Raw genomic sequence first — 41,096 nt, 5'->3', positions numbered from 1 at the left:
AGCCGAAAATCCCGCAGGCAGCGGTTGTCTGCCGAGGAAGTTGAGGCCGTACCCGAGGCAAGCGTCCGCCGAAAAGCGACGTCAGCCTTCATTTTTCTTAAAAGTTTGTCTACACGCTGGCGCCGGTTACTGCCGGCGTTTTTTTGTGCATCATCATTGTCCTGGTGCATATAAATATCAAAAGGATTGGACAAGGAGGCTGGTTGTTTTGAAGCGTTGGCGTTACCAAGCTTCAGTTGTTTTAGCGGTCGCTTTACTTATGCTCGCTTTAACGGTACTCCCGCTAGAAAGTACCGGTACAGCATCTTGGTTTGCTTGGGTGTGGCTTTTGTTTGCGTTCGTTGTTATTGCAGGAAATGTGATTGCTTTGCGCGCTGTTCGGCACCGGCGTTCAACTGTAGCTGTACAACGTAAACAATCTGTAGAGCAGAAGCGTCGCCAGTCATTGAGAGATTGAATAAAAGCCTCTCCCCCGTTATACTTAAATTAATACAGATGGGGAATAGTAGGTATAACAGATCCTGCTCCTCGAAAGGCGGGGTGAGCATGGCGACAAAACATGAGCAAATCTTACAACACATTTCAACCTTAACTGTCGGTGAAAAAATATCAGTGCGCCGCATAGCAAAAGCGATGAATGTTAGTGAAGGTACGGCTTATCGGGCAATTAAAGATGCAGAAAACCAAGGGCTTGTCAGCACGATTGAACGTGTCGGCACGATCCGAATAGAGACGAAAAAAAAAGAAAATATCGAGAAGTTGACGTATGCTGAAGTTGTCAATATTGTAGACGGACATTGTCTTGGCGGACGAAATGGCCTGCATAAAACGCTCAACCGCTTCGTGATTGGTGCGATGAAACTTGAAGCAATGATGCGTTATGTAGAGCCGAGCAGTTTACTGATTGTCGGCAACCGGTATCAAGTACATAAGCTTGGACTTGAAGCGGGAGCAGCAGTTTTAATCACCGGCGGATTTGATACGAGTGAAGAAGTTATAGCTCTTGCCGATGAGCTCGAGCTGCCAATCATATCGACAAGTTATGATACATTCACAGTTGCGAGCATGATTAACCGGGCGATTTACGACCAGTTAATTAAAAAAGAGATTATTCTTGTAGATGATATTTTAATTCCGCTGCAGGACACTTACTTTATGACCACAGAAAACCAAGTCGAAAAGTGGCATGAGTTGAACCAGCGTACAGGGCATAGCCGTTATCCGGTAATCGACCCGGATATGAAAATTCAAGGGATGGTTGCTGCAAAAGATGTACTTGGGGCGCCAAACCATGCTTCAATTCAAACGGTGATGACAAAAAATCCGATCACCGTCAACGATCAAACATCTGTAGCGTCAGTTGCCCATATGATGGTTTGGGAAGGGATCGAACTTTTACCGGTGGTTGCTGATAACGGTAAGCTGCTTGGTGTGGTGAGCCGTCAAGATGTTTTAAAGGCGATGCAGATGGTGCAAAAGCAGCCTCACGTCGGTGAAACAATTGAGGATCTTGCCACAAGTCGGTTTACAGACGCGCCGGCAGGTTCAGGTTATCAATATCAAGTTGAAGTATCACCACAGATGACAAATCAGCTCGGTATGATTTCTTACGGTGTATTAACGACGCTCGTGACAGAAGGAGCAACCCGGATGCTGCGCCAGTATAAGCGTGGCGATCTTGTTGTAGAAAATATCAGCCTCTATTTTATTAAACCGGTGCAGATTGAAAGTACCGTCGAGATTACTGGAAAAGTCTTAGAAATTGGACGGAAACACGGGAAAGTTGATATCGAGCTTTATCATGAGAATGAAATCGTAGGGAAGGCCTTAATGATGGCGCAGTTACTTGACCGTTAAAAAGCTGAAGGCTCCGCAAAGAGCCTTCAGCTTTTTAAGCCTTTCCTTCGGCAGATTGTTGCATTTCATCAACGACATAAGGATAATAATGTTTATAAGCCCTTGTGCCGTAAATAATGTTAAACAAGCCGAGAAGGACAAAAATTGTTCCTACAGCCACATCAACCCAGCCGCGAATCCCAAAAAACAAATTAATACCAAAGCTTGCAATAAAGGCGCCAAGCGCAATGTTAGCCTTCGTCTGCAGCCAGCGTTTTTGCGCTGGAAGCTTCGTGCGGAATGCTTTCACTTTATAAAAGATATACATGACAAGTCCAACTACAACACCGACAATAAAGATGCCGTTCATCTTCATTCCTCCCTTTGATTCTTCGTATATTCTACATGGATTTCAAACAACACTCAAGACAGCAAAGCTTGAAGGTGATAGGGAGATGCGCGTTGTTCACAAAAAAGCCATTGAAAATTAAAGGAGCGTAAAAGCATTTGAAAACTCGTATAATTGAACGTATAGAAGCCGCAGAAACCATTGTGATTCACCGTCATCAAAGCCCGGATCCGGACGCACTAGGTGCGCAGGGGGGTCTTCAGGCTGTTCTTGAAGAAAACTATCCGGACAAAGCCATCTGGATGACAGGTGAAAGTGAACCTTCGCTATCATTTTTGACAGAAATGGATGAAGTTTCAAATGAAGTGTATGAAGGTGCACTCGTTTTTGTACTCGATACAGCGAATACAGAGCGGATTGATGATCAACGTTATCAGCACGGGGCGGAGGTCATCAAAATCGATCATCATCCCGAAGTTGAATCTTACGGTGACATTTCCTGGGTAGATTCGACGAAAAGTTCAACTTGTGAAATGCTTACAAACTTTGTACAGCACGGTCAAGCTGAACGAGGGTGGCAGGTGCCAGTGGAAGCGGCCCGGCTTTTATATGCCGGCATCGTTGGCGATACCGGCCGTTTCCGTTTTGACAATGTTACCCCGGAAACAATGCAGGCTGCAGCGTTTTTGTTAAAGTATCCAATCGACACAACCGCAATGTTTACAAAATTTTATGAGTCACCAGAGCGAATCATCCGATTTAAAGGTGAGGTACTTCTTCATTTTCAATTAACAGCCGAAGGGGCAGGTTACGGTGTGATTACGCAGGAGCAGATGCAGTCATGGGGGATTACTTTAAATGAGTCATCTGCAGTCGTAAATGCTGTAGCGGATATTGAAGGAATTCAAGCATGGGCTTTCTTTGTCGAAAACGAAGATGGCACATATCGGGTGCGCCTCCGGTCTAAAGGCCCTGTAATTAACGATTTAGCAGCTGAACATAACGGGGGTGGACATCCAATGGCCTCTGGAGCGAAGGCTGCTTCAAAAGCAGAAACAGAAGAAATCTTTCAAAAGCTGAAAATGAAATGTGAAGCTCTCCGTGCGGAAACATAAAACGTAAAAAAGACAGTACCGCTTTAAGTGGTACTGTCTTAATGTATAGACAAACGGTCGCTAACTTTACTTTTCGACAGAGGTCTGCTCTGGTTGATGCCGGTTTGATCTTTCTGCGCGCTTGATCACACTAAACTTTGGGTACCTCCTCAACCCCTCGGCAGACAATTACTGACTGCGAGCTTTTCACATCGCGCTGTTCCTTGTGGCGTCACTTTACTTGATGGACATTTTTTCGTTTTAGTTTCCTTCTGGAAGAAACCAATAACCAAGTTCAGTGACATCTTCGTAAACAGTGAGTTGCTGTCGGTTTAATTCACGCCGGATCATATCTGCAAGTTCTGAGGCATCTGCAAAGGCCGCTTGACCTTTTTTTATTTTTTCAACCTTCTTAAGTGCCAACGTTTTACGATTCATTACCATTTCTTCACCTGTCATATCCATAGCAGTACCTCCTTCATTCAAGTCGTAAAAATTTCGAAAAGCGTTACTTTGTATTTTAGTCTAAGCTGGCAGTGATGAAAAGTGAAAGCTTTTTGGGCAAGTCGAGCTTAGTCTGTGCTAGCAGGTTGAATTTCAAGATGGAGTTCAAGCGTATCATACACGTACAACTCTTTAACGGTAAGGCGGTACGTTTGATCGCCCGCATTGTAGCGTTTGTTTTCAATCGTGCGGATAATAAAGTCTTTTACTTCAGCTAAATGGCTGATGTCTTGATCTAAAGTCGGTCGTACTTCATCGAGCGCAGCCTGTTCAAGCTCATGCAAGGTCAGTTCATTCAGCCGGCTTTCATCTGCGTTGACAAATGTTACGTCAACAGACTGCACAACAAGGGTGCCGGGCGGGTCTTGGTTTTCTTCCTGGTCGCGCAGCAATTGCAGTTGTTCCTCCAACTCTTGAATGGTTGAGCTTTGCTTATTATATGATAATAATAGCTCCTCGTAAGTTCCGCCAAACTGTGAAAGAAAAAAAGCCCAGCCAGCTAAGGTGCCAAGGATGAAGCCTGCAAAAAAGCGCTGCCACCCCGGGCGTTTATAATACGGTGGGATTCTCATGGTGATAAGTGCTCCTGGGTGATCCATTGAATGAGTACTGTTCCCGTGTTGGCACCAGTGAGTGCAGCGAAAATCATGAGTACGGTTTTATAAATATCATCATGTGTGCCATAAAATAAACCGCGCTCTAAACTCGTAATGGCGTCAAATGTGCCGCCGATCGCTGCAACAAGCGCCCAAATTTTCAAGCTGCCAGCAAGATCATGAATCGCCGCAAGCGGAGGTTTCCCAGCAAGAAAAGCTCCGAGGCCACCAATTAACGCACCGCCGATGATCACACCGAAAGCAACAAAAAAATCAATAACAAGTGTCGCAGCAAACTCTTTATTTAACATAGGCCGCCTCCTTAAACAGATGAGCAGATTGACGCTGCTTGAGTAACATCAAATAGATATGTATTGTTATTGTACAAGCAAAACATTTCGAATATGCTGTTGATCAGCAAGAAGCAGGACGTAAATTAATGAAAAGGGGGGGGTTGCGTGACAACGTTCACTCATTTACACGTGCAGTCTTGTTACAGTCTGCTCGAAAGCAGTGTGACACTTGAAGGTCTTGCCGCCGCTGCGGTTAAAGCTGGCATGGGGTCGATCGCTTTAACGGACCGTAATGTCATGCATGCGACCTTTGCTTTTGCAGAAGTATGTGAAGCTTATGACCTACATCCAATTTTTGGGTTGAAGCTGGACCTCTTAACCGAAGATAGTGGTTCAGTAGATGAAACCGTCGTACTGCTTGCGTTATCAGATAGCGGGTATGAGCAGTTGATGGAACTTTCGTATTTGGCACAAAGCGGTAAAACGGCCGGTGTTACTTTTCATAATGCGGTACCGCTTATGAAAGATGTTGTTGTTATATTGCCATATGCAGAGAGCCGGGCTGCGCTGGAATGGAAGCGCGGAAACGAAGCGGCAGCGGCTGATCGTCTCAGCTTGTGGCAGGAGTACATTGCTAGTGATTGTTTGCGTGTAGAAATTCCACTTATTACAGGCAAAGAAGCGGCTTTAAATTACGAAAACTTCACGTCTCGTTCTGGGGTGACCGGCGTCTTTGGCGAAAACATTCACTGGCTTGATGAGGCTGGCAGAAAAGCGCGTGTGCTCCTTGAAGCTGTACGACGCAATCGCCCGGTAAGTGAGTTACCACGCGCTTTTTTTCAAGAAGAGCACGGCTTTTTTGCATATGGCACAGAAAGCATGCTGCAGGCTGAAAGTTTATTTAAAGAGACAGAGCGAATCGCTGCACGTTGTAAGGTTGCGCGTGTTGAAAAACAGGCACCTGAGCTTCCGAAACTCCCCCAGGCAGAAGTTGAGGGTTCAAAAGCCATGTTGCGGCGCCTGTGTCATCAAGGTGTTGAGCATCGTTATGGGGAGGTGACTGAAGATGTTCAAGCGCGGCTTGAGCATGAATTATTCGTTATTGAAAGTATGGGGTATGAAGACTACTTTCTTATCGTCTGGGACATCGTAATGTTTGCGAAAAAGTCAGGATACTTCGTCGGCCCGGGACGGGGTTCAGCGGCCGGATCTCTTGTTGCTTACGTGCTTTATGTGACCAACGTGGATCCGATTGCCCGTGATTTATTATTTGAGCGCTTTTTAAATCCTGAACGGGTAACAATGCCGGATATTGATATCGACTTTCCGGATTATGCCCGAGAAGCAATCTTTGCTTACATACGTCAAACCTATGGAGAAGCCAGGGCTGCGCAAATTATCACGTTTGGTACTTTTGGTCTGCGTGCGGCGGTTCGTGATGCAGCTAAAGCTATTGAAGCACCTTCATTTGCTGTTCATCAACTGTTAGATGTTACTGCAGGTAGTCAGACGCTTAGTGTAGCTGCAAAACAGCCGGAGCTGCAAACCTTACGGGAGCAAACCCCTGAAGTAGAGCAGTTGTTTAAGGCAGCAGCCTGCATCGAAGGGCTTCCGCGGAATGCTTCCGTCCATGCAGCTGGTGTGATTATTGCCCGCCGTGACTTAAGCAGGAGAGTGCCTGTGCAGCCAAACCCGCAAGGAGAAGGCTTGTTAACCCAGCACCCAATGGGGGACTTAGAGAAGCAGGGTCTATTAAAGATTGATGTGCTCGGCTTGCGGAACTTAACATTGATAGAACAGCTCGTGCAGATGATCAGACAGACCGTATCACCTTCGTTTTCATTAAAACAGATACCTTTTGATGATTCATTTACGTTAGAGCTTTTAGCACGTGGAGAAACCCTTGGCATTTTTCAATTTGAATCCTCCGGTATGCAGCAAGTGTTACAAGATTTAGTACCAAAACAATTTGAAGACCTTGTTGCTGTCAACGCATTATACCGGCCGGGTCCGATGTCACAAATTCCTGTTTATATTGAAGGAAAAGAAGGCACCCGTACGCCTTCTTTTCCACACCCGGATACCAAAGCGATCCTGGCACCGACTTACGGTGTTATGGTTTATCAAGAGCAGGTAATGCAGATCTCTAAAGTGATGGCAGGATTTTCACTAGCTCAGGCCGATCTTTTGCGCCGAGCAGTAAGTAAAAAAGATGAAAAAGCGCTGCAAAGTTACGAAGCATCTTTTATCGAAGGTGCAAAGGCGCGCGGGTATGACCAAGCTTCGGCTGAAAAGGTTTATCAATGGATCATAGAGTTTGGTGATTACGGATTTAACCGGAGCCATGCAGTTGCCTATACGATGATCAGTTATCAGCTTGCTTATATGAAAGCTCACTACCCTTTAATGTTTTATACGTGCTTATTAACGAGCGTTATGCAAAACGAAGATAAAGTGCGCGAGACGCTCCGTGAAGTGAAGGAGCGTGGCATAAACGTACTGCCACCGTCTGTTCAGAAAAGCAGTAATGCCTTTGTAATTGAAAAGGACAGTTTACGTCTACCTTTAACATTAGTACGTCACGTTGGAGAAAAAGCAGCAGCAGCTATCGCCCGGTCCCGTCCTGGTGGCGGCTATGCGTCATTTCCTGATGTGTTCATTGAAGCAGGGACGAAGACACTTGCAAAAGAAGGATGGCTGCAGTTAATTTATTCAGGTGCCTTTGACGGTTTTGAAAAGAACCGGGCTACGCTTGCAGCTTCGCTGGAACGGGCGCTGGATTATGCTGAGTTTTACCAGGATATTGGGACGTTATTTTCAGAAGCTGAAAATCATATCCGCTATGTGGAAGTGGACCCGCTAAGCCGTCAGGAAATGCTCGCAGGAGAGCGGGAGGCGCTTGGTTTTTATGTTTCAGGTCATCCGCTTGAACTTTACGAAGCGGTACTCAATGTATATACGATGACAAACCTTGAAAATATAGAAAGCAGCGAAGCGCCACCTGTACGGATTGCCGGCTTGATTGAGCAGGTACGTCTCATTCGTACAAAAAGCGGCCAGCCCATGGCCTTTTTTGCGCTTACAGACGGGGAACGCGAAGTTGATTGTGTACTGTTTCCTGAAGCTTACCGAAAATACCGAGAAGCTTTAACGGAGCAGGCACCGGTTCTTGTTACCGGACGAGCGGAAGAAAGGCGGGGACAGACCCAGTTTATTGCGGACCGTTTGGAAGAGCTAGATTCTTTACAGAATAAACTGCAGCAGCAGCTTTATATAAAAATTCCACCGGATTGTGAAACACCTAGGCATATGCATGCCTTGCGCCGGAAGCTGCATCAACACCCTGGACCGGTTGCTGTACGTCTTTATTATGAATCCACCCAAACAGGGATTGAACTTTCACAAACTGAATGGTGTAGTGGTGAAAATGAACTGCTGGCGGCTGTGGAGCAGGTTGTCGGTGCCGGAAATGCAGTTTTAGGCGCAAAAAAACATTCAACATAAGATTCAAGCATTGAGAGAAGCTGCTTAAGCACGTATAATGAACATTAGATTTGAAAAATTGGTCTGACCAATTGTGAAGCCTATTTGAACAAATACAACAAATGTCAATTTATCATGTAAAGGAGTGTGGCCGCGTGCCTACAACTAGAGAAGAAGCGTTGCATTTACACCGTGTTAAACAAGGGAAGTTAGAATCAAAATTAAAAGTTCCTGTCCGCAATGAACGAGATTTGAGTCTGGCATATTCCCCAGGTGTTGCAGAACCTTGTAAGGAGATTTTTGACAACCCGAAAAGTGTATTTGATTACACCATGAAAGGAAATATGGTTGGCGTTGTCTCTGATGGCAGTGCTGTACTAGGTCTTGGGAATATTGGTCCCCATGCCGCGCTTCCGGTTATGGAAGGAAAGGCGGTCTTGTTCAAATCCTTTGCAGGTGTAGACGCATTTCCGGTTTGTTTAGCAACTTCTGACATCGATCAAATTGTACAAACTGTAAAATTAATGGAGCCGAATTTTGGCGGCATCAATTTAGAAGATATTGCTGCGCCAAACTGCTTTATCATTGAAGAACGTTTGAAAAAAGAGACAAACATTCCTGTCTTTCACGATGATCAACATGGTACGGCGATTGTTACGCTGGCTGGTTTAATCAATGCATTGAAACTTTCTGGAAAGTCCTTGTCTGAAATAAAAGTTGTCGCTAACGGCGCCGGTTCTGCAGGTATTGCGATTATTCATCTGCTCCGTCGCATGGGTGTGCGCGATATTATTTTATGTGACTCAAAAGGTGCGATTTATGAGGGTCGCAAACAGGGCATGAATGAAGTGAAAGAAGAAGTGGCCAAAGTGACAAACAAGGATAATAAACAAGGATCACTTGCAGAAGTCATTGAAGGTACAGACGTTTTTATCGGCGTATCGGTTGAAGGTGCTTTAACAAAAGAAATGGTTGAATCCATGAATGATAACCCGATGATTTTCCCAATGGCCAATCCTATGCCTGAGATCATGCCTGAAGACGCAAAAGCTGCCGGTGCGAGTGTTGTCGGAACGGGCCGCTCCGATTTCCCTAACCAGATTAATAATGTACTGGCTTTTCCAGGTATCTTCCGTGGGGCGCTTGATGTTAATGCGACTCATATCAATGAAGAAATGAAAACAGCAGCTGTGTACGCGATTGCCGATTTAATCAAAGATGAAGAACTGCACGCTGATTATGTGATCCCTGGACCATTTGATACGCGTGTAGCGCCGGCGGTAGCTGCTGCAGTAGCTAAAACAGCTATGGAAACAGGAGTTGCGCGTAAAAATGCAGACCCTGAAGAAGTGAAAAAACGCACACAGGAAATGTCACAAATTGAAGATTAACTCGATGGCCCAAAGTTCCTTGTGGACAGGAGGGCATCGTCTTGGCTGGTGAAAACAAAATGTATGTTGAGGTACTAGAAGCTATTCAGCACCTCATCCACAATGATGGTTTAAAAAAAGGGGACCGTCTTCCGTCAGAGCGGGAATTGAGTGATCGGCTGAATGTTGCACGTTCTTCAGTCCGAGAAGCACTGCGCGCCTTGGAAGTGCTCGAACTCATTGAAACACGCCGGGGCGGCGGCACATATATTTCAGGTGTTGGTGGGCGCCGGCTTGTTGAACTCATTGCTTCTTTTATCTTAAAGGATGAAGATGCTCGTGAGGATTTGAAAGAAACGCGCAAAATTATTGAGGCAGAAGCGGTCCGCCTTGCCTGCCGTCGTTCTACAAAAAAAGATATTGAAGGAATTGAAGAAAATGTAATAAAGTATGAGAAAGCAATTGCTGCTGGAGAGGTTCCGGTTGAAGAAGATTATACCTTTCACCATTTAATGGTTAAAACCTCTCATAACAACCTGCTGCATCATATATGGATTCCACTCGTAGAATACAGCAAAGCGGCTATCAAAGACTCCTTGGATCGAAGCGGGCGTCCTCGTCAAGCGCTTTATGAACACCGGGAAATTGTTGAAGCTGTTAAGGCCGGTCGCGAGGAGCAGGCTGTAAATGCACTTACCCAACATTTGGATCGCAGCATGTTTTAATCAGGCTGATCAGCCATATGGAACAGAAAGCGTCTCGTTATTTTCACGGCGTTTTCTGTAATTGTAATGAGGTGGCACAATGTTTAAAGACTTTTTCACAAAGAAGCGAAAATACGCAACCATTCCATCGGAGCGTCAGCAGCCGAGCAAAATGAACGATGGCGTTATGACAAAGTGTCCTTCGTGCAAAACAATCGTTTATTCAAAAGAACTGAAAAAAAACGATAATGTCTGTCAAAGTTGCGGGCATCACTTTCCACTCGGTGCGTGGGATAGGATTCAAAGCTTGTGTGATGAAGGTAGTTTTAGGGAATTCGACCGGGGAATGACTTCGGTAGATCCTTTATCATTCCCTGATTATGCTGAGAAACTGGAAAAAGATCGCCAAAAAACAGGATTGAATGAAGCTGTTGTTACCGGACAAGCTGAAATTGAATCGCATCCGTTGATCCTTGGTGTTATGGATTCACAGTTTCGGATGGGGAGTATGGGTTCAGCTGTCGGCGAAAAAATTGCTCGGGCATGTGAAGCGGCAGCTGCAGAGGAACTTCCGTTTGTTCTTTTCTGTGCTTCTGGGGGGGCACGTATGCAGGAAGGTGTCTTAAGTTTAATGCAGATGGGTAAGACAAGCGCTGCGCTAAAACAGCTTGATCGTCAAGGGCTGTTGTTTATTTCTGTTTTGACGCATCCAACAACGGGTGGGGTATCTGCAAGTTTTGCATCGCTTGGAGATTACAACCTTGCTGAGCCGAAAGCAACGATTGGTTTCGCCGGACGGCGTATCATTGAGCAGACCATTCGCCAGGAGCTGCCTGAAGACTTTCAAACATCGGAGTTTTTATTGGAGCACGGCCAGCTTGATCGCGTCGTGAAACGGACAGAACTACGCACTACCCTTGCGATGCTGTTAGACATGCACGCATCTTAAAGTTTGCCGAAAGGAGGTGGACCGCGTGGGACAACATTTACCATTTGAACAGCCGGTGGTTGATTTAAAGAACAAGATTGCTGAATTAAAGGCATTCACAAATGATCAAGAAATTGACTTAAGTGAAGAAATTCGAGAGCTTGAAGAACGACTCACCCAGCTTGAACATCGGGTGTACGAAGAACTTGAGCCTTGGGATCGTGTCCAGATTGCACGTCACGGTGAACGCCCAACAACTTTAGATTATGTAGAAGCGTTATTCACCTCGTTTCTTGAACTGCATGGGGACCGGCTGTACGGAGATGATGCAGCAATCGTCGGTGGTGTAGCTAAATATAAATCACAACCGGTAACTGTCATCGGTCATCAGCGCGGCAAAGATACAAAAGCAAATCTTTACCGTAACTTTGGAATGCCGCACCCGGAAGGCTACCGTAAAGCTTTGCGTTTAATGAAACAGGCAGAAAAATTCCGGCGACCAATCATCACTTTCATTGATACAAAAGGGGCTTACCCTGGGCAGGCGGCTGAAGAGCGCGGCCAAAGCGAGGCGATCGCCCGGAACTTATTAGAAATGGCTGGCTTAGAGGTACCTGTCATTTGTATTGTGATTGGTGAAGGCGGTAGTGGTGGTGCCTTAGGGCTTGGCGTCGGTAATCGAATGTATATGCTTGAAAACGCTACGTACTCTGTCATTTCGCCGGAGGGGGCGGCAGCGCTGCTTTGGAAAGATGCAGGGTATGCAAAAGAAGCAGCCGAGACGATGAAAATTACAGCCCCGGATTTGTATGAGCTCGGCATCATTGATGAAGTGATCCCGGAAGTCCGTGGCGGTGCACACACCAACTTTGAAGTGCAGGTGAACGAAATTGATGCTGTACTAGAGCGGTCACTTCAAGAATTAAGTAGCTTAAGTAGTGATCAGTTAGTTCATGATCGTTACGAAAAGTTTAAGCAGATTGGATCTTATGCTGAAAATGAAGAAGAAGTGTAAACAAAGTGCTGTTCGTCCAAGTGGGACGGAGGGCACTTTTCGTATGAAAAATAAGCGAAAACGTTTACTTTTTATGAATGGGTTTGCCGCGGACGCGAAATGCTGTATTATATGAAAAAGAGTTCACTTAGGTACAGCCAAAACCAGGCATGGCAGGAGTTTTCCATGGTGTATAGTTATAAATTGTTTTGGTTGCACGTAGATTGAGGTTAAATTTAAGGAGGTCAACAAACGTGAAAAACATCGCAATTTTAACGAGCGGAGGCGATTCTCCGGGCATGAATGCAGGTATTCGTGCTGTCGTGCGTAAAGCTATTTATCACGGCGTCAATGTTTACGGCATTCGGTACGGTTATGCAGGGCTGTTAAATCGTGATATTGAGCAGCTGCATGTTGGCTCTGTCGGCGATATCATTCACCGCGGCGGTACAATGTTAAACACTGCGCGCTGTGAAGAGTTTAAAGAACGTTCAGGTCAGGAAAAAGCAGTCGAAGTACTTGAAGAGTTCGGTATTGAAGGGCTTGTTGTCATCGGCGGCGACGGTTCTTTTCAAGGGGCACAAAAATTAACAGAGCTCGGTTACCCGACCATTGGTGTACCGGGAACGATTGATAATGATATTCCGTTTACAGACTATACAATTGGTTTTGATACAGCCTTAAACACAGTGATTGAAGCGATCGACAAAATTCGTGATACAGCAACTTCACATGAGCGTACTTATATTATTGAAACGATGGGGCGCGATGCAGGGGATATCGCCCTATGGTCCGGCCTTGCAGATGGCGCAGAAACCATTTTGATTCCAGAAGTACCGCAAGAAATTGATGAAGTTGTAGATCGCTTAAGGCGCGGGCATGAGCGTGGCAAAAAGCACAGCATTATCGTACTTGCCGAAGGGGTTGCAAGCGGTCCGGAAATGGCTCAACGGATTAAAGATACTACCGGAGATGATAACCGGGTGACAGTACTTGGTCATATTCAACGTGGTGGTTCTCCGACAGCTTACGATCGTGTGCTAGCTAGTCGCCTCGGTGCGGCAGCGGTTGAAATGCTGCTAGACGGTGAGCAGGGTAAAATGGTCGGTATCCAAAACAATGAAGTGTGCAGCGAGTGGATTAAAACCGCCCTTGCCCAGGAGCATACAATTGATCACAGCATGTACCAACTATCACGCGAGCTGTCAATTTAACGCGAGTTTCTAGCGGGAATAGGGAAAACAAACAGTAAGATTTATTTGGAAGATATTTTGTTAGGAGGAGCGTTATGCGCAAAACGAAAATTGTATCAACGATCGGACCGGCAAGTGAAGACAAAGCGATGCTTAAAGAGTTAATTGGTGCTGGGATGAATGTGGCTCGAATGAACTTTTCCCACGGTGACCATGATGAGCATGCGGCACGTATTCATTCAATTCGTGAAGCTGCAGAAGAAATGAATGCCACTGTTGGGATTCTGCTTGATACGAAAGGACCGGAGATTCGTACCCGGGACATGGAAGACGGTGCTGTAAGCTTGGAAGAAGGTCAGGAGCTTACCGTTACAAGTGAAGATGTCTTAGGTAATGCAGAACGGATTGCTGTAACTTATGACAAGCTTGCTTATGATCTTCAGCCTGGATCCAAGATTTTGTTAGACGATGGCTTAATTGAACTTGAAGTGACTTCAATTGGCGAAACAGATGTGTACACAAAAGTACTTAACAGTGGTCTTTTAAAAAATAAAAAAGGTGTAAACCTGCCGAAAGTCAGCGTAAGTCTGCCTGGCATCACAGATAAAGACGCTGCTGACATCCGTTTTGGTGTTGAACAAGGCATTGACTTTATTGCTGCTTCGTTTGTCCGCCGTGCAAAAGATGTATTGGAAATTCGCGAACTGCTTGAAGGGGAAGGCGCAGAAGACATTCAAATCATTCCAAAAATCGAAAACGAAGAAGGACTTAATAACCTCGAAGAAATTCTTGAAGTGTCCGATGGTTTGATGGTTGCTCGTGGTGACTTAGGTGTAGAGATTCCTGCAGAAGAAGTACCGCTTGCACAAAAGTCAATGATTCAGCTTTGCAACCGTGAAGCAAAGCCGGTGATTACTGCAACACAGATGCTTGATTCAATGCAGCAAAACCCGCGTCCGACCCGAGCAGAAGCAAGTGACGTGGCTAATGCAATTTTTGATGGCAGCGATGCGGTTATGCTCTCTGGTGAAACTGCAGCTGGAGATTATCCAAAAGAAGCAGTGCAAACGATGAGCAATATTGCCGTTCAAACAGAAAAAGCATTGAACTACGAGGAAATGCTTGCCAAGCGTAGTATGCAGAGCCGGGTGACAATTACAAATGCGATCAGCCAATCAGTAGCGAATACAGCACTTGACCTTGGCGCAGGTGCTGTATTGACTGCAACAGAAAGCGGATATACCGCTCGGATTGTTTCAAAATTCCGTCCTCAATCGCCAATCATTGCCGTTACAAGTAATGAACGTGTCGTACGCCGCTTGTCGCTCGTGTGGGGCGTTACACCGCTGCACGGGAAAAAAGCAGAAACAACGGATGAAATGCTCGACATTAGTGTAAGTGAATCCCTGCGTTCCGGCATCGTAAGCCACGGCGATCTCGTTGTAATTACAGCTGGTGTACCTGTGGGTGAAACAGGGACAACCAACATTATGAAAGTGCATATCATTGGTGAAGTGGCTGCTCGCGGTCAAGGCATTGGACGCAAAACAGCTTCAGGAAAAGTAACGGTGGCAAACTCGGCTCAAGAAGCTTCAGATAAGATGCAAGAAGGTCGAATTCTGGTCACCAAGAGCACTGACAAAGATATGATCGATGCTTTTGAAAAAGCGTCTGCAGTTATTACAGAAGAAGGCGGTTTAACCTCTCATGCAGCGGTCGTCGGCTTAAACTTAGGCATTCCTGTCATTGTAGGTGTTGATAATGCCACAAGCATTTTCACTGATGATGAAGAAATTACAGTTGATAGTGCACGCGGTGATTTGTACAAAGGCCATGCAAGTGTATTATAATTAAGAGAAGGACAATCCTTCTCTCGGCGTGTAGACAAACTTTCAAGAAAAGCGGAGGCTGATGTCGCTTTCCGGCGGACGATTGCACCAGGCACGGCCTCAACTTCCTCGGCAGAAAGTCACTGCCTGCGGGATTTTCGGCTCGCGCTGTTCTTGGTGGCGTCGCCGCCGATCTTTGTCAGCCGCTCTTTATTTTATACTTGGGCTAGGTGTCTGGCACGCTTTTTTGTGCCTGACACCTAAAAATATTGATCTTTTGTTAAAGTGAATCGTTAGCTGAAGCCAAGCCCTCTGGAAAGCGTCTGTCTTTCGTTTCGGTTACGTTTATGATTCGGTTTTTCCCTCTTAATAGGGCAACCCGCAGAGCTCGGAGCAGTAAGCTGTACGTGAACCTTAGATTTTGTGCTTTGTCGACAGTCTGAGAGAAGGACGAATCTTCTCTTTTTTAATTTTAATGTGATAAAGGGGATACCGTATGGGACGAATTTTATTGTTGCTTTTGTTAGTCGTGCCGACGGTGGAAATGATCATTTTAGTTGCTTTTGGTCAATGGATAGGTTTTTGGCCGACGGTTGCAATGGTGGTATTGACGGGGGTACTTGGTGCCTGGCTTACAAAACGAGAAGGCATGCAAACGATCAGAACAGCCCAGTTGCAAATGCAGCAGGGAGAAGTCCCACAAGGTTTAATCATGGATGGCCTCTGCATTCTTGTAGGTGGTGTTGTACTATTAACCCCGGGATTTATCACCGACGTGATAGGTTTTATCCTCCTCCTTCCACCGACACGCGGTTATATTAAAGCAGCTTTACAGCGTGTATTTCAAAAAATGATTCAAAGTGGTCAAATTATTATACGCCGCCCGTAATTTTAAAAAGCCCGCTTAGTCTGCGGACTTGCGGGCTTTTTTATTATCGGAATTATTAAAATTTTGACAGCGGATACACAGAATCTAGTTCATTGATTCACAAAAGTGAAAAAAATGTTTATAATTGATATTGGTTGCGGATTCTCTAATACATAGATTTGCAGCCTGGATCTTCGGGAAAAGCAGGTATTGTGCACCAATGAACCTGTATTCTCACAGGAAATGACGCAGCAGTTTCGAATTTGCAGAATTTCGAAAACGAGTATTACAAAGAAAAGGAGAGATAACGATGAGCACAACACGCGGTCTCGAAGGTATCGTTGCCACTCAATCCAGCGTAAGCTCTATCATCGATGATCAGTTAACATATCAAGGTTATGACATTGATGATTTAACAGAAAATGCTTCTTTTGAAGAAGTTATTTATCTTTTGTGGAACGGTCGTCTTCCTAAAGAAGATGAATTGAAAACCTTTACACGTGATATTGCAGAAAATATGGAAGTGCCACAGCCGATTTTCGATTACATGAAAAATTATGATATTGAGAACGTACATCCGATGGCTGCGCTGCGTACTGCAGTATCACAGCTTGGTTTGTATGATGACGAAGCTGATGTTATGGATGAAGCAGCGAACCAGCGGAAAGCTGTACGCCTCCAAGGTAAAGTGCCGGGAATTGTTACCGGATTTGCCCGTATTCGCAATGGGAAAGAGCCAATTGCACCGAAAACGGACTACAGTTTCGCCGCAAACTTTTTGTATATGTTAAATGGTGAAGAGCCGGATGAAATTTCGATTGATGCGTTTAACAAAGCGCTCGTCCTCCATGCAGACCACGAGTTAAATGCCTCAACGTTTACAGCGCGTGTTTGTGTTGCGACGCTCTCCGACATTTATTCCGGTGTCACGGCTGCAATTGGTGCGTTAAAAGGTCCTTTGCATGGAGGAGCCAATGAGCGTGTGATGGCGATGCTTAACGAAATTGGTAGTGTTGATCAAGTTGAGCCTTACATTCGTAAAGCATTTGATAACAAAGAAAAAATTATGGGCTTTGGTCACCGGGTTTATCAGCAGGGCGATCCGCGGGCAAAACACTTGCGGGAAATGTCTCATAAGCTGACAGAAATCACAGGTGAATCAAAGTGGTATGACATGTCCATGAAGGTTGAGGAATTGGTGACAAACGAGAAAGGTCTTCCACCAAATGTGGATTTCTACTCTGCTTCTGTATATCACAGCCTCGGTATTGACCATGACTTGTTCACACCAATCTTTGCCACAAGTCGTGTGTCTGGTTGGCTGGCTCATATTCTTGAGCAATACGCAGACAATCGTCTGATCCGTCCACGTGCTGAATACGTTGGCCCGGATAAGCAGAAGTTTATCCCGATTGAAGAGCGCTAAGGTTTCGGATAAACTGAAGGCAGGGTGAAATTAGGGCCCTGCTTTCCCGTCCTGCGCTTTACATAGAATGGGCGGGGAAACAACGAGATCAACTACAATTAAAGGAGGTCTGCCAGCTATGGCAAACGGAGAAAAAATTACAGTAAACGATGGGAAATTGAATGTACCGGACAAGCCGGTCATTCCATATATTGAAGGTGACGGTATCGGCCCTGATATTTGGGCTGCAGCTTCCCGTGTACTTGATGCTGCGGTAGAAAAAGCATACGGCGGCGAAAAAGCAATTGAATGGAAAGAGATCCTTGTCGGTGGTAAATCGCATGACCAAACTGGTGAGTGGCTTCCGGATGAATCGCTTGAAGCAATCCGCGAATATTTAATCGCAATTAAAGGACCTTTGACAACGCCAATCGGCGGCGGCATCCGTTCCTTGAACGTAGCGCTGCGTCAAAAGCTGGACTTGTTCACCTGCCTGCGCCCGGTACGCCACTTCACTGGAGTACCATCCCCTGTGAAAGCGCCGGAAGACGTAGACATGGCGATCTTCCGTGAAAATACGGAAGACATTTACGCTGGTATTGAATTTCAGGAAGGTACAGACGATGCGAAAAAGGTTATCGACTTTCTCCGTAACGAAATGGGTACGAACAACATTCGTTTTCCTGAAACTTCCGGTATTGGTGTGAAACCCGTATCTAAAGAAGGTACGGAGCGCCTCGTACGTGCTGCAATTCAGTATGCGCTGGATGAAGGACGCGAAAATGTGACGCTTGTTCATAAAGGTAACATTATGAAGTTCACTGAAGGCTCCTTTAAAGAGTGGGGCTACAACTTGGCAGAAACTGAATTTGCTGATCAAGTCTTCACTTGGCGTCAATACGATGAAATTGTAGAAAAAGAAGGTAAAGAAGCAGCAAATAAAGCAGAAGATGAAGCAGTTGCAAACGGAAAGATCGTTGTTAAAGATTCAATTGCTGATATCTTCCTTCAGCAGATTTTGACGCGTCCGAAAGAGTTTGATGTCGTTGCAACGATGAACTTAAACGGTGATTATATTTCCGATGCACTTGCTGCACAAGTTGGCGGCATTGGTATTGCACCGGGTGCGAACATTAACTACGAAACAGGCCATGCGATCTTTGAAGCAACGCACGGTACAGCACCAAAGTATGCAGGACAAGACAAAGTTAATCCGTCTTCTGTTATTTTGTCCGGCGAGTTAATGCTTCGTCACCTTGGCTGGTTTGAAGCAGCTGACCGCGTACTGCAATCGATGGATAAAACGATTGGCAGCAAAGTTGTAACGTATGACTTCGCTCGTTTGATGGACGGCGCTACAGAAGTGAAGTGCTCAGAATTTGCAGATGAGTTGATTAAGAACCTTTAATATAGTCTAGGAGGAAACCGATATGGCAAACCATCGCAAAAAAATCTCTGTGATCGGCGCTGGTGCAACCGGTGCTACAACTGCACTTATGGTGGCGCAAAAAGAGCTGGGCGATGTCGTCCTGCTTGATATTCCGGACAATGAAAGCTCAACCCAGGGCAAAGCGCTCGATATGCTTGAGTCCACACCGGTGACCGGGACAGATGTGAACATTATCGGTACTTCTGATTATGCAGAAACAGCCGGTTCTGAAGTTGTCGTCATTACAGCTGGCATCGCTCGTAAACCTGGGATGAGCCGTGATGATCTTGTGAATACAAATGCAAAGATTATGGAATCTGTTACGAAGGAAGCGGTTAAGCATTCGCCGGACTGCTGCATCCTTGTACTAACGAACCCGGCGGATGCAATGACTTATGCGGTTTATCAAGCATCGGGTCTGCCGAAAAACCGTGTTTTTGGACAATCTGGTGTACTCGATACAGCCCGTTTTCGAACGTTTGTAGCGCAGGAACTGGGTGTGTCGGTTCAAGATGTTCAAGGTTTTGTGCTTGGTGGTCATGGTGATGACATGGTGCCGCTCATTCGTTACTCCAGCGTCGGTGGTGTTCCTTTATCAAAGCTGCTTCCACAGGATCGGATTGATGCCATCGTGGAGCGGACACGTAAAGGCGGCGGTGAGATTGTTTCACTGCTTGGCAATGGCAGCGCTTATTACGCACCGGCATCCTCCATTACAGAAATGGTTGAAGCTGTAGTTAAAGATAAAAAGCGCGTGCTTCCTTCCATTGCCTACCTTGAGGGTGAGTATGGCTACAATGATTTATACGTTGGCGTACCGACAATTCTCGGCGGTGAAGGCGTGGAAAAAATCATTGAGCTTGATTTGACAGATGACGAAGCAAAAGATTTTGCAACCTCAGTCGATTCTGTGAAAAGTGTCATGGGTTCTCTTCCTGAGATTGAATAAGAATATGGTATACTAAGGGCGGTCCTTCAGGATCGTCCTTCATTTTTGAGCAAAGTGACAGGAGGGAGCTTATGTCAGAGAAACAATTGTTAGTTGTAGATGATGAAGCGTCGATTGTAACGTTGTTGACTTATAACTTAGAACAGGCCGGTTATAAAGTAGATTCAGCTTCGACAGGGCGCGAAGCTCTGCAGCGTGCGGAAACAAATGCTTATGATTTGATCATTCTTGACTTGATGATCCCAGACATCGACGGTTGGGAAGTTTGTCGGCGTATACGACAGCATCACCGTTTTATTCCCATTTTGATGCTGACAGCAAAAGATGATGAGTTTGATAAAGTTCTCGGTCTTGAAATGGGGGCCGATGATTATATGACAAAGCCCTTCAGCCCACGAGAGGTTGTCGCGCGGATCAGAGCAATTTTACGCTTGGTCGGGGAAATGAGACCTGCGTACGTTGAAGCATCTGAAGAACAAGATCCAGAGAAAGCCTTACAAATTGATGCTTTAAAGGTTTATCCAGAACAGTACGAGGCTTACATGAATGAGGAGCTTCTGGAATTGACACCGAAAGAATTCGAGTTGCTTTTGTACTTTCTGAAGAACGCAGGCCGGGTGCTTTCACGTGAGCAGCTCTTAAATGCTGTATGGAACTATGAGTTTGCAGGTGACACGCGCATTGTAGATGTACATATTAGTCATTTACGTGAAAAAATCGAGCCTAATCCAAAAAAGCCAAGTTATATTAAAACGGTGCGTGGTTTAGGGTACAAGATGGAGCTTTCGACGAATGCGTAAATTTAGTCAGCGGCTGATTTTAAGTATTATGCTGATCGTTTTATTTGTGCTTGGTGGCGCAGGCTTTGTCATGGGCCAAATTTTAAATAATGCGTATTTAGAGCAGATTGAGGAGCGCTTAGAGAACGAAGCAGAACTTGCAGCGATGTATGTAGCACAAACAGATGCATCAAATGATGAAGCGGTGCAACAAGCTGCTGAGCGCCTTGGCCTTCGCTTAACTTTATATGATCGCACAGGCAGCGTGGTCAGCGACTCACTTGAATCATCAAATACAGGATCAGCTATGCCTGAAGAAGGGACAGATATTGCTTACAGCGAAGCCATAGGAGAAGAAGCTCTTAATGTCACGGCTTTGATAGACCATGAAACAGATACGGACGGGTGGATACGGCTTGCACTTCCGGTAAGTGAAACTGCAGGTATCACGCGAAGTATTTGGGTTGGTATAGGTGCAACGTTTACAACAGCGTTTTTATTTATATTAATGTTAAGCTACCGGGTGGCCGGCCAGATCGTTGCCCCGGTATCACAAGTGAAGCGTGCCGCATCAAAGCTTGCAGAAGGTGATTTTAAAGTTCGGGTTCAAAAAAGCAGCTCTGACGAAATTGGTGATTTAACAGATTCGATGAATGTGCTTGCGAAAAATTTGGATCAATTGACTTCAAGGTATAAACGTCAGCAGGAGCGTATGGAAACGTTAATTGAACATATGGGCAGCGGTTTAATGTTCATTGATCACCGTGGCCGTTTTATTTTAATGAACTGGACTGCATTTTCGATGTTTCGACTTGATGAACAAACATGGCAGGATCAGTTGTATTACGATGTATTAGAAAATGATGATTTAATTGAAAGTATTCAACATGTGTTTTTCACAGAAGAGAGTGTTCACCGTCAAATCCACATGGTGCATGGGGTATCAACTTATCATTATGACATTTATGCTGCGCCGGTGTTGAGTCAGTCAGAAAAATTACGCGGCACCGTCGTCGTTCTGCATGACATTACAGAATTAAAGCGTCTAGAGAAAGTCCGTAAAGATTTTGTGGCCAATGTCTCCCATGAATTGAAAACACCAGTGACTTCAATTAAAGGATTTGCTGAAACTTTGCTTGATGGTGCGATGGATGTGGCAGAACATCGCGAAGAATTCATACGCATTATTCAAAAAGAGAGTACTCGCTTAGAGGAGCTCGTTGTTGATTTACTTGAGCTTTCAAAAATTGAACAAGGGAACTTTAATATTACCTTTATGGCCGTTGAGCTGGACCAAGTATTTGAGGAAGCGCGGGCGTTAATGGCAAAGCGGGCGGAAGAAGCAGGTATTGAACTTGTTGTGGATGCCCCTGTTGGGCTTGTGATCGCAGGTGATGCTTCAAGGATGAAACAAATTGCGATTAATTTAATTACGAATGCAATTATGTATACACCAGCCGGAGGTACAGTCCGCATGAGCGCAGCAGAACATGCAGAAGAAGTTGAGGTGTGTGTGGTGGATACAGGGGTTGGAATCGATCCGGAAGAAATCCCGCGTATTTTTGAACGTTTTTACCGTGTGGATAAAACGAGAAGTCGCCATTCCGGTGGTACCGGTCTTGGACTTGCAATTGTTAAGCATCTTGTTGATGCCCATAACGGTCAGATCAAAGTCGAGAGTCAGCCGGGAGAGGGCACGACCTTCCGATTATTTTTCAAGAAAAAGACGAATTAAGTTCACATGGTTGGTACAATGAAAAAATTGTAATATAATAATCAAGTATGTCAGTAAACAGCTGTATACAGCAGTCAATTGAACTGACTGCTGTATATCCATTACATAGGATTGATTTTAAAGAGGAGGCGTAGCAAGTGTCGATTAAACAAGCGATAGCAGCTTTGTTTGCTGGACTAGGTGTGTTACTGCTCGGCTTGTTTCTTATTACCGGCTGGTACACAGTCGATGAATCAGAACAAGCTGCAGTTATTACACTCGGTCAAGTTGAACAAACGGTGTCAGAACCCGGCTTAAACTTTAAGCTGCCATGGCCGATTCAGCGTGTTGAAGTGTTAGATGCTTCAACGCAGTCAACGCGTGTCGGTTATGAAGAAGAAGATGGAGAAGTTGTTGATTATTCAGATGAAGCGAAAATGATCACAGGGGATGAAAACATCTTATTTGTAGACCTTGTGGTGCAGTGGCGGATTACAAATCCTGCATCTTACTTATTTAATGCAGCTGAGCCTGAAGATATTTTATACAATGCGACCTCGGCATCTTTAAGAGGTGTCATTGGTACATCTGAAGTAGATGATGTCTTAACGGATCAGCGCGCTGAAATTGAAGGTCTGGTGTTTGAAGAACTAGAGGAACGGATGAACTCTCATGCGGTTGGGATTACAATTCTTGATGCGAAACTGCAGGATGTAGAATTGCCGACAGATGAAGTCCGCTCAGCCTTTACAGCGGTTACAGATGCAAGAGAACAGAGGTTGACGAAAATCAACCAGGCTGAAAGGTACCGTAATCAGGAAATTAATGAAGCTGAAGGTGAAGCAGACGCAAAAATTTCCCGCGCTGAAGGTGACCAAGCGGAGCGAGTCGAAGAAGCTCGTGGTACAACGGCACAGTTTGATGAATTGTTTGCTGAGTACACAAATGATCCGGAAGTGACCCGGCAGCGTCTCGTCTTAGAAACGCTTGAAGATGTCTTACCAAATACAGAGCTTTATATTATGGATGGCGAAAACGAAACGATTAACCACCTGCCGATCCGGCCGCTTGAACGAACCCCGAGCGGTGTAGAAGGGAGCGGTAACGAATGAGCGATGAAAATGTCGTAAATTTTAATGGTAATCAGGAGCAACGGCCGTGGTGGAAAGAGCCTGTCTGGTTGAGGACACTTGTGATACTCGGCGTCTTGATCGCCGGTATTGTTGTCGTCATTGCCAATTTGTTTGTTGTCGAGCAGGATGAATATAAAGTCGTCCGTCAGTTCGGTGAGGTTGTACGTATTGAAGAAGATCCGGGTTTAAATATTAAAGTACCATTTGTTCAATCGGTAGAGGCTGTTCCGCGTCATCAATTAAATTATGACGCGCCGACAACAGAAATTAATACCCGGGATAAAAAGCGGGTGCTTGTGGATAATTACGTTGTCTGGTACGTCAGCAACCCAGCTTTAATGATTGCCAATGCTCGTTCGGTGGAAAACTCAGAGTCTATTATGGCGAACTTTATGAACTCTGTTCTCCGCTCTGAGCTCGGGCAGATGGATTATGATGAAATTATTAATGAAGAAGAGTCTTCACGCGGAGACTTTAATGAAAACCTGCAGACTGCTGTAAATGAGCTGCTTGATGAAAACGATTATGGGGTGTCCGTCGCTGATATCCGGGTGAAGCGTACCGATCTGCCTGAAGATAATGAGCGTGCCGTTTATGACCGAATGGTGTCTGAGCGTGAGGCGACTGCACAAGATTATTTATCTGAAGGTGAGGCAGAAGCTAACCGGATTCGTGCAAACGCAGATCAAGAAGCGCAGGAGCTTTTAGCTGAAGCAGAAGCGGATGCTGAAGAAATCCGGGCAGAAGGTGAAGCAGATGCAGCGGAAGTTTACAACGACTCTTTCGGGCAGGATCCGGAGTTTGCCCAGTTGTACCAAACGCTGCAAACGTATGAAACAACCATTGATGATGAAACTGTCATTGTCCTGCCGGCAGATGCACCATATGCCCGTATTTTAATGGGATATTTAGATTAATAGAAAAGCTGCCTCGGTATGTGCCGGGCAGTTTTTTTCGTTAAGGTTCTGTATCCGCAGATTTACTGTGGATATGATAAAATAACAGGAGAATTAATGGACGGTTGACTTTTTAAGGAGGTTAAATTTTTGAGTAAATTAGTATTGCTTGATGGAAACAGTGTTGCTTTTCGCATGTTTTTTGCGCTGCCGTTACTTAGTAACGACCAAGGTGTGTATACAAACGCGGTGTATGGATTTACAAAGGTGCTTCTAAAAGTTCTGGAAGAAGAGCAGCCAACGCATATGGCGGTTGCCTTTGATGCCGGGAAAACAACCTTCCGTCATGACACGTACGAAGCTTATAAAAGCGGGCGGGAAAAAACTCCGGATGAATTATCAGAGCAGCTTCCACTTTTACGCGATGTACTTGATGCATTTGGTGTACAGCGGTTTGAGCTGGAAAACTATGAGGCAGATGACATTATCGGTACGTTGGCTAAGGAAGCAGAAGGAGAAGGCTTTCAAGTTAAAGTTTTTTCCGGTGATAAAGATTTATTACAGCTTGTATCTAAACAAACTTCGGTGGCGTTCACACAGAAAGGGATCAGCGATGTACATACGTACGATGTCACTGCTTTTCACGAAGCTTATGGGCTCGAGCCTGCGCAGCTCGTTGATTTAAAGGGGCTGATGGGTGACAGTTCGGATAATATTCCAGGTGTTCCTGGTATCGGTGAAAAAACGGCACTAAAAATGTTAAAAGCACATGGCGATGTCGAAGGTGTACTGAGCTCGATCGAGCAAATCTCCGGTAAAAAGACGAAAGAGCGTTTGCAGGAACATCAGGACCAAGCCCGGATGAGCCGTGATTTAGCTGTGATTCGGACGGATGTTCCGCTCACAGAAGGTGTCGAGGCAACGGCATACGACTCATGGAATTATGAAAAAGTGGTTGAACTGTTTCAAAACCTAGGCTTTCAGTCTTTATTAAAAGAGCTCGAAAAAGAAGCAGGGATTGAGCATAAGCTTGACGATATTGAGGTAGCGCTTCAAAAAACTTTTACAGAGGAAATGACAGCCTCACCTGCAGCACTTGTGGTAGAAACACCGGATGAAAATTATCACCACAGTCCCGTGTGGGGAATTACGGTTTCCAACGAAAACGGAACGTTTGTGATGGAGCTTGAAGATGCGCTTGCTTCTGATCGCTTTAAGCAGTGGGCAGGAGATGAATCGAAAGAAAAAGTTGTCTTTGATGCAAAGCAGACAACCGTTGCGCTCGGCTGGCAGGGCGTTCACTTGCAAGGGGTGCGGTTTGATGCGTTAATCGCCTCTTATTTAATTGACCCATCAGCTTCAGCTCACGATTTAGCCGCGATTGCTGAGCGTCAGCACGGTGACTCAGTTCTTCATGATGAAGATGTATATGGAAAAGGTGCCAAACAGCAAAAACCAGGTGTAGATGAACTAGCCCAGCATATTGGCAGAAAAGGGGAGGCGCTGCTTAAGCTGCAGCCGGTCTTACTTGAAGCATTGAAAGCGAATAATCAAATTGATTTATTTGAATCACTCGAGATGCCGTTGTCGCTCATTTTAGGGAGAATGGAAACTTACGGCGTTCAAGTGGATGAAAAACAGCTACAAATGATGGGTGAAGAGCTGAACGAAACGCTCACCAAGCTCGAACAAGAAATTCATGAACTTGCAGGTGAAGCGTTTAACATTAATTCACCAAAGCAGCTCGGACCCATTTTGTTTGAAAAGCTGGAACTGCCGGTATTGAAAAAAACGAAAACGGGCTACTCCACTTCTGCGGATATCCTTGAAAAACTGCAGGATGAACATGAAATCATTCCAAAGCTGCTTCATTACCGCCAGGTATCAAAATTAAAATCAACGTATGTTGATGGGTTGTTGAAAGTAGTCCACCCATCAACAGGAAAAATTCACACGATGTTTAATCAGGCAATTACCCAGACCGGACGCTTAAGTTCAGCAGAGCCGAACTTGCAAAACATTCCCATCCGGCTTGAAGAAGGCCGAAAAATTCGTAAAGCTTTTATTCCATCTCAAAACGACTGGATGATTTTAGCCGCAGATTATTCACAAATCGAATTACGGGTACTTGCGCATATGTCCCAGGACGAGCGTTTAATTGAGGCCTTTCGTGAGGATATGGATATCCATACGAAAACAGCGATGGATGTTTTTCAAGTTCAGCCTGAAGAAGTTACTGATCAAATGCGCCGCAGCGCGAAAGCTGTAAACTTTGGTATTGTATATGGTATTAGCGATTACGGTTTATCCCAAAGTCTCGGAATTTCGAGAAATGAAGCACAGTCGTTTATAGACACGTACTTTGCTACTTATCCGAGTGTGAAAGCTTATATGGACGAGCAGATTGAAAACGCCCGTGAACAAGGGTATGTAACGACGCTTATGCACCGCCGGCGTTACTTGCCGGAGATTACAAGTAAAAACTTTAACCGACGCAGTTTTGCTGAACGTACAGCAATGAATACCCCAATTCAAGGAAGCGCGGCAGATGTTATAAAAAAAGCAATGGTCGATGTTGAACAGGCATTGATCGATGAAGGTTTAGAGAGCCGCCTGCTCTTACAAGTACATGACGAGTTGATTTTTGAAATCCCACCGCATGAACTTGATGCAATGAAACGCCTTGTGCCGCGCGTTATGGAAGGAACGATTGAATTAGACGTACCACTGCAGGCAGATGTTGCCTATGGTGATACGTGGTATGATGCGAAGTAAGGAGTTTAAACAATGCCAGAACTGCCAGAAGTAGAAACGGTTCGACGCACCCTTGAAGAGCTCGTTCAAAAGAAGACGATTGAAACGGTGCATGTGGACTGGCCAAAGATGATTAAAGCGCCGGATGATGCAGAAGCGTTTATCACCCGTATCAGCGGACAAACCTTGCACCAAATCCGGCGGATCGGCAAGTTTTTGTTATTTGATCTTGATGAAGATACGCTCGTTTCCCATTTACGAATGGAAGGTAAGTATTTTATGGGTACACCAGGGGAGAAAGATAAACATACCCATGTCCGTTTCTGTTTTACTGATGGAACAGAACTGCATTACAACGATGTGCGTAAATTTGGAACGATGCATGTATTTCCGGCCGGAACGGAGCTGCGGGTTAAGCCATTAAATCAGCTGGGTCCGGAGCCATTTGCAGATGAATTTACGTTGGATTACTTTCAAGCAAAGTGTTTCAAAACAACCCGGTTTATAAAAGCTGTGCTGCTAGACCAGAGTATCGTTACTGGGCTTGGCAATATTTATGCAGACGAGGCACTGTTTCAAGCTGGTGTGCATCCTGAAACACCGGCCTGTGACTTGAAGGGTGACGCTGTAGCTCAACTGTATGCCTCATTAATTGCCACTTTACGCCAAGCTGTAGAAGCAGGTGGTACTTCGGTAAGAAGTTATGTTAACGGCCAGGGAGAGATGGGCCGTTTTCAACAGCAGCTTTTTGTTTACGGACGAAGCGGAGAGTCATGTTTTATATGTGACGGACCGATTGAAAAATCTGTTGTTGCCGGGCGGGGAACTCATACATGTGCCTGCTGTCAGCCAAAAGATTAGTAAAAGTTTCAAGAACTCTCGTACGTCGGATAGGCTTCTGCCATATGCTAAGGTAGAATCCCAGCAAAGGAGCCTAAAGCTATGGCAGAGCTTATGTCTTTTGTTGTCCTTGCGATTGCCGTAAGTCTCGATAGTTTCGGGGTAGGTTTAACATACGGTATGCGCCGGATGAAAATGCCTGCTGCCGGCGTAGTGCTTGTCGGATGTTTATCAGCTGCGGCTGTTCTTGCGGCTGCTTCATTTGGCACGCTGCTTGCAAGCTATCTAACCGCTGAAGCAGCAGAACTTTTTGGTGGAACGATTTTAATTACGATTGGGATTTATGCGCTCTGGCAGAGCCTGCGCTCAAACGATAACCCACAAGCACCTGTAAACTTAGGACCAGAAGAAGTGGCTGATGGTGAAGAATCGCTTTGGTTCAGGGTGGAAGTGCCGTGGGTAGGTGTTGTCATTCGTGTGCTGCGTAAGCCGGCGGCAGCCGATCTAGATGGTTCCGGTTTGATTAGCTTTAAAGAAGCAGGTGTATTAGGAATTGCACTTGCGATGGATGCGTTTGGTGCGGGGCTTGGTGCTGTACTCCTTGGAGCATCTCCAGGGTGGCTGGCTGCAGGAGTTGGAACGTTGTGCATGCTGTTTTTAGTGCTTGGCATGAAGGGCGGATACATGCTTTCTACTTTTCGGCGGCTGCGCCCGCTTACGTTCCTGCCAGGATGTGTATTAATCGCAATAGGTTTGTGGAACATCATGTAACTAAGGAGGGTCCCTTTGATTATCGGGTTAACGGGCGGCATCGCCAGTGGAAAAAGTTTAGTAGCTGATTGGTTTAAACAAGAAGACATTCCGGTTGTTGACGCAGATGAAGTCGCTCGTCAAGTTGTGGCCCCGGGCGCTAATGCGCTGCAGGAAATTGTAAATACCTTTAGTGAAGAGGTGCTACTAGAAGACGGTTCGCTTGATCGGAAAGCACTCGGTAGAAAAATCTTCGGTGATGAACAAAGGCGTCAGCAGCTGAATGACATTATGCACCCGGCGATTCGTACAGAAATGACCCGGCAGCAGGAAAATTGGCAGGCGGAAGGCTATGAAAATATTGTGCTTGATCTGCCGCTTTTAATTGAAAATGAGTTATTTTATATGGTTGACCGGGTTGTTGTTGTATATGTTGATCCTCATACGCAGCTTGAGCGTCTGCAGGCGCGGGATAATGAAGGTGCAGAAGATGCAAAGCAGCGCATCGCTTCGCAGAAACGGATGGATGAAAAGCGCAGCTATGCTGATGCAGTATTAAATAATACCGGAACGGTGGAAGAGACGAAAACGGCTTTTCAAAATTTGCTTGATCAGTGGAATCTACGGTGATTCGCCCGTATGTTGTAGACAAACAAAGCCTGATATTACTTTTCGGGTAGGCTTCTACCCGGAGCTTAGAGCAGGGAATTTTGCGCAAATTTCAGACTGTCGACCAAACATTCACAGACAGTTTACTGCTCCGAGCCGCCGCATGAAGAGGATAAAAACCGAAACATGAACGTAACCGAAACGAAAGACGGACGCTTTCCCAAGGGCTTGACTTCAGCTAAAGATTCACTTCCACAAAGGATCAATATTTTTAGGTGTCAGGCACAAAAAAGGGGTGCCTGACACCTAGCCCAAGTATGAAATAAAGAGCGGCCTGACAAAGATTGGCGGCGACGCCACCAGGAACAGCGCGAGCCGAAAAGCGACGTCAGCCTTACCTTTTCTAAAAAAGTTTGTCTAAACGCTGAAACGCTTTCTTTCGCGGAAAGCGTTTTTGTTCTTTCATGCACGTTTTGAAAGCGTTTGAAATAAATATGATATAAAGTATGGTGACATGAGCATCTATGTGTTATACTATTTTCAAATTCAATTCATTTAGTATAACTTAATCGAGGGGGCCTTCGGCATGACAGCAAAAGTAGCAATTAATGGATTTGGACGAATCGGGCGGATGGTTTGCCGCAAAATTATGGATGATCCAACGTTGGAAGTTGTGGCAGTGAATGCAAGCTACCCAGCTGAAACGCTGGCGCATTTACTTAAGTATGACACGATTCACGGCCCGTTGAGTCATGAGGTTGAAGCAGGTGAAGATGAGCTGTTCATCGACGGCCAGCCCGTCAAAATCACAAAGTCCCGTGATCCTAAAGAGCTGCCGTGGGCTGAACTTGGCATAGATATCGTGATTGAAGCTACAGGGAAATTTAAAGATAGGGAAACGGCCGGGTGGCATTTAGATGCCGGTGCAAAAAAAGTCCTTATAACAGCGCCGGGTAAAGAAGAAGATGCCACCATTGTTATGGGTGTAAATGAAAAGGATTACAACCCCGAAAAACATGATGTCCTCTCTAATGCATCTTGCACAACGAACTGTCTCGCACCAGCGGCGAAAGTTCTCCATGATAACTTTGGGATTGAAACCGGAATGATGACGACTGTGCATGCTTACACAAACGACCAGCAAAACCTGGATAATCCACATAAAGATTTGCGTCGGGCGCGCGCTTGTGGTCAATCCATTATTCCAACATCCACTGGAGCTGCTAAAGCAATTTCTAAAGTCCTTCCGGAACTTGAAGGACGTATGCACGGTATGGCCTTGCGGGTGCCAACACCGAATGTTTCGCTTGTTGACCTTGTTGTAGACGTCGAAAAAGACGTGACAGCTGAAGAGGTTAATCAAGCGTTTCAAAAAGCTGCAGCTGGTGAGATGCAGGGGATTCTAGGTTATAGCGGGGACCCGCTCGTCTCCATTGACTACAATGGTGATGAAAACTCATCAATTATTGATGGATTATCAACGATGGTGTTAAATGACCGGCAAGTTAAAGTGTTAGCTTGGTACGATAATGAGTGGGGGTACTCCTGCCGAGTTGTCGACTTGGCTCACTACGTAGCCGAACATTTGCATACGAGACAATCGGCTTAAATTTCGTTCATGCGCTGTAGTGCCAGTTGGTGCTGCAGCGTTTTGATGTATAGGGATTGGACTTTCCAAACGGTGGCTAACAGTGGTATCATAAAGTGTATGTAAAACGAAGCATCGCAATGGCGATGTGGGGTGGAGATGATATTTGTGCGCTGTCCAGCTTGTCAGCGAAACGGAACGAGAGTACTCGACTCCCGGCCGAGCGATGAAGGCCGCTCCATCCGGAGGCGCCGGAAATGTGACGCTTGTGATCATCGCTTTACGACATTTGAAGTTGTTGAAGAACTGCCGCTTGTCGTCGTGAAAAAAGGTGGTGCGCGCGAAGAATTCAGCCGGGAAAAGATGCTTCGCGGATTGATTCGGGCGTGCGAAAAGCGGCCGGTCGCAGTTGAAACATTAGAAGGTATTGTAAATGATGTAGAAAAAGAACTGCGTAATGAAGGTCGGTCTGAAGTAGGGAGCGAAGAAGTTGGAGAGTTGGTCATGAAACGACTAGCCTCTGTTGATGATGTCGCTTACGTCCGGTTTGCTTCAGTTTATCGCCAGTTTAAAGATATTAATGTGTTTATTCAGGAATTGAAAGAACTGATTGATTACGATCAGCAAAACGACACGGATGAGAGAGCTTAAGCTGCGCCTTGAGCTCTCTTTGTTCGCTTAAAATTCATTAAAGCAGGTGAGGTGCATGGTTTGGCACTGGAAAGAAGTTGTTCCGTCAGATAGTTACCGCGTTCGTCTGCAGTCAGCACCGAATGAATTAGATTTAAAAGTGTTAACCTTACTGTATCAGCCGTTGATTGGGGCAGGTGCTGTATCATTGTATACGACGCTGCGGACAAAACTTGAGCGGGATCAATATGTCACAGCCGGCGCCACCCACCGGGAATTAATGATCTCCACTGGGATATCCTTAAATGATATTGTTGATGAGCGGAAGAAGCTTGAAGCCGTCGGGTTATTGCAGACGAGAATGAAGCAGTCCAACGATGGACGTGACTTTTTATATGAGCTCGATGCGCCGATGAGCCCGGCCCGCTTCTTTTATGATGATGTATTAAACGTATTTTTATATAAACGTGTAGGTAAAGGTCATTACTTGCAGTTGCGGCAACGCTTTTTAACACCACAGGAAGACGAAGCGGGGTATGAAGATGTCACGGCGGCTTTTGATGAAGTGTTCACCTCGCTGCAGGCTTCAGAATTAACGATGGCAGAAACACCCGACGATCAAGCGGCGGTTGCTTACCCAGACGATGCGCGGGGTGTCCGCTTTCGTGATCAGTTTGATTATGAGCTGCTGAAAGCTTCAATGCCACCTCAGTTTGCAGAAGGACAGTTGGAGAACTTAGAGCTTGAGCATTTAATTCGTCGTCTTGCTTTTGTGTACAAGCTCGATCCTTTGCAGATGAGCCGGATGGTGTTAGAAGCGGCCGATGTCGAAGGCACTGTAAGTTTTGATCATCTGCGTGAAGCTGTACAAAATTGGTACCGTTCAAACATTAGTAAGGAAGCTCCGGCACTTGCTTATAAATCAGCAGTGCCAGCAGAAGAACAGGTAGCCTCGCCTCAGCAAACTGCACGTTCTCCTCATGAGGAGCAGGTGCATTATTACGAAACAGCTGCACCTGCTGATATTTTACAAGGAGCTGCTGAAGGTGCCCATGTCCCATTTGCGGATTTGAAGCTTGTTGAGACGCTCATTTTTGAATATAAGCTCCCGCAGGGCGTTGTTAATGTTCTCATCGACTATGTCATGCGTACGAACGAAAAGAAGTTAAACGCAGGTCTTGTTGAAAAGATTGCCGGCCACTGGTCTCGCCTGCAGCTGCAGACTGTTGAAGAAGCCATGGCTCATGCAAAAAAAGAGCACCAAAGAAGAAAAGAACAAAAATCACATGAAAGCAGCACAAAAAATGCAAACCGGGCAAAACAGCGTTACAATCAACGTGAAGAGCAGCTGCCGAAATGGCTGATTGAAGAAGAAAAACAAAAAGAAGCAGCCGAAGACAAACAAGAAGTATCCGAAGATAAAGAAAAATTAGCGAGAGAAAAGCAGGAAGAATTTGAGCGTCTGTTAAAAGAAGGCCGCTCCGAATAAAGGAGGTCATGTGCGGTGGACTCAATTCAATCGTCGATGAAAGGCATGATGGAAGGCACCCATTGGGAAGAGCGTTATGAAGCAATGAAGCAGGCGGTTTGGCAGGATCCTCGCGTCCAGCAGTTTATGAAGGCCCACCCGGAGATTACCGAAAATGAAATGCTTCGTGAGCTGACAAAGCTGTATCATTTTACAAAAGAATGGTCGAATTGTGATGCCTGCCCAGGTCTTGATGCTTGCCCAAACACGATGCAGGGCTACCAACCGCACCTTTCACTTGAACGGAGTGGTTTAACTTTAACGTATCACCCGTGCAAATTAAAACGGAAAGCAGAAGAGGAGTCGAGACGCCGTAATTTAATCCAAAGCTACTCGATCCCAAAAGATGTTCTGCAGGCGACGTTTCAAGATATCAGCTTTGAAAAAGGTGAAGCTGAACGCAACGAAGCGGTAACAAGTGCGCTAAAGTTTGCAAGAGAAGTAGAGCCGGGTGTTGATGGGCGCGGGTTGTACTTGTACGGATCATTCGGGATTGGTAAAACGTTTTTAGCCGGCGCAATTTCAAATGAACTAGCGCATCGTGATATTTCTTCGATGATTATTTATGTACCTGATTTCTTCCGGGAAATGAAACAGTCCGTAGCTGAAGGTACGGTGCAGACTAAACTTGATGAAGTAAAAGACGCTGAAGTGTTGATTTTAGACGATCTTGGTGCTGAAACCATGTCGGGATGGGTGCGTGATGATATCCTCGGCGTTATTTTGCAGCATCGGATGCTTGAGAAGCTGCCGACCATTTTTACGTCGAACTTTGACTTTCAAGAGCTTGAAGACCACCTTGCCTATTCACATAAAGGCGGTACAGAGCGGATGAAAGCAAAACGAATTATGGAGCGGATTCGACCGAGTGTCCAAGGGTTGTTTTTATCAGGTAAAAATCGCCGTGAATCTTAAGAAATCAAGCGTCATGAAATCCGTCCTCCCTCCATACAAATGAAACTGATGAGCAGCGGTGAAGTGCCGCAACACCCGTCAGAACAGGGAGGCGTTGATTTGGTAGCCATTGAGTGTAAACCTTTAGAAGATCGCCGGTTTATTCACGGCTGTTTAGATGGCAGTGTACGCCGGTTTAGAGAGCATGGCATTGATTTCGGTGAAGTAGCGTGCAAGGAGGATTGTATTTCCCTTGCCTTTTCTGGTGCACCTCGAGAATGGGAGCATGGGGGTGTTCCGCTATTAAGTGCAATCATCACAGATTGTATTATTGCAACGAGGGAAGATACATGCTTAAAAGACATGCTTCAAAAAAAGTATCAGTTTGATGATGTTGAATCGATCTCCGTTTTAACGATTGCTTGCAGCATCATTGCCGGCGACCGCCCGGGCCCGGTGTTGAACACTTCTGTAGCTGCTCGAAAGCAATTGTTGTTTTCAGAAGTAAAAGAGCAGCTCGAGGACCGAAACACCTTTCATTTTGAGCCCTTTCTTACCTTTCGGACGAGCCGTTATCAACAGCAGTTAATGATCATTCTTGAGGCTGCTGTGGAAGAGTACCACCTTGAGCAGAAATACCAGCTCATGATTGAGCGGATGCGGCACTTTTTACGGACTTCTGCACCAGTTGTTGAAACATTGACCATTACGGGGCCTAAAACATGGGTTTATTCAGACGGGGCTGGGAGAATTTTATCTGAACACGACCGGCTTGTTCATTTATCAAGCGAACTGATGATCGAAGAAGGAGCAGCCGAGCGTGAGCTTTTGATTAGTCCAATTGTCAGCTTGGCACCCAAGCGCCTCTTTTTAAAACAAGTAGAAGAAACACCGCTTGTACGAACTTTAATGTCAATATTTCAAGAACGGCTCAGCTGGTTGTAAAAAAGCTCTTGATTTTTTAAATGTGCTTTATCTATAATTAAGTGTAGTAAAAGCAAAATCGATACCGCTGTAATGAGGACAACTTGTTTGCAAAGCGTTTCACCAGAGAAAAAGGGCAAGGCTGGAACCCTTTCGTTACTGCATGCATATAAGACCCCCTCTAAGCTCTGGCAGCTAATAAAGCTTATGCTTTTAGTAACTGCCGGCGTGATCGGGCGTTAACCGAATTAAGCCGCCGGATACATGTCTTACATGTCCGGAAGTAGGGTGGAACCGCGGGAGAACCCGCCCCTGTCATTGACAGGGGCTTTTTTTATTTTCCGGCGGTTATATTGAATTTATAAAAGGAGTGTTGAACATGGCTGAACAAGTAAATATCCGCTTTCCTGATGGCAATGAAAAAGCCTTTGAGGCCGGCGTCACGACTGAAGAGATCGCTCATTCGATCAGCCCGGGCTTGCGCAAGCAGGCACTTGCTGCAAAATTTGATGGTGACATGATTGATTTGCGCCGGCCGATTTATCAAGATGGTACTGTACAAATTATTACGTCAAAAGATGAGGAAGGACTTGAAGTTCTTCGTCACAGCACAGCGCACGTGATGGCACAAGCGGTTAAGCGGCTTTACAGTGATGTGAAACTCGGGGTCGGCCCTGTCATTGAAAACGGGTTTTACTATGATATCTCGACCCCACATACTTTGACGCCGGATGATTTACCAGCCATTGAAAAAGAAATGCAGCGTATTGTTGACGAAAATCATGAAGTTGTGCGTAAGGAATACACCCGCGAAGAAGCTAAAGCTTTGTACCGTGAGCACGGTGATGACCTGAAGCTTGAATTAATTGATGACATTCCGGAAGGTGAACCAATCACGATTTACGAGCAGGGTGAATTTTTTGACCTCTGCCGCGGTGTGCACGTCCCTGCAACGGCGAAGTTGAAAACGTTCAAGCTGATGAACATTTCCGGAGCTTACTGGCGCGGCGACAGCGACAATGAAATGCTGCAGCGCATTTACGGCACAGCATTTATGAAACAGGAAGACTTAGACGAGCATCTACGCCTTTTAGAGGAAGCGCGTGAACGTGATCACCGTAAGCTCGGTAAAGAATTAGAGATTTTTGCGGTAAACCAAAAAGTAGGACAAGGGCTTCCGCTCTGGCTGCCTAAAGGTGCGACTGTACGCCGAATCATTGAGCGTTACATTGTTGATATTGAAGAGCGTCTCGGCTATGACCATGTGTATACACCTGTACTCGGAAGTGTAGATCTCTACAAAACTTCCGGCCACTGGGACCATTATCAAGATGACATGTTCCCGACTCTTGAAATGGATAATGAAGATCTCGTACTGCGCCCGATGAACTGCCCGCACCACATGATGATTTATAAGCAGGGGCTGCACAGTTACCGCGATCTGCCGCTTCGTATCGCAGAGCTTGGTACGATGCACCGTCATGAAATGAGCGGAGCCCTCGCTGGATTGCAGCGCGTACGTGCAATGACATTAAATGACGCTCACATTTTCTGTACGCCGGAGCAGATGAAAGAAGAGTTTATCCGCGTGGTCAAACTTGTACAAAATGTGTATAAAGACTTTCAGCTCGACGATTATTACTTCCGTTTATCTTACCGGGATCCAGAAGATAAAGAGAAGTATGTGGATAACGATGAGATGTGGGAAGAAGCGCAAAAGCTGATTAAAGAAGCGATGGATGATCTTGAGGTACCGTATGTAGAAGCAGAAGGAGAAGCGGCCTTTTACGGTCCAAAACTCGATGTGCAGGTGAAAACGGCGCTCGGTAAAGATGAGACACTTTCTACGGTACAGCTTGACTTCCATCTGCCGGATCGCTTTGATTTAACTTACATTGGTGAAGACGGACAAGAGCATCGCCCGGTTGTTATTCACCGCGGTATTGTTTCCACAATGGAACGTTTTGTTGCTTTTCTTCTCGAAGAGTACAAAGGGGCCTTCCCGACATGGCTTGCCCCGGTACAAGCGCGCGTCATCCCGGTTTCAGCAGGTGTGCACGCTGATTACGCGAAGCAGGTTGAGGAACGTCTGCGCGAAGCAGGGTTCCGCGTAGAAAGCGATATGCGCGATGAAAAGATCGGCTATAAGATACGTGAAGCGCAAACTGGTAAAATTCCGTATATGCTTGTTGTTGGTGATCACGAAAAAGAAGCTGAAGCTGTTAATGTCCGTAAATACGGTGAACAGGATTCTGAAACAGTGCTTCTACAGCAGTTCATTGATAATTTAACCGCTGAAACTTCGAAAAAAGGCTGAAGAGAAAGTTATTAAATAAGTGTTTGACACGTTGATGTGCTTATGCTAAATTAGAAAAGTAATTGAATAAAGAGGAACCAAAGCAAGCAGAGGCGCCCGCTTCTCACCTGATTGACGCTTTCGGGCAGTTGACAGGTCACGGTTTAATCACTAATCACGTTCGTTAATGATGAAACCAAAGAGTGGGTGTCGTGTGTACACCCGCTCTTTTTTATGCTTGCTCCTGCCGAAGAACCTTGCAAGCAGCAACAGAAGTTCCCCGGTGCATACCCGGCCGGCAGCAAAAAAGGGCGTATACGCTGACCTATGCTTTGATTCGTAATTTCGTTGGAGGTGGCTCATTATTCGTAATGACATGAAAGTGAATGACGGTATTCGCGCAAAAGAGGTGCGCCTCATCGATTCCGATGGGGAACAAATCGGCGTCAAGTCTAAAAAAGAAGCACTTGAAATGGCTCAGGAGGCCGACCTTGACTTAGTGCTTGTCGCTCCGAATGCCAAGCCGCCCGTCTGCCGGATCATGGATTACGGCAAATACCGGTACGAACAGCAGAAGAAAGAAAAGGAAGCTCGCAAAAAGCAGACGACGGTTACTGTCAAAGAAGTGCGCTTGAGCCCGAACATTGAAGAGCACGACTTTAACACGAAGCTGAAAAATGCGCGTAAGTTTCTTTCGAAAGGCGACAAAGTGAAAGCAGCGATCCGTTTCCGCGGCCGCGCCATCACGCATTCGGAAATCGGCCAGGAAGTACTTGAGCGTATGGCAAAAGAATGCGAAGATATCGCTCAAGTTGAAACGAAGCCGAAAATGGAAGGGCGCAGCATGTTCCTCATGCTTGCTCCGAAAGCGGATAAAGACAAGCAAAGCTAAGTTTGTCAACGGTTCAAGGCTTAAACCATTGAAGGAGGTACAATCATGCCTAAAATGAAGACGCACAGCGGTGCGAAAAAGCGTTTCAAAAAGACAGGATCCGGAAAGATCAAGCGCAGCCACGCATTTACGAGTCACTTGTTCCGGAACAAGTCCGAAAAGCAAAAGCGTCGTTTGAGCAAACAAGAAGTTATGGACAAAACGGACCAAAACCGGATTGAGCAGCTTCTTCCGTACAAAAAGAAAAAATAAGCACTTTAAGTTATGTGCTAAGAAAGTAAGGAGGGCTTGACGATGTCAAGAGTAAAAGGTGGATACGTTGCACGTCGCCGTCGTAAAAAAGTCATGAAACTAGCTAAAGGGTACCATGGTTCGAAGCACCGCATGTTCCGTGCGGCACAAGAACAGGTACGCAAATCCCTAGAATACGCTTACCGCGACCGTCGCCAGCGTAAGCGCGACTTCCGTAAGTTGTGGATCACGCGTATCAACGCAGCTGCACGTTTGAATGGCTTGTCTTACAGCCGTTTGATGCACGGTCTTAAGCAGGCTGGCATTGATGTCAACCGTAAGATGCTTGCAGACTTAGCTGTAAACGATGAAAAAGCATTTGCTGAACTTGCTGAAAAAGCAAAGCAGAACTTGTAAAATAGCGTGTGTAAAGAAGCTGCCTGTTTCCTAGCGGGCAGCTTTTTCGTGAGGAGAGACAATTGATTTTACTAATGATAGCTGCTTGGATGGTTAGCTGCAGTTTTGTTGCTATTATCATGGTTAGATTCGACAAAAATAGGGCAAAAATGAGAAAGCAGCGAATTTCTGAGCGAACGTTATTTTTGATGGCGTGGATCGGGGGAAGCCCTGGAATTTTGGGTGGGATGCAACTCTTTCGGCATAAAACAAAAAAACCGTCTTTTAAGTACGGCGTCCCATTGATCATCATAATTCAGGTTGGGCTGATTTTTAGTATGAGCTGGGTCATTTAGGAAGGAGGGTGTGCTAGATGGAAGCATTCATTGATGCGGCAGTAGCAGCAATTCAAGATACAGGCTGGATGGCCCCGCTTTTATTTTTAGGGGCTCATATTTTGCGGCAGCTTCTAATGCTCCCAGTTGCTACCATTGGTATTCTCGGCGGGCTATTATTCGGGACATTTTATGGCACGCTCTTTTCGATGATCGGCTTAACAATTGTAAGCTTAATGTTTTATGCGGCGGTAAAGTTGTGGCCTGCATTACGTCGTAAGCTAACGGAATGGAAGAATAAGTGGATGGGTGGAAAAGAAGAACTTACTTTGGCACAAATTATGATTTTACGTTGTGTTCCATTCCTTCATTTTCATTTAGTAAATGCTTATTTAATGGAGATCAGCAGTAACTGGCGGGATTATACGAAATATTCCTTTATTGCAAGTTTGCCACCGGCTTTGATTTATACATCGTTTGGACACGGCATTCGTGAGCTTCCTTGGTATGTGCTGTTGTTTATTACAGTAGTTCTTGTGTTACTGTTTTTATTATCAAGAAGTAAAACGTTTACTCACCGTATGAAATCGTTCTTTGCATCACGTTAAATGAATAGACGGAAAAAGTCACTTTCCATAAGTTAAACAAAATCTATAGAGAATAACAAAACAGATCCGCCTACCGCAGCCGGATCTGTTTTATGCAATAGAATGCATCATGTACATCATAAAAAAAGAAATGGTGCTGTCCCATAAGATATATTTTAAATGATAAGCATGGGAAATATACTCGCTTTCACCAATGGCACAAGCGCGACATCGGTTTGATCTGCGCTAAAGCTTGACCTCACCGTGTCTTCTTAGCCTCTTGTACCTCCTCCACTTCCTCGGTGGACTACCGATGCCTGCGGGATTTCCTCACTCGTTGTTCTGTGTAAGCGTCGCCGCAGATGCTTGTCAGCCTTGCGTTATTTGATAGTATCAATTGTAGAGATCCTTTTGATTAAGCAATATCTACATAAATCAATTTCATAACGATGCTTTATGAACGATAAAACAAACAATATCCATTGGAAATGATTGATGATCCGTCAATTGAAAAGTGACCGAAAAGAAAGACGGCGACTCCTAGAGGATCAAGCGCAGGCTTCAGCTAACTTGTTCGATTGGCAATCAAATCGAACAAGTTAGCTGAAGCCAAGCCTTCGGGAAAGCGTCCGCTTTCGTTCCGGTCACGTTCATGGTTCAGTTTTTAAGTGCAACCCTCGGCTCGGAGCAGTAAGCTGTGCATGAATTTTAGATTTTGTACCTTGTCGACAGTCTGATGGCTCTCAAAATTGTGAGGGCCATTTCTTTTCAACAACAGTTGACGCGTAAACCTTGCTCTTCTAACGATGCCCATGTTGCTTTTTCTGAAGGCAGCGTTTGAATGATACTTTCGATGAGCGGATAAGTGCTGTGCGCGCGATTCAGCTGATAAAACATCCAGCGGCCCCGTTGTTCTTCAATTACAATCCCTCGATCCCGGAGTTTGCGCAAGTGCTGGCTTATGGAAGGCTGACTCATTTGAAAAACTTCCACAAGCTCACATACGCAGCAATCGCTTTCGTATAATAGGCATAAGGTGCGGAGCCTTGTTTTATCCCCGAGAAGTTTTAAAACTTCAGCTGTTTCTTCGGTGGATCGTTGTTCGAATTCAACAGACATAGATAAGCCTCCTTTGAGGAGTTTACGTTACAAGTAGTATAGCAACATTTCATTCCAACAGCTAGACTTAGCGTTATTCGCCAGTTTCTTGAAAGCGGCGGATGCGTGCTTCAATTTCATCGCGCACGCGTATAAATACAGCGTGTTTTTCTGCTTCGCTTCCTTCAGCTTTAGGGGGATCATCAAAACCCCAATGTGCACGGAAAGCCCCCGCAGGTACAGTTGGACATACTTCATCGGCGTGACCGCACAGCGTAATGACGTGTGTTGCCTCCTTTAAGATATCTTGGTCAATTTGATCGGATGTCTGCCTGCTAATATCAATACTTGCATCTTTCATAACTTCTACTGCTTTTGGATTTACACCGTGGGCTTCA

General features: G+C 45.5%; 39 protein-coding genes and 1 other annotated feature (1 of these 40 cut by a window edge). Of the genes, 33 read left to right on the top strand and 6 right to left on the bottom strand.

The features are described 5' to 3' along the window. The first annotated feature begins 208 nt into the window (after positions 1-208). Positions 209-457: a hypothetical protein gene (locus tag B0H94_RS10350; RefSeq protein WP_106589191.1), complete on the top strand. Its 249-nt coding sequence runs from the start codon at positions 209-211 to the stop codon at positions 455-457. An 89-nt stretch (positions 458-546) separates the two neighbouring features. Further along, positions 547-1,857: a CBS domain-containing protein gene (locus B0H94_RS10345; protein ID WP_106589190.1), complete on the top strand. Its 1,311-nt coding sequence runs from the start codon at positions 547-549 to the stop codon at positions 1,855-1,857. Positions 1,858-1,891: 34 nt separating this feature from the next. Here the strand turns inward: B0H94_RS10345 and B0H94_RS10340 are convergent, their stop codons facing one another. Beyond that, entirely contained in the window at positions 1,892-2,206 is a 315-nt protein-coding gene (locus B0H94_RS10340) for a YtpI family protein (RefSeq protein ID WP_181315352.1), read from the bottom strand. Between the two features lie 137 nt (positions 2,207-2,343). Between B0H94_RS10340 and B0H94_RS10335 the strand changes: the two genes are divergently transcribed. Then, complete coding sequence (locus tag B0H94_RS10335) at positions 2,344-3,300, top strand: DHH family phosphoesterase (RefSeq protein WP_106589188.1); 957 nt, start codon at positions 2,344-2,346, stop codon at positions 3,298-3,300. A gap of 240 nt (positions 3,301-3,540) precedes the next feature. Here the strand turns inward: B0H94_RS10335 and B0H94_RS10330 are convergent, their stop codons facing one another. The 3 genes from B0H94_RS10330 to ytrH all read right to left on the bottom strand — a co-directional run bounded on the left by B0H94_RS10330 (position 3,541) and on the right by ytrH (position 4,690). Beyond that, entirely contained in the window at positions 3,541-3,744 is a 204-nt protein-coding gene (locus B0H94_RS10330) for a YtzJ family protein (RefSeq protein ID WP_106589187.1), read from the bottom strand. A gap of 107 nt (positions 3,745-3,851) precedes the next feature. Then, positions 3,852-4,355, bottom strand: a complete 504-nt coding sequence (gene ytrI, locus B0H94_RS10325; protein WP_106589186.1) for a sporulation membrane protein YtrI — start codon at positions 4,353-4,355, stop codon at positions 3,852-3,854. Beyond that, positions 4,352-4,690, bottom strand: a complete 339-nt coding sequence (gene ytrH, locus B0H94_RS10320) for a sporulation membrane protein YtrH (RefSeq protein ID WP_106589185.1) — start codon at positions 4,688-4,690, stop codon at positions 4,352-4,354. Before ytrH ends, ytrI begins: the two co-directional genes overlap by 4 nt. 147 nt (positions 4,691-4,837) lie before the next feature. Between ytrH and B0H94_RS10315 the strand changes: the two genes are divergently transcribed. From B0H94_RS10315 to B0H94_RS10170, 30 genes are all read left to right on the top strand, one after another. Further along, entirely contained in the window at positions 4,838-8,176 is a 3,339-nt protein-coding gene (locus B0H94_RS10315) for a DNA polymerase III subunit alpha (RefSeq protein ID WP_106589184.1), read from the top strand. A gap of 134 nt (positions 8,177-8,310) precedes the next feature. After that, positions 8,311-9,546 (top strand): NADP-dependent malic enzyme, encoded by a 1,236-nt coding sequence (ystJ, locus tag B0H94_RS10310; RefSeq protein WP_282432543.1) that lies wholly within the window; start codon positions 8,311-8,313, stop codon positions 9,544-9,546. 41 nt (positions 9,547-9,587) lie between these two features. Beyond that, positions 9,588-10,250 (top strand): FadR/GntR family transcriptional regulator, encoded by a 663-nt coding sequence (locus B0H94_RS10305; protein WP_245893959.1) that lies wholly within the window; start codon positions 9,588-9,590, stop codon positions 10,248-10,250. Positions 10,251-10,329: 79 nt separating this feature from the next. Then, positions 10,330-11,178, top strand: coding sequence for an acetyl-CoA carboxylase, carboxyltransferase subunit beta (accD, locus tag B0H94_RS10300; RefSeq protein WP_106589182.1), 849 nt, complete (start codon positions 10,330-10,332; stop codon positions 11,176-11,178). Between the two features lie 25 nt (positions 11,179-11,203). Further along, a complete protein-coding gene (gene accA, locus B0H94_RS10295; protein ID WP_106589181.1) occupies positions 11,204-12,172 on the top strand; it encodes an acetyl-CoA carboxylase carboxyl transferase subunit alpha in 969 nt (322 codons plus the stop codon). Positions 12,173-12,405: 233 nt separating this feature from the next. After that, the gene (gene pfkA / locus B0H94_RS10290; RefSeq protein ID WP_106589180.1) at positions 12,406-13,365 is read left to right on the top strand and encodes a 6-phosphofructokinase; all 960 of its coding nucleotides are present in this window, start codon (positions 12,406-12,408) and stop codon (positions 13,363-13,365) included. A gap of 74 nt (positions 13,366-13,439) precedes the next feature. Beyond that, a complete protein-coding gene (gene pyk, locus B0H94_RS10285) occupies positions 13,440-15,194 on the top strand; it encodes a pyruvate kinase (RefSeq protein WP_106589179.1) in 1,755 nt (584 codons plus the stop codon). 475 nt (positions 15,195-15,669) lie between these two features. Further along, positions 15,670-16,062 (top strand): FxsA family protein, encoded by a 393-nt coding sequence (locus B0H94_RS10280; RefSeq protein ID WP_106589178.1) that lies wholly within the window; start codon positions 15,670-15,672, stop codon positions 16,060-16,062. A gap of 289 nt (positions 16,063-16,351) precedes the next feature. Next, positions 16,352-17,467 (top strand): citrate synthase, encoded by a 1,116-nt coding sequence (gene citZ / locus B0H94_RS10275; RefSeq protein WP_106589177.1) that lies wholly within the window; start codon positions 16,352-16,354, stop codon positions 17,465-17,467. Positions 17,468-17,585: 118 nt separating this feature from the next. Then, entirely contained in the window at positions 17,586-18,854 is a 1,269-nt protein-coding gene (gene icd / locus B0H94_RS10270; RefSeq protein WP_106589176.1) for an NADP-dependent isocitrate dehydrogenase, read from the top strand. A gap of 22 nt (positions 18,855-18,876) precedes the next feature. Next, positions 18,877-19,824 carry a malate dehydrogenase gene (gene mdh, locus B0H94_RS10265; protein WP_106589175.1) on the top strand — a complete coding sequence of 316 codons (948 nt, stop codon included), beginning with the start codon at positions 18,877-18,879 and terminating at the stop codon, positions 19,822-19,824. Between the two features lie 71 nt (positions 19,825-19,895). After that, positions 19,896-20,624, top strand: coding sequence for a response regulator transcription factor (locus tag B0H94_RS10260; protein ID WP_106589174.1), 729 nt, complete (start codon positions 19,896-19,898; stop codon positions 20,622-20,624). Beyond that, on the top strand, positions 20,617-22,338 hold the full coding sequence (gene pnpS / locus B0H94_RS10255) for a two-component system histidine kinase PnpS (protein WP_106589173.1): 1,722 nt from the start codon (positions 20,617-20,619) through the stop codon (positions 22,336-22,338). The genes B0H94_RS10260 and pnpS overlap by 8 nt, the downstream gene beginning before the upstream one ends. A 137-nt stretch (positions 22,339-22,475) precedes the next feature. Beyond that, entirely contained in the window at positions 22,476-23,429 is a 954-nt protein-coding gene (hflK, locus tag B0H94_RS10250; RefSeq protein WP_106589172.1) for an FtsH protease activity modulator HflK, read from the top strand. Further along, a complete protein-coding gene (gene hflC, locus B0H94_RS10245) occupies positions 23,426-24,367 on the top strand; it encodes a protease modulator HflC (RefSeq protein ID WP_106589171.1) in 942 nt (313 codons plus the stop codon). Before hflK ends, hflC begins: the two co-directional genes overlap by 4 nt. Before the next feature lie 129 nt (positions 24,368-24,496). Beyond that, positions 24,497-27,121 carry a DNA polymerase I gene (gene polA / locus B0H94_RS10240; protein WP_106589170.1) on the top strand — a complete coding sequence of 875 codons (2,625 nt, stop codon included), beginning with the start codon at positions 24,497-24,499 and terminating at the stop codon, positions 27,119-27,121. Positions 27,122-27,133: 12 nt separating this feature from the next. Then, positions 27,134-27,961 (top strand): DNA-formamidopyrimidine glycosylase, encoded by an 828-nt coding sequence (gene mutM, locus B0H94_RS10235; protein WP_106589169.1) that lies wholly within the window; start codon positions 27,134-27,136, stop codon positions 27,959-27,961. A gap of 81 nt (positions 27,962-28,042) precedes the next feature. Beyond that, a complete protein-coding gene (gene ytaF / locus B0H94_RS10230) occupies positions 28,043-28,711 on the top strand; it encodes a sporulation membrane protein YtaF (protein WP_106589168.1) in 669 nt (222 codons plus the stop codon). A 15-nt stretch (positions 28,712-28,726) separates the two neighbouring features. Then, positions 28,727-29,320 carry a dephospho-CoA kinase gene (gene coaE / locus B0H94_RS10225; RefSeq protein WP_106589167.1) on the top strand — a complete coding sequence of 198 codons (594 nt, stop codon included), beginning with the start codon at positions 28,727-28,729 and terminating at the stop codon, positions 29,318-29,320. Between the two features lie 565 nt (positions 29,321-29,885). Next, entirely contained in the window at positions 29,886-30,908 is a 1,023-nt protein-coding gene (locus B0H94_RS10220; protein WP_106589166.1) for a glyceraldehyde-3-phosphate dehydrogenase, read from the top strand. Between the two features lie 147 nt (positions 30,909-31,055). Further along, positions 31,056-31,538, top strand: a complete 483-nt coding sequence (nrdR, locus tag B0H94_RS10215) for a transcriptional regulator NrdR (protein WP_106589165.1) — start codon at positions 31,056-31,058, stop codon at positions 31,536-31,538. A 55-nt stretch (positions 31,539-31,593) separates the two neighbouring features. Continuing rightward, on the top strand, positions 31,594-33,006 hold the full coding sequence (locus tag B0H94_RS10210; protein WP_106589164.1) for a replication initiation and membrane attachment family protein: 1,413 nt from the start codon (positions 31,594-31,596) through the stop codon (positions 33,004-33,006). Positions 33,007-33,021: 15 nt separating this feature from the next. Beyond that, positions 33,022-33,960, top strand: a complete 939-nt coding sequence (gene dnaI, locus B0H94_RS10205) for a primosomal protein DnaI (protein ID WP_106589163.1) — start codon at positions 33,022-33,024, stop codon at positions 33,958-33,960. 99 nt (positions 33,961-34,059) lie between these two features. Then, complete coding sequence (ytxC, locus tag B0H94_RS10200; RefSeq protein WP_181315351.1) at positions 34,060-34,884, top strand: sporulation protein YtxC; 825 nt, start codon at positions 34,060-34,062, stop codon at positions 34,882-34,884. A 358-nt stretch (positions 34,885-35,242) separates the two neighbouring features. Beyond that, positions 35,243-37,180: a threonine--tRNA ligase gene (gene thrS / locus B0H94_RS10195; protein ID WP_106589161.1), complete on the top strand. Its 1,938-nt coding sequence runs from the start codon at positions 35,243-35,245 to the stop codon at positions 37,178-37,180. 78 nt (positions 37,181-37,258) lie between these two features. Further along, positions 37,259-37,399: a sequence feature (ribosomal protein L20 leader region), on the top strand. 136 nt (positions 37,400-37,535) lie between these two features. Then, the gene (gene infC, locus B0H94_RS10190) at positions 37,536-38,051 is read left to right on the top strand and encodes a translation initiation factor IF-3 (RefSeq protein WP_106589160.1); all 516 of its coding nucleotides are present in this window, start codon (positions 37,536-37,538) and stop codon (positions 38,049-38,051) included. 45 nt (positions 38,052-38,096) lie between these two features. Then, positions 38,097-38,303, top strand: coding sequence for a 50S ribosomal protein L35 (gene rpmI / locus B0H94_RS10185; protein ID WP_106589159.1), 207 nt, complete (start codon positions 38,097-38,099; stop codon positions 38,301-38,303). Between the two features lie 42 nt (positions 38,304-38,345). Continuing rightward, positions 38,346-38,699, top strand: a complete 354-nt coding sequence (rplT, locus tag B0H94_RS10180; protein WP_106589158.1) for a 50S ribosomal protein L20 — start codon at positions 38,346-38,348, stop codon at positions 38,697-38,699. Between the two features lie 74 nt (positions 38,700-38,773). Continuing rightward, the gene (locus B0H94_RS10175) at positions 38,774-39,034 is read left to right on the top strand and encodes a DUF1294 domain-containing protein (RefSeq protein ID WP_219899788.1); all 261 of its coding nucleotides are present in this window, start codon (positions 38,774-38,776) and stop codon (positions 39,032-39,034) included. A 17-nt stretch (positions 39,035-39,051) separates the two neighbouring features. Next, positions 39,052-39,621 (top strand): TVP38/TMEM64 family protein, encoded by a 570-nt coding sequence (locus B0H94_RS10170; RefSeq protein ID WP_106589156.1) that lies wholly within the window; start codon positions 39,052-39,054, stop codon positions 39,619-39,621. A 747-nt stretch (positions 39,622-40,368) separates the two neighbouring features. On the opposite strand, the gene B0H94_RS10165 is transcribed toward B0H94_RS10170, so the two are convergent. After that, a complete protein-coding gene (locus tag B0H94_RS10165) occupies positions 40,369-40,719 on the bottom strand; it encodes an ArsR/SmtB family transcription factor (protein ID WP_106589155.1) in 351 nt (116 codons plus the stop codon). Between the two features lie 73 nt (positions 40,720-40,792). Next, a protein-coding gene (gene arsC, locus B0H94_RS10160) for an arsenate reductase (thioredoxin) (protein ID WP_106589154.1) crosses the window boundary here: on the bottom strand, positions 40,793-41,096 show its 3' portion. It continues 119 nt past the right edge of the window; 304 of the gene's 423 nt are visible here — the last part of the coding sequence; its start codon lies off the right edge, out of view; it ends in the stop codon at positions 40,793-40,795.

Origin of the sequence: Salsuginibacillus halophilus, assembly GCF_003014715.1 — a bacterium.
GTDB classification, from domain to species: Bacteria; Bacillota; Bacilli; order Bacillales; family Marinococcaceae; genus Salsuginibacillus; species Salsuginibacillus halophilus.
Note: the sequence above shows the minus strand (reverse complement) of the source record. Positions and strands in the feature narration are given on the sequence as shown.

Bases quoted from the DNA above. Each gene is read 5' to 3' on its own strand.
- B0H94_RS10345 (WP_106589190.1), top strand. From the start codon at position 547: ATGGCGACAAAACATGAGCAAATCTTACAACACATTTCAACCTTAACT.
- B0H94_RS10340 (WP_181315352.1), bottom strand. From the start codon at position 2,206: ATGAACGGCATCTTTATTGTCGGTGTTGTAGTTGGACTTGTCATGTAT.
- B0H94_RS10330 (WP_106589187.1), bottom strand. From the start codon at position 3,744: ATGGATATGACAGGTGAAGAAATGGTAATGAATCGTAAAACGTTGGCA.
- ytrI (WP_106589186.1), bottom strand. From the start codon at position 4,355: ATGAGAATCCCACCGTATTATAAACGCCCGGGGTGGCAGCGCTTTTTT.
- ytrH (WP_106589185.1), bottom strand. From the start codon at position 4,690: ATGTTAAATAAAGAGTTTGCTGCGACACTTGTTATTGATTTTTTTGTT.
- accD (WP_106589182.1), top strand. From the start codon at position 10,330: ATGTTTAAAGACTTTTTCACAAAGAAGCGAAAATACGCAACCATTCCA.
- pyk (WP_106589179.1), top strand. From the start codon at position 13,440: ATGCGCAAAACGAAAATTGTATCAACGATCGGACCGGCAAGTGAAGAC.
- B0H94_RS10280 (WP_106589178.1), top strand. From the start codon at position 15,670: ATGGGACGAATTTTATTGTTGCTTTTGTTAGTCGTGCCGACGGTGGAA.
- citZ (WP_106589177.1), top strand. From the start codon at position 16,352: ATGAGCACAACACGCGGTCTCGAAGGTATCGTTGCCACTCAATCCAGC.
- icd (WP_106589176.1), top strand. From the start codon at position 17,586: ATGGCAAACGGAGAAAAAATTACAGTAAACGATGGGAAATTGAATGTA.
- mdh (WP_106589175.1), top strand. From the start codon at position 18,877: ATGGCAAACCATCGCAAAAAAATCTCTGTGATCGGCGCTGGTGCAACC.
- B0H94_RS10260 (WP_106589174.1), top strand. From the start codon at position 19,896: ATGTCAGAGAAACAATTGTTAGTTGTAGATGATGAAGCGTCGATTGTA.
- pnpS (WP_106589173.1), top strand. From the start codon at position 20,617: ATGCGTAAATTTAGTCAGCGGCTGATTTTAAGTATTATGCTGATCGTT.
- hflC (WP_106589171.1), top strand. From the start codon at position 23,426: ATGAGCGATGAAAATGTCGTAAATTTTAATGGTAATCAGGAGCAACGG.
- mutM (WP_106589169.1), top strand. From the start codon at position 27,134: ATGCCAGAACTGCCAGAAGTAGAAACGGTTCGACGCACCCTTGAAGAG.
- ytaF (WP_106589168.1), top strand. From the start codon at position 28,043: ATGGCAGAGCTTATGTCTTTTGTTGTCCTTGCGATTGCCGTAAGTCTC.
- B0H94_RS10220 (WP_106589166.1), top strand. From the start codon at position 29,886: ATGACAGCAAAAGTAGCAATTAATGGATTTGGACGAATCGGGCGGATG.
- B0H94_RS10210 (WP_106589164.1), top strand. From the start codon at position 31,594: ATGGTTTGGCACTGGAAAGAAGTTGTTCCGTCAGATAGTTACCGCGTT.
- thrS (WP_106589161.1), top strand. From the start codon at position 35,243: ATGGCTGAACAAGTAAATATCCGCTTTCCTGATGGCAATGAAAAAGCC.
- infC (WP_106589160.1), top strand. From the start codon at position 37,536: ATGAAAGTGAATGACGGTATTCGCGCAAAAGAGGTGCGCCTCATCGAT.
- rpmI (WP_106589159.1), top strand. From the start codon at position 38,097: ATGCCTAAAATGAAGACGCACAGCGGTGCGAAAAAGCGTTTCAAAAAG.
- rplT (WP_106589158.1), top strand. From the start codon at position 38,346: ATGTCAAGAGTAAAAGGTGGATACGTTGCACGTCGCCGTCGTAAAAAA.
- B0H94_RS10175 (WP_219899788.1), top strand. From the start codon at position 38,774: ATGATAGCTGCTTGGATGGTTAGCTGCAGTTTTGTTGCTATTATCATG.
- B0H94_RS10170 (WP_106589156.1), top strand. From the start codon at position 39,052: ATGGAAGCATTCATTGATGCGGCAGTAGCAGCAATTCAAGATACAGGC.
- B0H94_RS10165 (WP_106589155.1), bottom strand. From the start codon at position 40,719: ATGTCTGTTGAATTCGAACAACGATCCACCGAAGAAACAGCTGAAGTT.